General features: G+C 69.0%; 31 protein-coding genes and 1 tRNA gene. 16 read left to right on the forward strand and 16 right to left on the reverse strand.

Annotation, left to right across the window (positions count from 1 at the left end; genetic code table 11):
- Positions 1-1,647, forward strand: a 1,647-nt coding sequence (locus tag Q4F04_RS00945; RefSeq protein WP_303367960.1) for a RecQ family ATP-dependent DNA helicase, incomplete at its 5' end; no start/stop codon positions are given.
- Positions 1,648-1,848: 201 nt separating this feature from the next.
- On the opposite strand, the gene Q4F04_RS00950 is transcribed toward Q4F04_RS00945, so the two are convergent.
- The 7 genes from Q4F04_RS00950 to Q4F04_RS00980 all read right to left on the reverse strand — a co-directional run bounded on the left by Q4F04_RS00950 (position 1,849) and on the right by Q4F04_RS00980 (position 12,884).
- On the reverse strand, positions 1,849-4,953 hold the full coding sequence (locus Q4F04_RS00950) for an efflux RND transporter permease subunit (protein WP_303367961.1): 3,105 nt from the start codon (positions 4,951-4,953) through the stop codon (positions 1,849-1,851).
- Complete coding sequence (locus tag Q4F04_RS00955) at positions 4,950-6,044, reverse strand: efflux RND transporter periplasmic adaptor subunit (protein WP_303367962.1); 1,095 nt, start codon at positions 6,042-6,044, stop codon at positions 4,950-4,952. The genes Q4F04_RS00950 and Q4F04_RS00955 overlap by 4 nt, the downstream gene beginning before the upstream one ends.
- A 2-nt stretch (positions 6,045-6,046) precedes the next feature.
- Positions 6,047-7,111 carry an efflux RND transporter periplasmic adaptor subunit gene (locus Q4F04_RS00960; protein WP_303367963.1) on the reverse strand — a complete coding sequence of 355 codons (1,065 nt, stop codon included), beginning with the start codon at positions 7,109-7,111 and terminating at the stop codon, positions 6,047-6,049.
- A gap of 69 nt (positions 7,112-7,180) precedes the next feature.
- Entirely contained in the window at positions 7,181-8,368 is a 1,188-nt protein-coding gene (gene kynU / locus Q4F04_RS00965; RefSeq protein ID WP_303367964.1) for a kynureninase, read from the reverse strand.
- A gap of 807 nt (positions 8,369-9,175) precedes the next feature.
- Positions 9,176-11,461 (reverse strand): glycine--tRNA ligase subunit beta, encoded by a 2,286-nt coding sequence (gene glyS / locus Q4F04_RS00970; protein ID WP_303367995.1) that lies wholly within the window; start codon positions 11,459-11,461, stop codon positions 9,176-9,178.
- Positions 11,458-11,940: a DUF6446 family protein gene (locus Q4F04_RS00975; protein WP_303367965.1), complete on the reverse strand. Its 483-nt coding sequence runs from the start codon at positions 11,938-11,940 to the stop codon at positions 11,458-11,460. The genes glyS and Q4F04_RS00975 overlap by 4 nt, the downstream gene beginning before the upstream one ends.
- Complete coding sequence (locus Q4F04_RS00980; protein WP_303367966.1) at positions 11,937-12,884, reverse strand: glycine--tRNA ligase subunit alpha; 948 nt, start codon at positions 12,882-12,884, stop codon at positions 11,937-11,939. Before Q4F04_RS00980 ends, Q4F04_RS00975 begins: the two co-directional genes overlap by 4 nt.
- 95 nt (positions 12,885-12,979) lie before the next feature.
- Here Q4F04_RS00980 and Q4F04_RS00985 point away from each other — a divergent pair, with 95 nt between their 5' ends.
- Entirely contained in the window at positions 12,980-14,362 is a 1,383-nt protein-coding gene (locus Q4F04_RS00985; RefSeq protein WP_303367967.1) for a peptidoglycan-binding protein, read from the forward strand.
- On the opposite strand, the gene Q4F04_RS00990 is transcribed toward Q4F04_RS00985, so the two are convergent.
- Positions 14,363-15,811 carry a TrkH family potassium uptake protein gene (locus Q4F04_RS00990; protein WP_303367968.1) on the reverse strand — a complete coding sequence of 483 codons (1,449 nt, stop codon included), beginning with the start codon at positions 15,809-15,811 and terminating at the stop codon, positions 14,363-14,365.
- An 85-nt stretch (positions 15,812-15,896) separates the two neighbouring features.
- On the opposite strand from Q4F04_RS00990, the gene Q4F04_RS00995 reads away from it, so the two are divergent.
- Positions 15,897-15,970 (forward strand) — tRNA-Gly (locus tag Q4F04_RS00995).
- 1,059 nt (positions 15,971-17,029) lie between these two features.
- Positions 17,030-18,721, forward strand: a complete 1,692-nt coding sequence (locus tag Q4F04_RS01000) for an ATP-binding protein (protein WP_303367969.1) — start codon at positions 17,030-17,032, stop codon at positions 18,719-18,721.
- Here the strand turns inward: Q4F04_RS01000 and Q4F04_RS01005 are convergent.
- Positions 18,672-19,292 (reverse strand): response regulator transcription factor, encoded by a 621-nt coding sequence (locus Q4F04_RS01005; RefSeq protein WP_303367970.1) that lies wholly within the window; start codon positions 19,290-19,292, stop codon positions 18,672-18,674. The genes Q4F04_RS01000 and Q4F04_RS01005 overlap by 50 nt on opposite strands.
- Positions 19,293-19,506: 214 nt before the next feature.
- Here Q4F04_RS01005 and Q4F04_RS01010 point away from each other — a divergent pair, with 214 nt between their 5' ends.
- From Q4F04_RS01010 to Q4F04_RS01030, 5 genes are all read left to right on the forward strand, one after another.
- Positions 19,507-20,793: an HlyD family secretion protein gene (locus tag Q4F04_RS01010; RefSeq protein WP_303367971.1), complete on the forward strand. Its 1,287-nt coding sequence runs from the start codon at positions 19,507-19,509 to the stop codon at positions 20,791-20,793.
- The gene (locus Q4F04_RS01015) at positions 20,790-22,919 is read left to right on the forward strand and encodes a peptidase domain-containing ABC transporter (RefSeq protein ID WP_303367972.1); all 2,130 of its coding nucleotides are present in this window, start codon (positions 20,790-20,792) and stop codon (positions 22,917-22,919) included. The genes Q4F04_RS01010 and Q4F04_RS01015 overlap by 4 nt, the downstream gene beginning before the upstream one ends.
- Positions 22,920-22,957: 38 nt before the next feature.
- Positions 22,958-23,125, forward strand: coding sequence for a hypothetical protein (locus Q4F04_RS01020; RefSeq protein ID WP_303367973.1), 168 nt, complete (start codon positions 22,958-22,960; stop codon positions 23,123-23,125).
- 22 nt (positions 23,126-23,147) lie between these two features.
- Positions 23,148-23,357 (forward strand): hypothetical protein, encoded by a 210-nt coding sequence (locus tag Q4F04_RS01025; RefSeq protein WP_303367974.1) that lies wholly within the window; start codon positions 23,148-23,150, stop codon positions 23,355-23,357.
- Positions 23,358-23,444: 87 nt separating this feature from the next.
- Positions 23,445-24,779 carry a radical SAM protein gene (locus Q4F04_RS01030; protein ID WP_303367975.1) on the forward strand — a complete coding sequence of 445 codons (1,335 nt, stop codon included), beginning with the start codon at positions 23,445-23,447 and terminating at the stop codon, positions 24,777-24,779.
- Positions 24,780-24,979: 200 nt separating this feature from the next.
- Here the strand turns inward: Q4F04_RS01030 and Q4F04_RS01035 are convergent, their stop codons facing one another.
- From Q4F04_RS01035 to Q4F04_RS01060, 6 genes are all read right to left on the reverse strand, one after another.
- Positions 24,980-27,904 carry an FAD-binding and (Fe-S)-binding domain-containing protein gene (locus Q4F04_RS01035; protein ID WP_303367976.1) on the reverse strand — a complete coding sequence of 975 codons (2,925 nt, stop codon included), beginning with the start codon at positions 27,902-27,904 and terminating at the stop codon, positions 24,980-24,982.
- Between the two features lie 89 nt (positions 27,905-27,993).
- A complete protein-coding gene (locus tag Q4F04_RS01040) occupies positions 27,994-28,683 on the reverse strand; it encodes a GntR family transcriptional regulator (RefSeq protein WP_303367977.1) in 690 nt (229 codons plus the stop codon).
- An 81-nt stretch (positions 28,684-28,764) separates the two neighbouring features.
- Complete coding sequence (locus tag Q4F04_RS01045) at positions 28,765-29,457, reverse strand: GntR family transcriptional regulator (protein WP_303367978.1); 693 nt, start codon at positions 29,455-29,457, stop codon at positions 28,765-28,767.
- 75 nt (positions 29,458-29,532) lie between these two features.
- Positions 29,533-29,958: a heme-binding protein gene (locus tag Q4F04_RS01050; protein ID WP_303367979.1), complete on the reverse strand. Its 426-nt coding sequence runs from the start codon at positions 29,956-29,958 to the stop codon at positions 29,533-29,535.
- A gap of 59 nt (positions 29,959-30,017) precedes the next feature.
- The gene (locus Q4F04_RS01055) at positions 30,018-31,205 is read right to left on the reverse strand and encodes an alanine--glyoxylate aminotransferase family protein (RefSeq protein ID WP_303367980.1); all 1,188 of its coding nucleotides are present in this window, start codon (positions 31,203-31,205) and stop codon (positions 30,018-30,020) included.
- 111 nt (positions 31,206-31,316) lie between these two features.
- The gene (locus Q4F04_RS01060; RefSeq protein ID WP_303367981.1) at positions 31,317-32,699 is read right to left on the reverse strand and encodes an SLC13 family permease; all 1,383 of its coding nucleotides are present in this window, start codon (positions 32,697-32,699) and stop codon (positions 31,317-31,319) included.
- A gap of 422 nt (positions 32,700-33,121) precedes the next feature.
- On the opposite strand from Q4F04_RS01060, the gene Q4F04_RS01065 reads away from it, so the two are divergent.
- The 3 genes from Q4F04_RS01065 to Q4F04_RS01075 are packed head-to-tail and all read left to right on the forward strand — an operon-like array spanning position 33,122 to position 35,171.
- A complete protein-coding gene (locus Q4F04_RS01065; RefSeq protein WP_303367982.1) occupies positions 33,122-33,802 on the forward strand; it encodes a phosphatidylserine decarboxylase in 681 nt (226 codons plus the stop codon).
- Complete coding sequence (locus Q4F04_RS01070) at positions 33,799-34,536, forward strand: phosphatidylcholine/phosphatidylserine synthase (protein WP_303367983.1); 738 nt, start codon at positions 33,799-33,801, stop codon at positions 34,534-34,536. The genes Q4F04_RS01065 and Q4F04_RS01070 overlap by 4 nt, the downstream gene beginning before the upstream one ends.
- Positions 34,537-34,544: 8 nt before the next feature.
- The gene (locus Q4F04_RS01075) at positions 34,545-35,171 is read left to right on the forward strand and encodes a class I SAM-dependent methyltransferase (protein ID WP_303367984.1); all 627 of its coding nucleotides are present in this window, start codon (positions 34,545-34,547) and stop codon (positions 35,169-35,171) included.
- Between the two features lie 22 nt (positions 35,172-35,193).
- Here the strand turns inward: Q4F04_RS01075 and Q4F04_RS01080 are convergent, their stop codons facing one another.
- Entirely contained in the window at positions 35,194-35,550 is a 357-nt protein-coding gene (locus Q4F04_RS01080) for a hypothetical protein (RefSeq protein WP_303367985.1), read from the reverse strand.
- A 149-nt stretch (positions 35,551-35,699) separates the two neighbouring features.
- Between Q4F04_RS01080 and Q4F04_RS01085 the strand changes: the two genes are divergently transcribed.
- The 4 genes from Q4F04_RS01085 to Q4F04_RS01100 form a co-directional block, all read left to right on the forward strand.
- Positions 35,700-37,142, forward strand: coding sequence for a hypothetical protein (locus tag Q4F04_RS01085; RefSeq protein WP_303367986.1), 1,443 nt, complete (start codon positions 35,700-35,702; stop codon positions 37,140-37,142).
- 5 nt (positions 37,143-37,147) lie between these two features.
- Positions 37,148-37,852 (forward strand): hypothetical protein, encoded by a 705-nt coding sequence (locus tag Q4F04_RS01090; protein WP_303367987.1) that lies wholly within the window; start codon positions 37,148-37,150, stop codon positions 37,850-37,852.
- A gap of 2 nt (positions 37,853-37,854) precedes the next feature.
- A complete protein-coding gene (locus Q4F04_RS01095) occupies positions 37,855-40,158 on the forward strand; it encodes a sulfatase-like hydrolase/transferase (RefSeq protein ID WP_303367988.1) in 2,304 nt (767 codons plus the stop codon).
- A 15-nt stretch (positions 40,159-40,173) separates the two neighbouring features.
- Positions 40,174-42,005 (forward strand): cellulase family glycosylhydrolase (locus Q4F04_RS01100; RefSeq protein WP_303367989.1); only part of this gene is annotated, 1,832 nt, incomplete at its 3' end.

The following is a 42,005-nucleotide window of genomic DNA, read 5'->3' on the forward strand; positions in this document are numbered from 1 at the left end:
CGGGCGGGCGTCACCGCCATCGCCGTGGACGAGGCGCATTGCGTCAGCCAGTGGGGCCACGACTTCCGCCCCGACTATCTGCGCGTGGGCGAGCTGCGGCAGGCCTTGGGCGTCCCGCTCGCGGCCTTCACCGCGACGGCTGACGCCGAGACGCGGGACGAGATCGTCGCCCGCCTCTTCGACGGCCGCGCGCCGCTGACCTTCCTGCGCGGCTTCGACCGGCCGAACATCCACCTTGCCTTCCAGCCCAAGGACAGCCCGCGCCGCCAGATCATGGACTTCGCAAGCGCCCGGCGCGGCCAGTCCGGCATCATCTACTGCGCCACCCGCGCCAAGACGGAAACGCTTGAGGCCGCGTTGAACGCTGCGGGTATCGCCGCCGTCGCCTATCACGGCGGCATGGAGGCCGAGACGCGCCGCGAGGTCGAGGCCCGCTTTCAGTGTGAGGACGGGCTGGTCGTGGCCGCCACCGTCGCCTTCGGCATGGGCATCGACAAGCCCGACATCCGCTGGGTGGCGCATGCCGACCTGCCGAAGTCAATCGAGTCCTATTACCAGGAAATCGGCCGCGCCGGACGGGACGGGGCGCCCGCCGAAACCCTGACACTGTATGGCCCCGACGACATCCGCCTGCGCCGGACGCAGATCGACGAGGGACTGGCCCCGCCCGAACGGAAGGAAGCCGACCACGGCCGCCTGAACGCGCTGCTGGGTCTGGCCGAGGCAACCGGCTGCCGCCGCCAGCATCTGCTGGCCTATTTCGGGGAAACGGCCGAGCCCTGCAGCAACTGCGACCTCTGCGACACGCCGCCCGAGGTCTTCGACGCGACCCAACCCGTCCGCATGGCGCTGTCGGCGATCCTGAGGACGGGAGAGTGGTTCGGACAGGGGCACATCATCGACGTGCTGACCGGAAACGTCACCGACAAGATCACCCAGCGCGGCCATGACCGCCTGCCGACCTTCGGCGTGGGGAAGGCCACGCCCAAGGCGGAATGGCAGGCGATCCTGCGGCAGATGATGGGCCACGACCTGATCCGCCCCGACCCCGAGCGCCACGGGGGCCTGCGCATCACCGCCGCCGCCCATCCCGTCCTGCGCGGCGAGACCCCGGTCACCCTGCGCCGCGACCTGATCCGGCGCGCCAAGCCCGCCAACGTCGTCCGCACCCAGATCGACGACGAGGACGCGCCGCTGCTCTCGGCGCTGAAGGCCAGGCGCCGTGCCTTGGCCGAGGCGCAGCGGGTGCCCGCCTATGTCATCTTCCCCGACCGCACCCTGATCGAGATGGCGCAGGCTCGTCCCTCGACGCTGGACGAGATGGCCCGCATCAGCGGCGTCGGCGCGAAGAAGCTGGAAAGCTATGGCGCGGCTTTCCTGTCGGTGATCGCGGGCGAGGCGCCCCAGATGCACCCCGCCCGCCGGGCACTGGCGGGCCGCGCATCGGGCGCGCTTTACGACCGCCTTGCCGAAACCGCGCAGCGGCTGGCGCGCGGCGAGGACGGCACCGGGAAGCCGCTGTCACTGAGTGCCGGCCAGTTGCGCCGCATCGCCGAGGACCGGCCCCGCGACCTGTCGCGCTATCTGGATGCCGCAAGGCTTGACCGCTTCGGCGCGGCCTTCGCGCAGGACATCGCGGACGGCTGAGCGTCACCGCCGCAGGGGGCTGTCTGCCCCCCGCCGCCGTTCCGGCGACTCCCCCCGAGGATATTTCCGACCGTCCGAAACAGGCCGGGGGGTCTTCGGAGCGTCTCAGATATCCCGGGGCCTGCGAGCGCCCGAAGAGGAGGCGGATCAGAAACAGCCATCATGGCTGTTTTTCTGCCGGACGGGTCCGGTGGACCGTTTTCAGCGAGCAGGGGCCGGAGGCTGAGCAGGGTCTGCCCCCCGGCCCGAGGGTGAGGCCTGACCTTCCGGCTCGCGCACCCCGAACACCACGCAGTAAAGCGCCGGCACGAACAGCAGCGTGATCAGCGTGCCCGCGATGATGCCGCCCATCATGGCATAGGCCATCGGCCCCCAGAACACCTGCCGCGAGATCGGGATCAGCGCGAGGCTCGCCGCCGCCGCCGTCAGCAGGATCGGGCGGGCGCGGCTGTCGGATGCCTCGAACACCGCGTCCCACCGGCTGCGGCCGCGATCCAGCAGCGACTGGATCTCGTGGACGAGGATGATCGAGTTGCGGATCAGGATGCCTCCCAGCGCGAGGATGCCGAGGATCGCGACGAAGCCCAGGGGCACGCCGAAGGGCACCAGCGTCGCCACCACGCCGATCAGCCCGAGGGGGGCGGCGGCGAAGACGATCAGCGACAAGCGGAAGCTCTGCATCTGGATCATCACCAGCAGCGCGATGGCCAGCAGCATCAGCGGCACCACCGCCGCGATGGGTTCCTGGCTTTCGGCCGAGCTTTCGACCGTCCCGCCCAGCGTGATGGAAACCGATGGCGGCAGCCCGGCCGCGTAATCCGCCACCCGCGGGGCCATGGCGGCCACCAGCGTCGCCGGCTGGTCCGAGGTCGCCACGTCCGCCTTGACCGTGACCGTCGGCAGGCCGTTGCGCTGCAGGATCAGCGGCTGCTCGGTGTCGAAGCTCAGCCGCGCCAGTCCGGCCAGCGGGATCGGCGTGCCGGAGGGCGTGGCCAGTTCCAGGTTGTGGAGCGATTCAAGCGACTGGCGGTCGGCCTCGGCCCCGCGCGCCACCACGTCGATCAGGAAGATCCCGTCGCGCAACTGGGTGACGGTGAGGCCCGAGAACACCGTCGCCAGCGTGTTCGAGATGTCCTGGCTCGACACCCCCAGCCGGCGGGCGCGGTCGTGATCGACCTCGACCCGGACCACCCGCGCGGGCTCGTTCCAGTCCAGCGCGATGTCGCGCAGGCGCGGCTCGCCCGCCAGCACGGCGGCAAGGCCGCGGGCGGCGTCCCGCGCCTCGGCCGGGTCGTTGGCGCTGACGCGGTATTGCACCGGCTTGCCGACCGGAGGGCCGACCTCCAGGTATTTCACGTAGATGTCGGTGCCGATCATCCGGGTTTCCGCGAAGCTGCCGATCTTTTCCTTCAGCGCGTCGCGGGCAGCGATGTCGGGGGTCTGCACCAGCACCTGCCCCATGAAGGGCCCCGGCGTCGGGATGTCCAGCGCCAGCACGAAGCGGGGCGTGCCCCGCCCGACATAGCTTGTCCAGAACAGCGCCTCGGGCTGCTCGGCCAGGAAAGCTTCGAGCTTCGCAATCGAGGCGTCGGTGCGGGCGATCGAGGCGTTGTGGCGTTCGGTGACGTCGATCAGCAGCTCGGGCCGGTCCGAGGGCGGGAAGAACTGCTGCTCGACGAAGCGCATCCCCCAGACCGAGGCGGCGAACAGCAGAAGGGTCATGCCGATGGTGATCCAGCGGAACCGCATGGACCAGCGCAGCATCGCGTGGAAGGCCCGGCGCAGGCGGCTGACGCGGCCAGCCTGATGTTTCAGCGCGCGGGGCAGGAAGGTCACGCCCAGAAGCGGCGCGAACAGCACCGCGACGATCCAGCTGACCACCAGCGAGACGGCGATGACCACGAAGAGCGAAAAGGTGAACTCGCCCGCCATGGAGCTGTTCAGCCCGATCGGGATGAAGCCCGCGACCGTCACCAGCGTCCCCGTCAGCATCGGGAATGCGATCGAGGTCCAGGCGTAGCTGGCCGCCTGTTCCCGGCTTTCGCCAAGCTCCATGCGCGAGATCATCGTCTCGATGGCGATCATCGCGTCATCGACCAGCAGCCCCAGCGCGATGATCAGCGCCCCCAGCGATACCCGCTGCAGGGTGATCCCCCAGACCTGCATGACGACAAAGGTGATCGCCAGCACCAGCGGGATGGTCAGCGTCACGATGAGCCCCGCCCGCAACCCCAGGCTGACGAAGCTGACCAGCAGGACGATGGCCACCGCCTCGGCCAGCGCCTTGACGAAGGTGCCGACGGCATGGCGGACGACCTCGGGCTGGTCGGCGAACTTGTGCATCTCGATGCCGATGGGCAGGTCCAGCGCGATGCGTTCCATCAGCGCGTCCAGATCGGCCCCGAAGCTCTGGATGTTCTCGCCCTCGCGCATTGCGATTTCCAGCCCGATGGCGTCGCGGCCGTTGTAGCGGAAGATGGTGTCGGGCGGGTCGGCATAGGCCCGGCGCACCGTCGCGACCTCGCCCAGGTTGAAGAAGCGGTCGCCGATCCGCAGGTTGACGGCGGCGACGGCCTCGGCGGTGTCGAACTGGCCGCCCACGCGCAGCAGCACCTGTTCCGGGCCGGCCTGCACGATCCCCGCCTGGGCAATGGCGTTCTGCGCGGCCAGCGTCTGCAGCACCTGCGATTCGTTCAGCCCCAGCGCCGCCAGCCGGGCGGGCGAGAACTCGATGTAGATCTGTTCCTCGCGCACCCCCAGAAGCGAGGTCTTGCCGGCGGCGGGCAGGGCGCCCACCTGCTTGCGGATCGCCTCGACCCGGTCGCGCAATTCCCGCGGGGTGAAGCCGTCCGCCGTGAAGGCGTAGATGTTGCCGAACACGTCGCCGAAGCTGTCGTTGAACTGGAAGCCCGCGAATTCCTGCGGGAACTCGGGGCGCAGGTCGTCCATCATGTTGCGCACGCGCTGCCAGCTTCGCCGGACATCCTGCCCGCGCACGCTATCCAGCAGCTCGACATAGACGACCGCCAGCCCCGGCAGCGTGACCGAGCGGGTCAGCTTCAACTGGTCCAGCTCCTCCAGCTTGGTCTCGATCCGGTCGGTGACCTGGCCCATGATCTCGTCGGTGGTGGCACCGGGCATGGCGGCGGTGATCACCATGACCTTGACGGTGAAGCTGGGGTCTTCCTCGCGTCCCAAGGCGCGATAGGCCATGGTGCCCGCGATCATCGACAGGATCAGCAGGAACCACACGAGCGAGCGGTGCCGCAGCGCCCAGTCCGAAAGGTTGAAGCCGCTGCGGCTCATGGATCGACCCGGCGGCCGACCGCCTGGCCCTCGGCCAGCGAGTTGACCCCGCGGACGACCACCTCGGCCCCCGGCGCAAGCCCCCCCACGACCTCGACGCGGCCGTCCAGCCGTGCGCCCGTCACGATGGGCTGCAGGGTGACGCGGGCACTTCCGTTTTCGCGGGCGACGATCCAGACGGCATGGCCTCCGGGCCTTTCCACCAGCGCCGCGGCCGGCACCGACAGCCTTGCTGCGCGCGAGGTGACGCGGCCCGCGCGGATCAGGCTGCCCAGGCGGAAGCCGGTGCCGGGGGGCAGGGCGATGTGGACGCGGCGGGTGCGGGTCAGGTGGTCGGCCACCGGCGAGATGCGGCTGACCTCTCCGCGGACGCCCTGCTCGATCTCGTGGTCGCGCCAGACCAGGAACAGGGCGCCGGGCGCCAGTCCGGCAAGCTCGGGCTCGGTCAGGTCGATGCGGGCTTCGATGCGGTCTTCCGAGGACAGCGTCAGGATCGGGTCGCCCGCCGCGACCACCGCCCCCGGCGTCGCCCGCACGGCGCTGACCACGCCCGAGACCGGCGCGCTCATCACCGCAAAGCGTTCCGCGTCGCGGGCGCTTTCCACCCGGGCGCGCGCCTGCTCGACCGCCGAGCGCGCGGCCGACAACGCCTGCTCGGCCCGTTCAAGCTGCGCGGTCGAGGCCACGTCGCGGTCCAGCAGGGCCCGCGCCCGCGCGGCGGTGTTGTCGGCGGTGGTCAGGTTCACCTCGGCCGCCGCCAGCGCCGCTTCGGCGGCAAGGGTGGCGCCGGCCAGATCCTCGGGGTCGAGCCGGGCCAGCACGTCCCCCTGGTTCACCCGGTCGCCGATGTCCACGCGCCGCTCGATCATCCGGCCCAGGGTCTGGAACGCCATCTGCACCTCGGTCGCGGCGGTGACCACCCCCGGAATGCTGCGCCCGACGGGACGGCTGTCGCCGTTGGTGACGATTTCGGTGACGACCGGGCGGGGAGGGGGCGGCGTCCCCGCCCGTGCCGGGCCGAAGGGCAGGGTAAAGGCCCCCGTGGGGACCGCCGCCAGCAGGCCGAGCGCCAGAAAAAGGATCAGACGCATCCTCAACCCTCCTCTTCCGCCCGTGTCACCCGGCGTCCCGGATACATGAGCTGCGAGCCCTCGCCCACGACCAGATCCCCCGGTGCAAGGCCGGATCTCAGCACCACCCGGCCGGTGTCGAACCGGTCGATCCCGACGGGGGCAAGGGCCACGCTGCCATCCTCGGCCACGCGCCAGACGGCCGGGTCGGCGCCGGTCGAGGTCAGCGCCGTCCAGGGCACCTCGATCCCGGTCCCCGCGGGCAGGTGGACGATGCCCAGCACCGCTGCGCCCAGCAGCGTGGCGTCGAAGGGACCCTCGATCTCGGCCCGCACCGCCACCGACCCGCTGGCCGGATTGACCAGGGGCGCGATCTCGGTCACGCGGCCCTGAAGCTCGATCCCCGGCCGGTCGATGAGGCTCAGCGAGACATCGGCGCCTATTGCCATGTCCAGTTGCGGCGCGTCGGGCACCTGGAAGACGGCTTCCAGGCTGGTCAGCGCCGCCACCGTCAGGACCGGCTGGGCGGCGCCCACGACCTGGCCCGGCTCGGCCATGCGCGCGGTCACGACGGCGGCCTGGGGCGCGCGGATCATCGCGTCGAAGACCGCGCGGCGGGACTGGTTGACCATGATGCGGGCGCTTTCCAACTGCCCCCGGGCCGCCGACAGCGCCTGTTCGGCGGCCTCGGCGGCGGCGCGGGTGCCGATGCCCCGGCGCAGCAGTTCGGCCGCGCGGGCCGCGGCGTGGCCCGCCTGCTGCTCGGCGGCCTCGGCGGCGGCGCGGGCGGCCAGCGCCTGGACCAGCGTCTGCCGCTGCTGCACGCCCTCGGTGCGGGCCAGCACATGGCCGCCCATCACCCGGTCGCCCACCTGCGCATGGATGTCGGTGATCCGGCCGGCCGCCGGAAAGGACAGGTCGATGCTGTGCTGCGCGGCGATCGAGCCGGTCAGCCGCAGGTCGATCGTCATCGGGCGTTCGTCGACCCGGACGATCTCGACGGCGATGGGGGCGTCGGGCGACTGTGCGGGTGCCGCGGTCGCCATGGCCATGATCGCGCAGAAGGTCAGAAGCGAACGGCCGGTCAAGCGGCGACTCCACGGTTCATCGGGGCGTTATGGCGCGGCGCGGTCCACATGCAAGGCCATTGCCCCGGATCAGGTCACCGCGGCCCTGCGGTGGTGTTCGGGCCTGTCCCAGCGGCCTTCCCGCAGGACAGCCGCCAGCACCTCCACCGCCCGCGCCACGTCGTCGGCGTTGTTGTAAAGCGGCGCAAAGCCGAAGCGCAGCACGTCGGGCGCGCGGAAGTCGCCGATCACCCCTTCGGCGATCAGCGCCTGCATCACGGCATAGGCCTGCGGGTGGCGGAAGCCTACCTGGCTGCCACGCTGCGCCGGGTCCCGCGGGGAATGCAGCGCGACATCGGGGCAGGCGGCCTCGACGCCGCGGATGAAGGCCTCGGTCAGCTCGATGGACCGGGCGCGCAGCGCAGCCATGTCCACGCCGTCCCAGACATCCAGCGCCGCGTCCAGCGCCGCCAGCGCGATGACCGGAGGGGTGCCGACCCGCATCCGCTCGATGCCTTGCGCGGGGGCATAGTCCGCGTCGAAGGCGAAGGGCGCGGCATGGCCCATCCAGCCCTGCAGGCAGGGACGGGCGGCATCCGCATGGTCCGGGTGGACCCAGATGAAGGCCGGGGCGCCGGGACCGCCGTTCAGGTACTTGTAGGTGCAGCCCACCGCGAAATCGGCGCCCGTTCCCAGCAGGTCCACGTCCACCGCCCCGGCCGAATGGGCAAGGTCCCAGACGGTCAGCGCCCCCGCCTTGTGCGCGGCGGCGGTCAGCGCCGCCATGTCGTGGCGGCGGCCGGTGCGGTAATCGACCTCGGTCAGCATCAGCACGGCAATGTCCGGGGCGATATGCGCGGCGACCTCATCGGGCGCGACGACACGCAGTTCCGCGCCCAGGGTTTCGGCCAGGCCCTGCGCCACATAAAGGTCCGACGGGAAGTTGCCGCTGTCCGACAGGATCACCCGCCGGTCCGGCCGCAGCCGCAGCGCGGCGGAGAGCGCCTGGAACACCTTGACCGACAGCGTGTCGCCCATGACGACCTGGCCGTCGCCCGCGCCGATCAGCCGCGCGATCCGGTCGCCGACGTGGCGCGGCTGCACATACCAGCCCGCCCGGTTCCAGCCGGTGATGAGCATTTCCGACCACTGGTCCCGCATCATCGCCGCCACCCTGTCGGCGGCATGGCGCGGCATCGGCCCCAGCGAGTTGCCATCGAGATAGGTGATCCCCTCGGGCAGATGGAAGGCGGCGCGCGTTTCGGCGAAGTCGGTCATGTGGTTCCCCTTTGGTATGAGGCTAGCAGCGCAACCGGCGGCTGCAAGATGGTGCATGCGGTTCATCCTTCCGCCATGCGGCTGTGGCTGTCCTTGCCGATAGGCTCCGGAAACCCGATCCGGCCGGAGAACAGCCATGGCGGCGGTCCCCTGATCCGCCTGCCCGAAAGCCGCCGCGATGTTCAAGGCCGCTCAAGGTTGTTTCGGACGGTTTCAAATATCCACAGGGGACTCGCGGGGGCAGGCAGCCCCCATGCGGCGTCGCACCAAGGGCTTCGCTTGCGGAGGGCACAATGGACCGGCCGTCAGCCTTGCCTGAACTGCCCAGCCCTTGGCCGCCTACGGACCCCTTCCAGACCGTCACCTGCGCCTGGGACATCCGAGGGCGCGCGGCCGCCGGAACTTTCCGGGACTCCGCCCCAGTCCCGCGCGGCAGGCTTCGTGACCGCAGGCCGTCCACGGGATCGTCTGCGAGCGGCCTGCCAGCCCTGTGCTGGTGCCTTCGCCGCGGGCTCGGTCCCGTGACCTTCCCCTATCCGGCCCGGCTTTCCGCGCCTTGGGGCGGAAGGAGCCCACTGGACCGCTTGCGGATATCCTGCAGGACCTTTGCCTGTGCTGCGGGCGTTCGCCGGGGACAAAGGTCCACTGATCGTTTCCCTGATCCGGCCCGGCCCTCCGCCTGCGCTCCATGGCGGTCGGGTCCGCAAACGGTTCAGCGGACCGCTTGCGGTCGTTCTGCCGGCTCTTTGCTTGCGCTTCGGGCGTTCGCGGCTGGAAAAGGTCCACTGAATCTTTTCCGGAGGCCGCTCACCCCTCGATCCGGCCGAAGTCGGCGATCAGGCGGCCGGCCTCGCGGATGCGGTTGAGCAGATTCAGGCGGTTGCGGCGGAGGATGGGGTTGTCGGTGTTGACCTGCACCGCCTCGAAGAAGGCGTCGATGGGGGCGCGAAGGGCGGCGATGGCCGACATGGCGGCGGGGAAGTCCTCGGCCTGCATGGCGGCGGCGATCTTCGGCTTGGCGGCGTCCAGCGCGGCGAAGAGCGCGCGTTCCTCGTCGGTTTCCGCGAATTTCGGGTCCGCGCCGAAGGAGTATTCGACGCCGTCCTTGTCCTCGGCCTGCGCGAGGATGTTGGCCGCGCGCTTGAGCCCCTGCAGCAGGTTCGGGCCGTCCTCGGTCGCCAGCATCGCGTTCAGTGCGGTGGCGCGGCGGACGACAAGCGTGAGGTCGTCCGACCCCGGCATCGCCAGCACCGCGTCGATCACGTCATGGCGGATGCCTTGGTCCCGCAGGTGGACCTTGAGGCGGTCGTGGAGGAAAGCGAGGAGGCTTGCCGGCGCTTTGCGTCTCGACTCAAGATGAGCATCAAACTGCAGTTCTACATCTTCAATGCCTTTTTTGACTAGAACAAGCTCGTCCGACGTCGTTTTTTCTGCTCCAGAAATGAAAAGGCCGTTTCGCTCTCGGTCTTTCTGGTTCTCGTATCCTTTAGATTGCGCATCGAGAAAAACGCTCTGACGGAACTCTAACTCTGAAATAATTTCTTTTAGCAGCGTCAGATAGTGTCGGTGACGATCAACATGCGCTGCGAATATTTCAGTGAGATTGATCCGAAATCCTCCCTCTACTACGATTCGAATAAGACCTAACGTTGAACGCCGCAGTGCAAACGGATCTTTAGATCCAGTTGGTAGTTCGTCAACCGCCCATAGCCCGATAAGCAAATCGGTCTTATCCGCCAGCGCCACGGCGACCGAGACCGGCGCGCTGGGCACCTCGTCGGACGGTCCCAGCGGCGAATAGTGGTCGCGGGCGGCGTCTGCGACCGCCTCCGGCAGCCCGGCGGCCTGGGCGTAATAGCGGCCCATCGTGCCCTGCAACTCGGGGAACTCGCCGACCATCGCCGAGCGGAGGTCCAGCTTGGCGACCTTTGCCGCCTTCTCGGCCTGATCGGGGTCGGCGCCCACGGCGGGGGCGATCTCGCGGGCCAGCGCGGCGATGCGCTCCACCCGGTCGGCCTGCGAGCCGAGCTTGGCATGGAAGGTTACGGCCTTCAGCCCCTCGGCCCAGGCCTGCATCCCCGCGCGGGCCTCGCGCAGGTCGTTCTCCCAGAAGAAGGCAGCGTCCGACAGCCGCGCGGCCAGCACGCGCTGGTTGCCGGCAAGGATCGTCGCGCCGTCGTCGGAGGTCTCGATGTTGGCGACGGTGACATAGCCCTCGATCCGGCCCGTCTTCGGGTTGCGGGCGGACAGGAACTTCTGGTGCTCCTTCATCGAGGTCTGCAGCACCTCGGGCGACAGGTCGAGGAAACGGTCCTCGATCACGCCCATCAGCGGCACGGGCCATTCGACCAGCCCGGCGAGTTCCGTCATCAGGCCCTCGTCGGGCACGATCTCCCAACCCCGCGCGAAGGAAAGGTTCGCGGCCTCCTGCCGGATCGCGGCCTCGCGCTCGGCGGGATCGAGCATGACCTTGGCGCGGCGCAGCTTGGCGGCGTAGTCGTCGAAGCCCGTTACCCGGAAGGCGTCGGGGGCCATGAAGCGGTGGCCGCGCGTTTTGTCCCCCGCTTCGATGCTGTCCACGATCAGCGGCACGACCTGCGCGCCAGCCTCGTCCGAGAGAAGCGCGATGATGGAATGCAGCGGGCGGACCCAGCGCAGCGAGCCGCTTCCCCAGCGCATCGACTTGGGCCAGGGGAAGTCGCGGATGGTGGCCTCAAGAACCTCGGCCACGATCTCGGCAGCCTTGCGGCCGGGTTTTTCCACCACGGCGAAGAAGACCTCGCCCTTCTTCTCGGCCCGGCGTTCCAGCTGGTCCAGCGTCAGGCCGGTCGATCGCAGGAAGCCTTCGATAGCCTTCTCGGGCGCGTCCGTGCGCGGCCCCTTGCGCTCCTCGCGCACCGGCTTGGATTCGGCCGTCAGCCCCTCGACCGCCAGCGTGAGGCGGCGCGGCGTGGAAAAGGCGCCGGCCGAGGCATAGGTCAGCCCGGCCTCGACCAGCCCGTCGGTGATCAGGCGCTTGAGGTCCTCGCCTGCGCGGGGCTGCATCCGGGCGGGGATTTCCTCGGAGAACAGCTCGATCAGCAGGTCCATCAGTCCATCACTCCGCGTGCGGGGGTCTTGTCGTTCAACTGGTGCCAGCCAAAGGCGCGGCCGTCGGGATAGACGGCGATCACGCGGTCCACGTCGGGGTGGACCTCGGACTGGCCGAGGATGGCGCGGGCGGCGCCGGATTCGAGATCCGCGGTCAGTGCGCGGGCCGAATAGCACTGGAACCAGTTCGGGCCGTTCAGGGGCGTCGCCTGTGGATAGGGGGCCGCGTCGCCCACCTCGGTCGGGTCGAGCGTGAAACAGCCGCGCCAGCGGATGGGCGAGGAATCGGCGTCGATGGCCCGAAAGGTGTCGATGGCCACGGGACGGGTCGAGCCGTCGGGCAGCGTCACGACGATCTCGCGCGCACCGGTGATCTCGTCCACCTCCTCGTAGAAGCCGTAGACCTGCAGATACCACACTGCCAGTCCCGCCAGCAGCGCCACCAGCACCAGCATCGAGGCCATGATCTTGCCCGAGGTCATGCGGCTTCCCCCGCATTCGCCCCGGTCGCGGCCTCGGTCGTCACGAACAGGTCGGCGCAGCGTTTCGCCAGCGCCCGGACGCGGCCGATATAGGCCTGCCGTTCCGTGACCGAGATCACGCCGCGGGCGTCCAGCAGGTTGAAGATGTGGCTGGCCTTGATCGCCTGGTCATAGGCGGGATGCGCCATCGGGATATGCCGCCCGGTGCTGTCCTGCGCCGGGGCGTCGAGGATACGGGCGCATTCCGCCTCGGCGTCCTTGAAGTGCTGCAGCAGCATGGCGGTGTCCGCCACCTCGAAGTTCCAGCGGGAATATTCGCGCTCGGTCTGCCGGAAGATGTCGCCATAGGTCAGCGGGATGGGTGCGTCGGGGGCGTTGAAGGGCATCTCCATGACATGCTCGACCCCCAGCACATACATCGCCAGCCGTTCCAGCCCGTAGGTGAGTTCCCCCGACACCGGGCGGCAGTCATGCCCGCCGACCTGCTGGAAATAGGTGAACTGGCTGACCTCCATGCCGTCGCACCAGACCTCCCATCCCAAACCCCAGGCGCCGAGGGTGGGGGATTCCCAGTCGTCCTCGACGAAGCGCACGTCATGGATAAGCGGATCGAGCCCGATCGCCTTCAGCGAGCCGAGATAAAGCTCCTGCAGGTTCGGGGGCGAGGGTTTGATGATGACCTGATACTGGTAGTAATGCTGCAGCCGGTTGGGGTTCTCGCCATAGCGCCCGTCGGTCGGGCGGCGCGAGGGCTGGACGTAGGCGGCAGCCCACGACCGGGTGCCGAGCGAGCGCAGCGTGGTCGCGGGATGGAAGGTGCCCGCGCCCACCTCCATGTCATAGGGCTGCAGGATGGCGCAGCCGGTGGCCGCCCAATAGGCTTGCAGGCGCAGGATCACGTCCTGGAAACAGCGTGGCCGGTCGGCCTGTTCGGGGCTGGTCATCCCGGCGTCCTTTCGCATAACTGACGCGAATGCAGGCCGCTCATAGGGTGCGGTCCGGGCCGGGTCAATCGGCCCACGGGGCAAGGGGGTTGCCGATGCGGGGCTTGGGCTTTCTGATCGTCGCGATGCTGCCGGGCGCGGTCTGGGCCGAGCCGGTGGTCATGCGGGTCGAGGCGCGGCGCGCGGCGGCGGTCGCCCCGGTGGCGCAGGGCTGGGCCGAAAGATTCCCCGACGTCGTGACCTTTCCGCTGCCCGGCGGCTGGACCGGCATCGGCCTCGGGCCCATGGAGCGGCAAGAGGCAGAGGCCGAACTGTCGCGCCTGCTGGCGGCGGGCGAGGTTCCCGCGGACAGCTTCATCGTGCCGGTGCCCGACGGGGCCTTGCCGGTGCAGGCCGCGGCTGTCCCCACCGGTCCGGCAGGGCAGGGGCCTGCGGATGCCCTGACCACCGCGCCGGATGACGCCGCAGGCGCCCCCGGGGCAGGAAGGGCGACCGAGGCCAATGCGCCGGAAACAGCCGCTGTCGAACCCGCGCCCGCGCCGCCCCCCGGCGACTGGCTGCGCCTGCAGCGCTTCGACACGCGCGAGGCGGCGGATGCGGCGCTTGCCACCTGGCGCGAGGATTTTCCCGAGGCCGGGCTGTTCCAGCAACCCGACGGGGGCCTTGCCATCGCCCTCGGCCCGATGCCCGCCGAGACGGCCGAGGCCTGGCTGGGCGCCTTCCGCGCCGCCCAGCGCGTCGGCCGCTTCGCCGCCGTCCTGCCGCCCGCCGACCTCGGCGAGCCGCTGGAGCCGGCGGAAAAGATCGATCTGCCCGTCCCCGGCCCCGCCGCCGAGATGCCGCCCCTGGAGGACGTGCAGCGCGCCCTGCGCTGGGCGGGCCATTACGACGGCGAGATCGACGGCAAGGACGGCCCCCGGACCCGCGCCGCCATCGCCGCCGAGGTGCTGGCGCTGCGGGCCTCGCCGGACCCTGCCGCCGCGATGCAGGCGCTGATCGCGCAGCGCGAGGACTGGCGCGAGGACATGAACCTGACCCGGCTGGACGATCCGCAGTCGGGGCTGTCGCTGATGGCGCCGATGGACCGGCTGCAATTCGACCGCAACGAACAGGGGCTGTCGATCTATGGTCCCAGGGACGGCTCGGGCGCGGCGCTGATCCTTTACGGCGCGCCGGGCGGCCAGCAGGAGATGCTGGATTTCACCGGCCTTGTCACCGCGCTGGGCTGGGTGCCCTCGCCCGAGCGGCAGGTGACGCGGGGCCGCGCCACGCTGATCGGGCGCAACGACACCCATATCGGCCAGGCCGAGGCGCGCGTCGCGGACGGCCGGGTGCAGGGCATGGTGCTGATCTGGCCGGTGATGGACGCCGCCGACCAGCCCCGCGTCGCCGCCGAGATCCTCGACAGCATCCGGGTCACGCCGGCGGCAGAACCCGCGCCCGAGGACGCCGCCCTGTCCCCGGACGAGCCCGCCTGATCACTGCCGCCAGAAGCGTGGCATCAGCACCACGAAGACGGTGATCAGTTCCAGCCGCCCCAGATACATGCCGCCGATCATCAGCCACTTGGCCGTGCCGGGAAAGCTCGTCACGCCGCCGTTCGCGGTGACCTCGGGTCCCCAGACGGGTCCGACATTGGCGATGGCGGTCCAGGCGGCGGTCAGGGCCGTACGCGCGTGCAGCCCGCTCAGCGCGAGCGCGACGATCAGCACACCGAAGCTCAGCACGAACATGGTGAAGAAGGCCATGACCGAGTTCACCACCTCGGCGTCCAGCCTGCGCCCCTGCAGGCGCAGGGGGCGGACGCGGTGGGGCGAGTGCATCTGGACAAGCTGCCCCCGCAGCGCCTCGAACAGCACCTGGTAGCGGAAGACCTTGATCGAGCAGACGGTCGATCCGGTGCAGCCGCCCACCAGCCCGACGAGGATCAGCAGCACGAAGGGCAGGTGCCCCCATTGCGTCACGTCCACGGTGAAGAAGCCGGTCCCCGAGATCACGGTGACGACGTTGAAGACGACCTCGCGCATGAGGTCGAAGGACAGCGCGACCTCGCGCCAGATCGCCTCGTAGGTCACGATCAGGACGCAGACGGCGGCGATGATGCCCAGGTAGGCGCGGATCTGGCTGTCGCGCCAGATCGGTTGGGGATCGCCATGCGCCAGTTGCAGCATCCGCACGAAGGGGATCGAGGCAAGGATGGTGAAGAATGACGCCGCATACTGGATCGGGCCGACGAAGGGGCCGAAGCTCGCGTCATAGCGGCCGAAGCCGCCGGTGGAACAGGTCGTCAGCGCATGCATCACCGCGTCAAAGCCGTTCATGCCCAAGGCCGCATAGGTCAGGGCGCAGGCGAGGGTGATGCCAAGGTAAAGATAGGACATCTCGGCCGCGATCTGGCCGGCGCGGGGCATGACCTTTCCCATGGTGTCGAAGCCTTCCGAGCGGAAGAACTGCATGCCCCCGACCCGCATGACCGGCAGGAAGACCATGGCGACGACGACGATGCCGAGGCCCCCCGACCATTGCAGGATGCCGCGCCACAGATGCGTGCCCAAGGGCAGGCCGTCGAGGTCCCGGAAGGCCGTGGCGCCGGTCGTGGTCATGCCCGACATTGCTTCGAACATGGCGTCGGTCCAGCCTGCCCCCGGCGCGCCCAGCATGAAGGGGACCGCCCCCAGAACCGGCAGCACCAGCCACAGCCCCGAGGTCAGCAGAAACGCCTGCTCGATCTGGAACCGCCCGCCGTCGCTGCGGGTGGCGAGCATGGCCATGCTGCCCAGCAGGATCGTCCCGCAGCCGGTGGCCAGGAAGGCCAGCCAGTTGGGATCGCCCGCCATCCAGTCGATCGCCGCCGGCAACAGCATCAGCCCGCCCATGGCAACGGAAAGCTTGGCAATCGCGTGGACCACGGGGCGGATGTCGATCATTGCGCCTGAGTGCCCCCGCGATCCGCGCCGGTCAAGCGCGGCCCGCTTGCACCGCGGCCCGCGCTTGGGTAAAGCTGCACTTCATGCGGGTGTAGCTCAATGGTAGAGCAGCAGCCTTCCAAGCTGAATACGTGGGTTCGATTCCCATCACCCGCTCCACCATGCCACGCAAGTGACTGACTGCATTGCAAGACCATGGTGCGCGTGTTCGCACCCATCGGTAAATCCAGATACTTGGAAGCAATGGGGCCGGGATGCTGGCTCTCCGGTCCTGGCCCCGGCCCTGTTAGCGCGGCGAATGGGCGGCTGTGAGCTCACATCGGCCGCCCGGCGCGGGGGCCCGGCCGATGATGGGGAAGACCGAGGCGAGAATGAAGCAGAAGAACCTTGCCGCCCCAGTCGGGGCGGCTTTCAGGCCAGCCCCTGCTGCGGCTGAAGCTTCGCTCCCTTGTTCAGCCTGCGACACGACCTTACGCGCTGCGCGGCCCGGAAGTAGAAGGGCAGATATCGGAAGCGCAAACGTCGCGGTTCCATGCATCAAGGATCCACGGCCAGACGCCCGACGGATCGTCGTTGCAGAATAACCGGACACTGCTTCTCCCAGAACAATGACCAGGCTGCCTTGCAGCCTGCGAATCCGTCTTCAGACCATAACGGGGCGATTGCCGGGCTTGAAGCGGCTGGACGCAATCCCCCGAAGATGATTCCCTGATCTCCTGCGGGGAATATGCCTTGGTCGGCGCAGGTTCCGAGTGGCAGAGATGCTCGCCGCACCCTGCGCGGATCGGCGGTGGAAGAGCGTCCAGCGCGGTGGCGGTAATCGGCCCGATGCCGGGCATGGTCGTCAGCCGGGCACGGCCTTCTCACGCGCAAGGCTACGGCTCCTCTGGCCGGTCCGGGTGTCATGCAGGCCAGCCATATCCACCAGCACCCCGATCATGGCTCAGGAAGTTTCCAGCAGGCTGATCGCCCCCGGCCGCCAGCTTGGCAGAGAAGCCGATCCTTTGTCCACCGCAAGAGATCATGGCGAACCTGCCCATGCGGGATCACCTGATCCATCGCGGTGCCATCGGATTCGCGATGCTCTCACGGGCCGTGGACAGGGGCTGCGGTTTTCCGTGACGGCTGGACGGGGCGTCCAGAAAAGGTAGCCTTCAGGCCGCAGGACGACGGGCGTGAACGAGGAGGAAGTCTCTGAATCCCAAGGATCAAACGAGCATGCACCGGGAGCGGTATCCACCACCGGCTTCCGGGGCGGAAGAGGCCGACGACACCGAGCTGGCCCAGGCGATCGTCCGCTTCTGGATCGGAGGCGCCGCGGCAGGCTACATCCTCATCGCCATGATCCTCGATCTGTTGCCGACGGGCGCTGCGGCGGTTGTGGCCGTCTGGATGGGGATGTTCTTCCTCGTCTCGACATGGCTCTTCGCAGCCATCCGCCGCCATCCCGGCGTCCGGCACGGGCGGCGGGCGCTGGCGATGCTCAACGACTACGGCAGCACGGCCTTTGTCCTGTCCATGGGGGACAGGATCCTGCTGCCGATCTTCATGGTGCTGATCTGGATCACGCTCGGATACGGGATGCGCTATGGTCCGCGCTACCTGCTGGCGGGCACCGTCAGCGCCCTTCTTGCCATCGCCACCGTCACGATGTTCTCCGACTTCTGGCGCGCCCAGCCTTTCATGGTGGCGACCTTCATCCTGGCGGCGGTGCTGGTGCCGGCCTACGCCCATGTCCTGCTGACCCGGACGCGCCGCGCCCATGAGGAAGCGCAGGCCGCCAACCGCGCGATGACCCGCTTTCTGGCCCAGGCAAGCCATGACCTGCGCCAGCCCGTCCATGCGATCGGTCTTTTCACCGACTGCCTGCGCGCGGCGCCGCTGGGGCCGGAAGAGCGGGTGATGGTGGACCGCATCGACCGCTCGCTGCAGAGCGTGTCGCGCCTGTTCCGTTCATTGCTGGATGTCGCGACGCTTGACAGCGGGCGCGTCGTGGTCCGCCAAGAGGTGGTCGACCTGGGCGAGCTTCTTCGCGAGATCGCGGCCCAGAACTCCGAGGCCGTCCGCTGGGCGGAAGTGGACCTGCGCGTCGTGCCCACAAGGCAGCAGGTGCTGACAGACCCCGGGCTGCTTGCGACCGTGGTGCAGAACCTTGTCTCGAATGCGCTGAAATATGCGCCTGCCGGCTCGGTGCTGGTCGGCTGCCGCCGGCGCAACGGTGGGATTGCCATCGAGGTGCATGACCGTGGCCGCGGCATTGCCCCCGAACACCTGCCCCATGTGTTTGACGAATTCTATCGCGGCAGGGACCCGGATGACGAAATCGAGGGGGTGGGCCTGGGGCTTTCCATCGTCAAGCGCATGGCCGCGCTGATGGACCTGAAGGTGACGATCTCATCGGTCCCGGGCCGCGGAACGAGTGCAGCCCTGGACGGGCTTCGGCTGGCGCCGCCGCAACAGCAGCGCGCACGGCTGCCCCGGCGCAGGACGACGCCGCTGGACGGCCTTCGCATCCTGCTGATCGAGGACGACCGCGAGGTGCGGGACGCAACCGCCATGCTTCTGGCCAGTTGGGGATGCGAAACCCGGGCGGTCGCCGCCGCGCCCGCAGGGCCGGTCGCCTGCGATCTGATCGTGGCCGATCTCGACTTGGGCGGGCTCAAGGATGGCCGCGCCGCGGTGGAAAGCCTGCGCGCGGCAAGCGGCCGGCATATCCCTGCCGTTCTCATAACCGGGCATGAGGCGCTGGACCTTCACGACCCGGTCGACCGGGACACCCCGGTGCTGGCAAAGCCGGTGCGGCCGGCGGAACTGCGTGCAGCCATTGCGGCACAATGGCTCGGCAGGGCAGAGCGGCCCGTCACAGGCCCTCCCCGGCCGCAAGGGCCGCTGCCCCTGCGCGCGAACTGACGCCCAGCGCCTGCAACAGCGCCGAGACGTGAAGGCTGACCGTCGCGGGCGAAATGCAAAGATCGCGCGCGATCTCCTTGTTGGTCAGCCCCTTGGCGACCAGCCGCAGGACCTCGCGCTGGCGCGGCGTCAGCGCGGCGAGCGGGGGTTCGGGACTGCCGGACAGGCCTGCCTCGCGCTGCAGCATGACAACGGTTTCGCCACCCCAGACCGCCGCGATGGCGGCCCCGATTTCCTGCGCAGGCACGTCCTTTCCGATGAACCCGTCCGCCCCGGCCGCCATGACCTGATCGACCGTCCGTTCGTCGTCCAGCATCGAGATGATGACCACCGACGCCAGCTTGAACTCGGCCCGCAGCTCGTGGATGGACCGGCGCGGCGCGAAGCCCGGGAAGACGAGGTCAAGGGCGAACAGCGCCGGCGGCGGACCCGCGCGGGCCTGTTCCAGCAACTCGGCCATGGTGCCGGCTTCGCGCACCTCGGCATCGGGAAACCGCCTCTGGATGATGCGGCGGATGCCCTCGCGGAAAAGGGGGTGGTCGTCCGCAACGATGATCCTGCGCGCGTGCATCTTCCCCCCCCCGGACCGGAATGGCACCTGTCAGGCAGGGGAAGTCTGGGGGATCGGCGCCGGGCGTCAACCCGCATCGGCATAGTGAGTCTTCACTATTACCGGGTCCGGGCACCTGCGGCATCCTGTCCGCCTGAGGGCAGGAGGGGGATGGTGAAGCCGATGCTTTCCTTCACGCGGATCTGCGCGCCGGCCGGGCGGAGGGCGTAAGCCGATGGCGAAACCGCTGTTCCGGCCCGAGTCGTTCGAGGCGCGCCAGTCGGCCTGGCTTGGCCGGCCGACGGTGCTTCGGTCCTTGCCCGTGGCGGCTTTCGCGCTGTTCTCTGTCGCATTTGTCGGGGGCCTGCTGGCGCTTCTGGTTTTCGGCGATTACGGGCGGCGGGTGCGCGTCACCGGCGTGGTGATGCCCGCGGATGGCCTTGCCCGCCTTCAGGCCCCGGCGGCGGGGCGCATCATCGAGCTGCGGGTGCGCGAAGGCGACGAGGTGCGGCGCGACGACGTATTATACGTCGTCGGCATCGACAGCAGCACCCAGCTTGGCGACACGCAGGGCAGGGTCGCGGCGCTTCTGCGCGAACGGCGGGATGAGCTTGCCGCGACCCTTGCCCGCCAGGCGGACGTGGACCGGCGCGACAAGTCGCGGCTGGCCGACGAGCGCGCCGAGGCGCAGCGTGAACAGGCCGCGATCAGCGCCGAGATCGCCGAGGTGAAGGCCTATGCCACCGATCTTGCCGCGATCGCCGAGCGGCAGGAACAGATGCTCGGCCGCGGGCTGGTCCGCAGCAGCGACGTGGAATCCCGGCTGCAGTCCCTCAATGCCGAGCGGGCGCGCCTGGCCGGGCTGCGGCGCGAGCGGCTGCAGATCGAGGCGCGCATCGCCGCGCTTGAACACGATCTCGGCGGCTTCGACCTTGCCTCGGAAGAACGGCTGGCCGCGATCCGCCGCGAGATGCTCGGGATCGAGCAGGAAGTTTCCGAAAGCGAGGCCCGGCGCGAACTGTTCGTACGCGCCCCGCGGGACGGCCTTGTCACCGGCATCCTTGCCCAACCCGGCCAGACCGTCGCGGCGGCGGACCCGCTTCTGACCCTGGTTCCCACGGATCAGCCGCTCGTCGCCCAGCTTCTGGCCCCCAGCGACGCCATCGGCTTCCTGCGGGAAGGCGCGCCGGTGCTGCTGCGCTATGAAGCCTTCCCGTACCAGAAGTTCGGGCAGCATCCGGGGCGCGTCACGGTGATCTCGCGCGCGGCGCTGCGGCCGGATGATCTGGCGCAGGTTGCGCCAGGCCCGCCAGGCAGCGATGAGCCCGGCGCAGTCTACCGCATCACGGTCCAGCCCGAGACGCAGGCCGTCCATGCCTATGGCCGGGACGAGCCGCTTCAGGCCGGCATGCAGGTCGAGGCGCATGTGCTGGTGGACACCCGGCCGATCTACCAGTGGATCTTCGAGCCGGTCTACGGGCTGCGCGGCACCCTTGCCGCCGCGTCGGGGGGCGGGGCATGAGCGCCGATCTGGTCAGGCGCATTTCGGGCGGCTTTCCCTCGCGGACGCCCGCCATCCTGCAGGTGGAGGCGGCGGAATGCGGGGCCGCCTGCCTCGCCATGATCGCCGGGCATCATCGCCATGTCATCGACCTGGCGGCCTTGCGCCAAAGGCATCCCGCATCGATCAAGGGCGCGACGATGCGCGACCTGGTGGGCTTGGGCGCCAGGCTCGATCTCGCCACCCGCGCCGTCCGGCTGGAGCTTGAGGACCTTTCGCGCCTGCGGCTGCCGGCCGTGCTGCACTGGGGGCACAACCATTTCGTCGTGCTGGTGCGGGTCCAGCGGCGCCATGTCATCATCCACGATCCGGCCATCGGGCGCAGGCGCCTGCCCATGGCCGAGGTGTCGCGGCAATTCACCGGGGTCGCGCTGGAAGCATGGCCCACCGAAAGCTTCCGCCCCCGCGTCGAGCGCGCCCGCATCCGCGTCCTCGACCTGCTGCGCCGCACCTCCGGCCTTGGCGGCGCGGCGGCGCAGATCCTCGCCATCTCGCTTGCGCTCGAGGTGGCGGTGATCGCCCTGCCGATCGGCTTTGCCCTGATCCTCGACGAGGTGGTGGTCGCGGCAGATGTCGACCTGCTCACCATCATCGCGCTGGCGCTCGGCCTGCTTCTCGCGCTGCAGGTCGCGGCGGGATTTGCGCGCGCCTGGGCGACCATGCTTCTTGGCACCAGCCTGACGCTGCAGTGGAAGGTCAGCCTCTTCGACCAGATGATGCGCCTGCCGCTGTCCTTCTTCACCAAGCGCCACATCGGCGACGTCGTCTCGCGCTTCGGCTCCATCGACGCGATGCAGCGCACGCTGACCACGCGGGCGATCCAGTCGATCATCGACGGCATCATGTCGGTCACGCTGGTGGTGATGATGTGGCTTTATGGCGGCTGGCTCATCTGGATCGCGCTTGCCAGCCTTGCCGCCTATATCGCCCTGCGCCTGGCCTCATACCGCGCCTATCGGGCGATGTCCGAGGAAGCGATCCTGCACGCGGCGCAGGAAACCACCCATTTCATGGAATCCGTGCGCGGCATCGCCAGCGTCAAGGCGATGAACATCGAGGGGCGCCGCCGGGGCACCTGGATCAACCACCTGATCGACCGGGTGAATGCCGAGCTGCGGGTCCAGAAGCTGGACGCGGCCTTCGCGGCGGCGGGCACGGGCCTCTTCGGCTTCGACCGCATCCTTGTCATGGCGCTGGGCGCACGGGCGATCCTAGCCGGGGATCTCACGGTGGGCACCCTCGTGGCCTTCCTCGCCTACAAGGACCAGTTCGCCACGCGGGTGAACGCGCTTGTCGATACGGCGCTGCAGTTCCTGATGATGTCGCTGCACGGCGAACGCATCGCCGACATCGCGCTGGCCGAAACCGAGGAACCCGATCCGCCGGCAGCATTGCCGCCGCGGGTCGGCTGGAAGGCGGCTTCGCTGGAACTGCGCGATGTCTCTTTCCGCTACGCGCCGGGCGATCCCGAGGTGCTGTCGGAGTTTTCCCTTCATGTCCGCGCCGGGGAATGCGTGGGCATCGCCGGCCCGTCGGGGGTGGGCAAGTCCACCCTTCTGGCGATCGTCGCCGGCCTCGCGCGTCCCACCGGGGGGCAGGTGCTGATCGACGGCATCCCGCTTGGGCGGACGGGGCTTGCGGCCTACCGCGACCGGATCGGCTGCGTGCTGCAGGACGACCGGCTGTTCGCCGGTTCCATCGCCGACAACATCGCCGCCTTCGATCCCGAGGCTGGCCGGGACGCGGTCGTCGCCGCGGCGCGGATGGCCGCGATCCATGACGAGATCGAGGCCTTCCCCATGGGCTACGAGACGCTGGTGGGCGACATGGGAAGCGCGCTTTCCGGCGGTCAGCGCCAGCGGCTGTTTCTTGCCAGGGCGCTCTGCCGGCGTCCCGGCATCCTGATCCTCGACGAGGCCACGAGCCACCTCGACGAGGAAAACGAGCGCGCGATCAACGCCGCCGTCCGTCGGCTCGACATCACCCGCATCGTCGTGGCGCACCGCCCCTCGACCCTCGCCGCCACCGACCGGGTGGTGAGCCTGGGCGAGGTCCGGGGCGAGGCGCTCGCGACGGCTGCGGAATAACGGCCAGCCTGGCCACCAACCGGAAGGAGAAAACCGTCATGAACTTCATCAAGCGCATCGCCCCGGACAGAAAGCAGGGCGAACTGACGCCGCTTCTCGAGGCCCATCTCGACAGCGTGTCGGGCGGGGCGAACCCCGGACCGGGCTGCGCCCATATCTCGACGGGCTGCAACGAAACCCACGACAGCCGCACCCAGTGCAGGTAAGCCGCCGGCAGGAGAGACGGACATGACCACGCGTTCCACCTATGGCCGCCTGATCGGCCGCATCACCGGCTCGGGCGAGCCGGCCGCTCCGCTTACGCAACTTCTCGACGAGCATCTTTCCGAGATCGCGGGCGGGCGTTGCGGCTGCGGGCACAGTTCAAGCGGCAACCACATCTCGACCGGCTCGGGGACCAACCACGATTCCCGCACCGACCGCACCGTTCAGCGCTGAGGCGCCGGGGAGGGTGCGGTTCATGCCGCGCCCTTCATCCCCTGCCGTCGCCTGTTGCGGCAGGCCTGCTCTCCGAAGGAGGAACCGATGACCCAAGTCCGCCGGCAGCGGTCGATCGACATCGTCGCCAAGATCACCGAACGCTGCAACCTGGCCTGCACCTACTGCTACTTCTTCTTCGGCGGGGACGAGACATGGCTTCGCCACTCGGCCGTGATGAAGCCCGCGACGATCGAGGCGCTGGCCGGCTTCCTGGCCCGCGGCGCCCGCGAGCTGGAACTGGACGACATCTACCTTGGCCTGCACGGCGGAGAGCCGCTGCTGATGAAGAAGCCGGCCTTCGATGCGATGTGCAGCCGCCTGAAAGCCGCGATGCCCGAGCGGACAAGGCTTTACCTCGGCGTGCAGACGAACGGCATGCTGATCGACGCGGAATGGATCGATCTCTTCGAAAAGCACGAGGTCGGCATCGGCATCAGCCTTGACGGACCCGCGGCGGTCAACGACCGCGCCCGGATCGACAAGAAGGGCAGGGGCAGCCATGCCCGGGTCCTGCAGGGCCTTCGCATCGCGCAGGAGGCCGCCCGTGCGGGCAGGATTGCGCAACCCGGCTGCCTTTGCGTCATCGACCCCGACCAGGACCCGGCCGAGGTCTATGACCACCTGATCGGGGAACTCGGCTTTGCCTCGGTCAGCTTTCTGCTGCCGCGCGAAGGGCATGACACGGGGATGCGGATCGACGCCGGGAAATGGCGCGGCTTCATGCGCCGACTCGTGGCGCATTGGACCGATCCGGCGACCCCCACCGTGCCGATGCGGATCCTGTCCGAGCCGCTGAAGGGGATGATCTCGGACGAGGGCGCGGCATGGCGCGACATGCGGATCGCGAACCGCCACAACGTCATCACCGTGACAAGCGACGGCGAACTGGGACCGGACGACAACCTGAAGGGCCAGGACCCGCGCTTTCAGGAAACCGGCATGAGCGTCTTCGACACCACCCTGGGCGAGTTCATCGAAAGCCCGCTCTGGCAGGGGATCGTCACGGGCATCGACCAGCTTCCCCAGCGCTGCCGCGGCTGCGACTGGCGGCGCGTCTGCGGCGGGGGCGACGTCTTCAACCGCTACAGCCGCGCGCATGGCTTCAGCCGCGAGAGCGTCTTCTGCGACGCGCTGGACGAGATGCACCTGGAACTCGCGCGCTATGCCGCAGGCCACGGAATCCTCGCGGACGAAATCGCGGAACGCCTTTCCCGGCCGCCCAGCTTCCGCGCGAGCAACCTGGCAGAAGCGCGCCATGACGCCCGAGATGTGTCGAATGAACGGAGGATGGGCCTGAACCGGACGGACGCCCCCGTCGCAGGTCACGTTGCCGAGGAAGAGAGCGCCTTGCTCTTGCGGCCTGCAGGATCGCCGACCTGAATCCCGTCAGCCATATCGCAGCCACGTTGCGCAGGCTCTCGCACCCGCCGAAAGCTGCCTCGAAGACCTGATGCCCTGCCAGTTCGGGCAGCCGAACCTTCGAGCAGGAGAATCCGCCTGCGGTGATCCTGTTCCGCAGTCCCATGTTCCGGCACCCTGCCGGAAGGTTCAGATCCCATCGGCAGGCTGCAAGGGCAGGGTCACGCCCGGATCAGCGCCCGGTCCAGCACCTGCGCGACATGGATGGCCTGCCGGTCCGCGCCGTCCTGGATCTGGTGGCGGCAACTGGTGCCGTCGGCCACGATCAGGTCGTCCGGTCCTGCCTTGCGGACGGTGGGCAGCAGCGACAGCTCGGCCATCTTCATCGAGACCTCGTGGTTCTCGGTCGCATAGCCGAAGGCCCCCGACATCCCGCAGCAGGAGCTTTCGATCACCTTCAGTTCCAACCCGGGCACGCTGCGAAGGACGGTTTCGACCGGACCCATGACATCAAAGGCCTTCTGGTGGCAATGCCCGTGCAGATGCGCGACCCGCCCGCCTTGGTCGGCCAGCGGCAGCGTGACCTTGCCCGCCTTGAGGTCGGCGGCCAGCACCTCCTCGAAGAGCAGCGCCTTGCCGTCGAGGAAGCCGGTTTCGGATGCCGGCAGCAGCGCCGTCATCTCGTCGCGGAAGGTCAGGATGCAGGACGGCTCCAGCCCCACGACCCGCGCGCCCCGCGTGACGAAGGGCCTGAGCGCGTCGGCCGAGCGGCGGACCTCGGCCCGCGCCTCGTCGGTCTGCCCCGAGGCAAGCCATGTCCGCCCACAGCACATGGGCCGGCTGCCGTCTGCAGGCTGGACCCGGTGCAGGCGATATCCCGCGGCCAGCAGTACCCGCTCGGCGGCCTCAAGGTTCTCGCGCTCGAAATAGCGATTGAAGGTGTCGCCGAAGAGCACAAGGTCCAGCCCGTCGCCGACCACGTCCTCGGGCCGCGCAATGGGCCGCGCCTCTTTCCACGGGCGGCCCCATTTCGGCAGACTGCGCTTGGCGGAAAAGCCCAGCATCCGTTCGGAAAGCTTCGCGACAAAGGGGATGCGATCGCGCAGGTTCAGCGCCGGGGCAAGGCGGTTCGCGCGATGGGCAAGGCGCGGCAGGTTGGCGATCAGCCGTTCGCGCAGGGGCAGCCCATGCTTCTTGTGGTAATGGTGCAGGAACTCGATCTTCATCCGCGCCATGTCCACGCCCGTGGGGCAGTCGCGCTTGCAGCCCTTGCAGGACACGCAAAGATCCAGCGTGTCCTTCATGGCGGCCGAGGTGAAGGCGTCGGGGCCGAGCTGCCCCGAGATCGCCAGCCGCAGCGAATTCGCCCGCCCCCGCGTCAGGTGCTGCTCGTCCCGCGTCGCGCGGTAGGACGGGCACATGGTCCCGCCCGCCAGCTTCCGGCAGGTGCCGTTGTTGTTGCACATCTCGACCGCGCCACCGAAGCCGCCCCAGTCCGACCAGTCAAGCGCGGTCCTTTCCGGCTGCACCGCCGCATAGCCCGGCTTGAAGCGCATCAGGCTGCGATCGTCCATCTTCAGCGGCCGGACGATCTTGCCCGGATTCAGGCGGTTTTCCGGGTCGAAGCTGTCCTTCACCTGCTCGAAGGCGTGGGTCAGCTTTGCGCCGAACAGCGGTTCCACGAATTCCGACCGCGAGATGCCGTCGCCATGCTCGCCCGAGAACGATCCCTTGTGGCGGCGCACCAGATCGGCGGTTTCCTCGGCGATGGCGCGCATCTTCCGCACGCCGTCATCAGACTTCATGTTCAGGATCGGGCGGACATGCAGGCAGCCGACCGAGGCATGGGCATACCAGGTCCCGACCGTGCCATGCCTGCTGAAGACCTCGGTCACGGCGTCGGTGTAATCGGCCAGGTGTTCCAGCGGAACGGCGCAATCCTCGATGAAGGACACGGGCTTTCCGTCCCCCTTCATCGACATCATGATGTTCAGGCAGGCCTCGCGCACGTCCCAGACGGGCTTCTGGCGGGCGGGCTCGACCACCTCGACCACCGCGTCGGGGAAGCCGTGATCGGCCATGCACTGGTCAAGGCGCTTGAGGTCGCGTTTCAGCGCGTCGAGGTCGTCGCCCGCGAATTCGACCAGCAGCAGGCAGTTGGGCCTGCCGCGGGTGATGTCGCTGAGCGTGCGGACGAACAGGGGGATGTCGGCGCCCAGCACCAGCACGTTGTTGTCCACCAGCTCGACCGCAACCGGGTCCAGCGCGACGATGTGCTGCGTCGTCTCCATCGCGGCGCGGAAGCTGGGGAAATGGCAGACGCCCATGACGCGGTGCCTAGGCAGCGCCGACAGCTTCAGCGTGATGCCGGTGGTCAGCGCCAGCGTGCCTTCGGACCCGACCAGCAGGTGCGAATAATTCGGGTTGTCCGGCAGCAGCTCGTCAAGGTTGTAGCCGCCGACGCGGCGCTGGACCTTGGGGAAGACCGTCTCGATCTCGCCGCGATGCTCATGGGCAAGTGCGGTCAGCCGCTCGATGATCGCGCGCGGGCGCGAGGGCAGGGCGGCGGGCGGCGCCTCGCCGAGAGAGAAACGCTCGCCGTCATGCAGCATCCCGTCGATGGCCAGCACGTTGTCCACCATCTTGCCGAAGCGCAGCGAGCGGGCACCCGACGAGTTGTTCCCCGCCATCCCCCCGAGGGTGCAGCGCGAGGCGGTCGAGGGCTCGACCGGGAAGAACAGCCCGTCCTTGCGCAGCTGGTCGTTCAGCGTGGTCAGGACCGTGCCGGGGCGCACGCGGACCGTGCGGGCCTGCGGATCATAGTCGGTGACGCCGTTGAAGTGGCGCGACATGTCGAGGATCAGCCCGTCCCCGATCGGCTGGCCGTTCTGCGAGGTGCCGCCGCCGCGCGCGATCACCGGCACGCCATGCTCGCCCGCGACCTGCAGGGCGGCGGCGATGTCGGCCTCGTGCCGGGGGAAGGCCACGGCGCGCGGCAGGATCTGGTAGATCGAGGCATCCGTCGCATAGCGCCCGCGGGTGAAGGCGTCGAAGCGCACCTCGCCTTCCAGCGCCTTGGCCAGCGCCGTCTGAAACGCTTGGCTGCGGGCGGCCGGAGGGGTGTGGGGCTTGGTGGATGCGTTCATCTGCCGGTGCCTTCCTGCTGGTGGGTCAACCAGAGGGTAGCGGGCAAAGAAATTGAATACAATATTTGGATTCGGCCGCAGGATGGTATTCAGTTTGTGGACAGGTTCCGCAGGATGGCGTCCTTGGTGCTGCGCAGATGGGCAAACAGCAGGTCCGCCAACTCGCCCCCCGCCCGGCGGCGCAGGGCGTCGAGGATCGCTTCGTGTTCCCGCACGGCCTCGCGCCAGCGTTCGCCCTGCTCGTCGAGATTGGCGGCGAAGCGGACGCGGCGCAGACGGCCCAGCAGCGTGCGGGCCGCAGCCGAAAGGGCACCGTTCCCGGCGGCGGCAAGGATCGCCTCGTGGATGCGCTGGTTGCAGGCGAAATAGCCCTGCCGGTCGCCGCGCAGGTAAAAGGCATACATCTCACGATGCGCCTCTTCGATGGCGTCGAACCCGGCAGGCGTGATCCGCTCGCAGGCGAGCCGCCCGGCCAGGGCCTCAAGCCCGCCCATGAGGTCGAACAACTCGCCGATCTCATCAGGAGTCAGCACCTTCACGCGGGCGCCCCGGTTGGGCAGAAGCTCGATCAGCCCTTCCGAGGCCAGCACCTTCAACGCCTCGCGCAGCGGCGTGCGCGAGACGCCGAAGCGTTCGCACAACTCGCGTTCCGAGATGCGGGCACCGTCGGGAAGGTCGCCATGGACGACATGATCGCGCAGGCGGGACAGGATCTCGCCATGCAGGGTGGTGCCGATACGCTCGACCGAAGGCGCGCCGCGTGCCGTCAACTCGTTCATCCGCCCCATCCCTGTAATCCGGGCGGCAAGCATAGCGGACCGTCGGCAAACTGCCTAGATCCCGGCGCGGATTGAATCCAATCAGGGCTGGATGGCAGCTGTCTGACCGGCAAGGGATTGGCTAACGGCGCGCAGCTTGTTTTCCAGATGCTGCCGCAGCGTTGTGGCCAGCTTCGCGCCGTCGCGGGCCGAAAGATGCTCGATGATCCGCTCATGTTCCGCGACCGCCTGCGCCCAGCGGGCGAGGGTGGTGTTGGCGACATAGCGCGCCCGCTGCACCCGCGCCGACAGCGCCCGGTAATGGGCGGTCAGGGTCGGGTTGCGGGCGGCATTCAGGATGCCCTCGTGGATCTTCTGGTTCGCGGCGTAATAGCCGCCAAGATCGCCCGCCCGGTAACGGTCCAGCATCGCGGCGTGATGGGCGCGGATTTCCTCAAGCTCGGCGGGGGTGATGTTCTGGCAGGCGAGTTCGCCCGCTAAGGCTTCAAGCGCGCCCATGACGGGGAACAGTTCGTCCAGATCCTCCTGCGTGATCCGGCTGACGCGGGCGCCGCGGTTGGGTTCCAGCACCACCAGCCCTTCCGAGGCCAGCACCTTCAGCGCCTCGCGCAGCGGCGTGCGGGACACGTCATAGGCCTCGCACAACTCCATCTCTGGCACCTTTGCCCCCGGCGGCAAGTCGCCGTGGATGATGAGGTCGCGCAGCCGCTGCGTCAGTTCCTCGTGCAGCGTCCGGCGCCGCGGCGGCTTCAGGCTGTCGGGGACGTAGTTCATCGGTCACCCTGTGGATGGTCCCGTGGGGTCTTCGGGGGCGATGGTATCACCGCCCCCGCGCCCCGCGCCAGACCTTCAGCCCGGATCGGCCTCAAGGCCCAGGGCCTCGATGGCGGCGACGGCGCAGGCCTCGTCATTGTCGGACGTGTCGCCGGTGATGCCGACCGCGCCGATGATCGCGCCATCCTTGCGGACCAGAACGCCGCCCGGCACGGGGACGAGGCTGCCGCCCGCGATCGTGTTCATCGCCTGGATGAAATAGGGCTGTTCCTGCGCGCGGTTGTAGATCGCGCGAGAGCCCATCCCCATGCCGATGGCCCCCCGCGCCTTGCCCTGCGCGATGTCCGCCCGCAGCAGGCTGGTCCCGTCCTGCCGCAGCAGCACCTTGAGATGCCCGGCGGCGTCCAGCACCGCCACGGTCAGCGGCTTCAGCTTCATCTCTCCGGCCCGGTCCAGGCAGAGATCGGCCAGCTTGCGGGCCATGTCGAGTGTCAGGGTCATGCGGTCCTCCTGTCGGTTCCCCGTGGTGATGCGCCCCGGCGATGCGGGGCGCAAGCCGCTCAGGCGTCGATGCCGGGGGCGGGGGTGGCTTCCAGATGCGCCATGGCGGCCGCGACGCCTCCCCTGTCATGCGGCACGTCGGCCTTGGACAGCGCCATTTCCACGCCGCTGAGCGCGCCGACCAGCGTCAGGTCGTTGATGTCGCCCAGATGGCCGATGCGGAACACCTTGTCCGCGACCTTGGACAGCCCGCTGCCCAGCGAGATGTTGTAATGCCGCAAGGCTGCGGCCCGGAAGGCGTCGGCGCTGTGCCCTTCGGGCATCATCACCGTGGTCAGCACGCCGCTTTCATGCCCCTGCCGGTTGCACAGCACCTCCAGCCCCCAGGCGCGGACGGCGGCGCGGGCCGCGGCGGCATGGCGCTGGTGGCGGGCGAAGACGGTGTCCAGCCCCTCCTCGTGCAGCATGTCGATGGCCTCGACGAGGCCGTAGAGCATGTTGGTCGCGGGCGTATAGGGGAAATAGCCCTTGCCGTTGATCTCGACCATCTCCTGCCAGTCCCAGTAGGACCGGCGCATCCCGTTCTGCTTCGCGGCCTCCAGCGCCTTGCCGCTGACGGCGTTGAAGCTGATCCCCGGCGGCAGCATCAGGCCCTTTTGCGAGCCGGAAACGGCCACATCCACGCCCCATTCGTCGAAACGGAAGTCGATCGAGGCAAGGCCCGAGATCGTGTCCACCATCAGAAGCGCCGGATGCCCTGCCGCGTCAATGGCCCGCCGCACATCCGCGATGGGCGAAACCGAGCCGGTCGAGGTCTCGTTGTGGACGACGCAGACGGCCTTGATCTCGTGGGCGCTGTCGGCCCTCAGGTGCTGCTCGATCCGGTCGGGATCGGCGCCCGCGCGCCAGTCGCCGCCGATGAACTCGGCCCGGACGCCCAGCTTCTCGGCCATCTTCTTCCACAGGGTGGCGAAATGGCCGGTCTCGTACATCAGGACGCGGTCGCCTTCCTTCAGCACGTTGGCCAGCGCCGCCTCCCATGCGCCGGTGCCGGAGGACGGGTAGATGATGACATCCGCTTCCGTCTTGAAGATCGTCTTCATCCCGGCCAGCGCCTTGAGACCCAGTTCGCCGAACTCGGGGCCGCGGTGGTCGATGACCTGCGCCGACATGGCCCGCAGGACGCGATCCGGCACCGGGCTGGGACCGGGGATCTGAAGGAAGTGACGACCGAACACATGGGTCATGGACCTGTCTCCCATAAGGCGCGTGATTTTGAATAATGAATGCAATTTTTGACAGCGAGGGTCAATGCCAAAGCGGATGCGGCGCGGTTGCGCCGCATCCGCGGGCCGGGATCAGCCGGGAATGACCACGAAGATGATCCACAGAAGGAAGGGCGCAACCCCCGTCACCAGCGCGCCATAGCCGAGCAGCTGGCGATAGAAGACCTGCCGGTCGATGCCCTGCGAGTTCGCCAGCACCAGCGCCCCGCTGGTCGAGAAGGGGCTGACGTCCACGATGGTCGAGGCGACCGCCATCCCGGCGATGAAGGCGACCGGGCTGATGCCGGTGCCCGCCTGCAGGAAGGGCACCGCCAGCGGGATCAGCGCCCCCAGCAGCGCTGTGGACGAGGCGAAGGCCGAAACGATCCCGCCGATGTAGAAGAGCAGCAAGCCTGCCATCAGCGGCGAGGCCATCGAGGCCACGCTGTTGCCGACGAAATCGATGGTGCCCATGTTTTCCAGCACCGCCACATAGGTGCCGACGCCGGTGATCAGCATGATCTCGGGCCAGGCGACCTGTGACATCGCCCGCTTCTGCAGGTTCGGCTGGCACAGCGCGATGACAAGGCCGATGGTCAGCGACACGAAGCCGATGTCGAGCTTGAAGGCCAGCACCATCAGTGCCAGCGCCGCCAGCCCCACGACCGTGATGATCTGGATCGGGCTGCCGTCGGGCAGTTCGGTCTTGGGCGCGTCGGCCGTCAGCCGGTTGGGGTCGCCCCCTGCCTCGGCCCCGATGCGGGGGGTGAGAGCCTGCGCCTCGCTGTCGCCGAAGATCTGCGGGCCGGTGGCCGGCCGGGCGATCTCGAGATGCGGAACGGTGACGGTATGGCTCAGGTCCACGCGCGCCTTCATCAGTTCGCGCCCGCCGAGGACGAGGAACAGGATCACCACGCAGACGAGGTTGCAGAAGAAGCTGGCGGCGAAGGTCACGCCGGGGCTGAGCGGCAGGCCCGAGCGTTCGACCACGCCGTTGGTGATGCTGCCGAAGATCCCGATGGGCGAGAAGGCCCCCGCCGAGGCCCCCATCGCCACCATCATCCCCATCATCAGGGGCGAGATCTTGTAGCGGAAGGCGAAGCTCAGCGCGATCGGCGCCACGATGGCCACGGCCCCCGGCGTCACGGCGCCGATGGCGGTGAGCACCGCCGAGATCGAGAACATGATCCAGGGGATCAGCGCGAGCCGCCCCTTGACCGCGCGGACGGCGGACCGGACCAGCCAGTCGATGGTGCCGTTGTTCTGCGCCAGCGCGAACAGCCAGGTGATCCCGGCCAGTGTCAGGAACAGCCCGGCAGGGAATTCCCCGATGATGTCCTTGGTGGTGTCGCCCGCAAGCAGCGTTCCGACAAGGAACGCGCCCACAAAGGCGAGAACGCCGATATTGATCGGCAATGCGGTTGCAATGACGAACATCGCAACCAGCGCGCAGATGGCAATGAGGTGATGTGTCACGCGCGGCCTCCCTTCCTCGCATGGTATGTCCGGGGCCATGGATGCCGCCGTTGTGAAAAATTATGAATTATGAATGCGATTTCGGCAAGTGATGTCATGCTCAATTCCGGCCTATGTTGCAGATGGGCGGTCTCCTGCTGTCAGGAGGACCGTGGGTCGCGATCAGGTGTGGGAGCGAGGGCTGTTTCGGGAAGGTTAGAGGGGCCGATCTTCCGCACCGCTACCCTTGCGGGCTGCTGGCGTGCCGGGCAGGATGACGCGTGGCCATGTGCCGGACCCGACCCGATCACGCTGCGGACGGCCCGTCGCCACCGGGGTCGGGGCCGAGGGCGCCGGGACGCGGCCCGCGATCATCCGGGATGGATCACCGGCGGCTGAGTGCTTTATGACGCGCGGGCCGGACAGGACAGGGAAGCTTCTCGATGCGGATGCGCGACACGATCATCAAGCCGATGCACCCCGAGGGCAGGCGCTTCGTCGCGATCTTCGCCGCCGTCACCCTGCTGCTGTTCCTGCTATGGGAGCCCCTCGGCTGGATCGGCATCGGGCTGACGGTCTGGTGCTATTACTTCTTCCGCGACCCCGAGCGGGTGACGCCCGCCCGCCCCGGACTGGTGGTGAGCCCCGCCGACGGGATCGTTTCGCTGATCGAGCCTGCGGTCCCGCCCGCCGAGCTGGGCATGGCCGACACGCCCCTGACCCGCGTCAGCGTCTTCATGAGCGTCTTCAACGGCCACATCAACCGCAGCCCCGTCGCGGGCGAGGTCGCGGCGATCTCGTACCGTCCCGGCAAGTTCTTCAACGCCTCGCTGGACAAGGCGAGCGTCGATAACGAACGCAACAGCCTGCGCATCCGCATGGCGGATGGGCGCGACCTTGCGGTGGTGCAGATCGCCGGGCTGGTCGCGCGGCGCATCCTGTGCTTTGTCCGGCCCGGCGACCGGCTTGCGACCGGGGAACGCTTCGGCCTGATCCGCTTCGGCTCGCGGCTGGATGTCTACCTGCCGCCGGGGGTCGCGCCGTTGGTGGACATCGGCCAGACCATGGTGGCCGGGGAAACCGTCCTTGCCGACCTGAATGCGACCGCCCCGGTGCAGGCATGACCCAGCCCGCCCCCCAGGCCGAGTTCTCGCTGTTCCAGCTTCTGCCGAACGTCCTGACCATTCTTGCGATCTGCGCGGGGCTGACCGCGATCCGCTTCGGGGTGCAGGGGGATTACGTCGTGTCCGTGCTGCTGATCATCGGCGCGGGCATCATCGACGGGATCGACGGGCGGCTGGCGCGGCTCCTGGGCAGTTCCAGCAAGATGGGGGCGGAACTGGATTCGCTGGCCGATTTCCTGAACTTCGGCGTGGCCGCGCCCCTGACGCTGTATTTCTGGGCCTTGCAGGACATGCGGGGCTTGGGCTGGATCTCGGTCCTGGTCTTCGCGGTCTGCTGCGTGATCCGGCTGGCGCGGTTCAACGTCTCGGCCAAAGCGGACGCGCCCGGCGACAGCGCCTATTTCCAGGGCGTGCCCTCGCCCGCGGGGGCGCTGCTGGTCATGCTGCCGATGTATCTGTCCTTCGCGATCGCCGACCGGGCGGTGCTGCCGGACACAGTGATCTGCCTTCACATGATCCTGGTGGGGCTGCTGATGATCAGCCGGCTGCCGACATGGTCCTTCAAGACCACCAAGATCTCGCGCGAGAACGTCAAGTTCTTCCTTGTCGGCGTCGTGGTGTTCGGCGCGGCGCTGTTCAGCTTTGCCTGGGCAACGCTGATCGTGCTTTGCCTGGGCTATGTCGCCATGGTGATCTGGGCATGGATCGACCCGCGACGCCCCCGCAGCGGATAGGAGCTCCCATGGATATCGAAGCGGTCCGATCCTCTTATTCGCGCTGGGCGCCGATCTACGACCGCACCTTCGGGGCGGTCACCGGCAGCGGCCGGCGCCGCGCCGTGGACTACATGAACAGCCGTCCGGGATCGGTCCTTGAGGTCGGCGTGGGCACCGGCCTGTCGCTGGACCTTTACGGGCCGGAAATGCAGGTCACCGGCATCGATTTCAGCCGCGAGATGCTGCAGAAGGCCATCGACAAGACCCGGCGGCTGCAACTGGCCCATGTCCGCGAGTTGCGGCAGATGGATGCGCGGACGCTGGACTTTCCCGACGGGCATTTCGACATGGTCGCGGCGATGCACGTCCTTTCGGTTGTCCCCGAGCCCGAGCGGGTGATGGCCGAGATCGCGCGGATCTGCAGGCCCGGCGGAAAGGTCGTTATCACCAATCATTTCGCGCGGGAAAAGGGCGGGCTTGCCGCGCTGGAACGCGCCCTGGCCCCGCTGGCCGACAGGATCGGCTGGCATTCCGACTTCCGCATCGAGACCATCCTGCAGGAAGACTCGCTTGCGCTCGAACAGCGCAAGGCCCTGCCGCCGCTGGGCCTGATGACCTTCCTCGTGCTGGGCAAGCGCGACAGCCTGGCCTGATCCGCCAGCCGCGTAGCGGCGGTCAGTCCGCCAGGGCTTGGGCCGACAACGCGCAGTGAACGGCGGGTGTGGCCTCGGGCGCGGGAACGCAGCCGTCGGTGGCGTCTAGGGGCTCGATCACGGCGCCGCTTGCGGGCAACGTCACACGCCAGGGGTGAACATGCGGTCCCTGCGCATCGCCATGGGCATAGGCGGTGAAGCTCAGGTCGGTCTCGGCGCAGCGGGTCGCGATGACTTCGACCCCCGCGCCTTCCAGCACGCCGCGCACGGCCTCGGCGCGGGCCGCACAGGCGGCGGCGTCCTCGGGCGAGGACAGGGCCAGATGCGTGGTCCCGCCTCCGGGCGCCAGTGTCAGCACGACAAGAACGGGTTTCAGCATGGCGCGGTCCTTTGCGGCAAGGGGTCGGGTCGGTCCCGGTCTTGCGGCGGATCGTAGCGGCCGGCGCCGGGCTTCGCCATCCCCGCGTCAGCCGGGGCACGCGGGCGGCAACCCTTCCCTTTCGCGCGAATCTACCGCACACAGCGGCCATGTCGCGTGACCCGGGCAACAACCAGACGTTGATCTCCGCCAGCAACGGCCCGGTGGTCGAGGCCGATTCCACCGGGCTGGTGCTGCGGCTGTCCGACCGGGTGATCCGGGACATCGCCCGCCGCCTTCCGCGCCCCTCCGGCAGCCCTGCAGCGCCTGCCGGGGAACCCGCGGGTGTCGCCCCGGCCGGGCGGCTGGATGCGGGGATGCTGGGCGACATCGACGCCTGGGACCTGCAGCGCGAAGGCGACTGGCTGCGCTTCGTCGCCCATCGTCCGGGCGCGGCGGGCGCGCGGCGCTACCGCCGGCATGTCGCGGGCGGCGGCGTGATCGCCGAAACGCCCGGCCCGGTCCTGGGGGTGCTGTCGCTGGGCGCGGGACGGCGTCTGACCACCTTTTCCGGTGCGCCGCGCTTTCCCCATCACGTCATGGCCTGCGTCGCCCCGGACGAGGGCGAGCCGAATTTACCCGTGACCGGCTGGCGCAACCGGGGCGCCGACAGCATGCTTGCCGATGCGCTGCTGTCGCTGCGGCACGAGGCGTATCGCGCGCTGCCCCTGATCGTCGCCATGCCCGTGCCCCTGCCGCCCGGACCCTTGCCCCCGGCCGCCGGTGCCGCGATGGCGGTGGTGGACGACCAGTTGCGGCGGCTGGGGGAACTGGCGGGCTCGCTTGGAAAACCCGCGCGGCTTGCCTGCATCGGGCTCGAGATCGGCCACGACCAGGCGCCCGCCACCGCCGCGCGGTTCCATGCCGAGGCGCTGGCCTTCCTTGACCTGATCGCGGCGCGGCTGGCGCCCGGTCTCGGCACGCCGCGCTTTCTGATGGTCGCGGATGCGGGGCCATGGTGGGCGCATGACGCCGATGCGAACCGGGCGGCGATCGAGGGACAGCATCTGCTGGCGCTGCGGCCCGGCCGGCATGAACTCACAGTGGTCGCGCCATCCTACATGTTCGCGCAGGACAACCTCGGCCAGCCGACCGAGGCGGCCCTGCTGGACCGCGCCCGGATCGAGGCCGAGGCGCTGGAAACCCTGCTGCGGCGGAAGCCATGGACCTGCCCGGTCCTGTGCCTTGCCGAGAGGGGGGATCGCACGATCCGCGCCGTTTTCAAGGCCAACGGGCCGCTGCTGATCGACGCCGCCGACCCCTTCGGCGCGGGTCCGGGCGCGGGCTTCGCGCTGGCGGGCAGCACCGCGGGGATCGCCTCGGTCGAGATTGCGCCGGACGATCCGCAGAGCGTCCTCATCCATCTGGACGGCCCGCTGGAACCGCTTGCCGGTGCCCAGCCGCGGCTGGATTACGCCGTCGGCGGCCCGGCGCGCGGACGGGGCGTGGCGCATCCCCCGGCCTGCGGGGCGGTGCGGGACGAATGGGCACTGGAGCGCGATGGCGGAACGCTGCGCCGCTGGGCCTTGCCCGGCAGTCTCGTGATCCGGTGACGCCGATGCTGACGCTGCCCTTCGCCGTGCCCGAAGCCGCCCTGACCAACCGCGAGGCCGCCCGCCTGTCCCGGCTGACGCAGCAGGCCGGGGGGACCTGGCTGCGCGGCGCCGATGGCGGGGCGGACCGATGGCCCGCTGCGGATGGTGGAGCAGCCGCGACGCCGGTTGCCGATCCCCCGGTCTTTGCGCGGCACGCCGGCCGCATGGCGCTGAACCTGACGGCCGGAGAGAACGGGGGCCTGCGCCTGCCCGATGCCGTCCCCGACCCGGCGCGCTGGTCGGCGGCGATCCTGTGGACGGGCGACAGCCCCGCGCAGGCGCTGCTGGCCATGCGGTCCGAACGCGGCGGCAACCCGGTCCATCTGTCCGAAACCGGGGAAGGGCTGGTCTTCCGCGACGACGACGGCACTGCCTCGGCCGGCCTGCCGCCAGGGGGCGGGGGCTGGCGGCTGACGCTGCTTTCCTGCGCGGACGGCACGCTGCGGCTTTCGCAGGATGGGCAGACCGCCCGCGCAGAGGGGCTGACGGTTCCCGAAGGCCCCGCGCATCTGCTGATCGGGTGCCGCAGCGCCCGGCGCGGGATGCGGCGGACGCTGGGCGCGGGCCGCATCGCCGAGGTCTGGCTGTGGCCCGGCCTCGACATCCTGTCCGATGCCGGCGCCGCCCTGCGCCATGCCTTGGACGACCTTCTGCTGTGGGAGAGTTGAGCATGGCCTTCACCCGCGACAGCATCCGTGACGACAACATCTGCCTGATCTGGGTGGATGACATGATCGACATCTTCACCTGGCGCGATGCTTTCGGCGTCACCATCCGCACCCCGAACATCGACCGGCTGCTGAACCCGGGGGTGCGCTTTGCCAACACCTATGCCTCGGTGCCGCTTTGCGCCCCCTGCCGGGCCGAGGTGGCGACGGGGATCTCGCCCTGGCGCTCGGGGCTGGTGGATCTCAACCGCGTCTGGCGCGACGTGATGCCGCCCGAATACGCCTGGGCCTATGACCTGCGCCGCACGGGCTTCTATAATTTCACCACCGGCAAGACCGACGCGCATTATCAGCCGATGCCCGAATCCTACCGGCGCATCCTGTTCCACGAGGACCCCGAGGCGGCCGACAAGGGCGGTCGGCGCAACGTCAAGGAATATCTGGGCGGCAAGGGACCGGGCATCGCCGGCGTCAATCATCCGGACGACGACGGCTCGCAGGACGACCTTTTCTATGACTACTGGGTGGCGCAGAACGCCATCGACCATCTGCGGCGGGCCGACCCGGACCGGCGCCACCTGATCCAGCTTGGCTTCAAGCACCCGCATTTCAACCTGCAATGCCCCGACCGCTTCTACCAGATGTATGATCCCGCGCAGATCGCCTGGCCCTCGGTCGCCGCGCCCGAGGATTTCCACGGCCCCCAGCCTGGCATGGCGGTCTATGAACTGGCCTATATCGTCAATGGAAGCTGGACCCCGGAAAAGGCGGGGGACGAGGGCTGGCGGCAGGTCGTGCGCGCCTATTTCGCCGCCTGCAGCCATGTGGACCACGAGATCGGCCGCTTCCTCGACGCGCTGGCGGCCTCGCCTCTGAGTGACCGGACGACGGTGATTTTTCTGTCCGACAACGGCTTCAACCTGGGCAATCACGACAGCTTCCACAAGATGAGCCAGTGGGACAGCGCGGCCCATGTCCCCTTGGGCATCTGGAGCCCGCGGATGGAGGCGGGCCGGGTGGTGGACCTGCCGATCTCGCTGCACAACCTGCCGATGACGATCATGGACCTGGCGGGCCTGCCGCGCCGGCCCGACTGGCCATCGGGGCAGAGCCTGCTGCCGCTGATCGACGACAGCTTCGGGCAGTTCGATGAGACGAAATCCCCCGTCACCTCGGTCTTCGGCACGCTGTCGGTGCGCCCCACCGCACCCGACCTGCGCCACCTGCGCTATTTCCGCTATCCGAACGGCGAGGAGCATGTCTATGACCTGCTCGCCGACCCCGGCGAGACGACGAACCTTGCCGGAACCGCGCCCATGGACCGGCTGCGGGACGAACTGGTGCGGAACGCGGCCGATCTTGGCATCGACCTGTCGGGGGCCGAGAACCCGGCCCAAGGCATCAACGCGATGATGGCCGTGGACGGCTCGGTCGTGCTGGCGGGGGGTGCGCGGGACACGCATTACTGGGCCTATGGCGCCGACACCGCCCGGATCAGCGCCGAGGCGGACGGCGGGCACAACACGCTCTGGTATCTCGGCGGTCCCAACGACTTTGTGTTGCAGATGCCGCCCCACCTGCACGAATTGCGGGTCGCCACGGTGGTCGCCCGCACCGAGGGGGGCGAATCGCGCGAAGGCCGGACGCTGCGGGTCGTCGGCCACCCGGACAGCCCCTTCCGCTTTGAAAGCTCGGAACGGGTCTCGGTGCATGTGGTCGGCTCGAACGGCGACGACGTGATGATCGGGCAGAAATACGGCGGCGGGACCTTTCACGGGCAGGGGGGCGACGACCTGCTGGTCGCGACCTCCAAGCGGCCCAAGGACCGCAATGTCTTCCATGGCGGGTCCGGCAACGACACCCTGATCGGCGGGCCGGGGCGCGACAGCCTTTACGGCGGCTCGGGCGATGACGTGATCCACCTGCGCGGCGCCCGTGGGCTGGTCGTGGCCGGGCCGGGCAATGACGAGATCCGCGCCGAGGAAGGCGAGGCAGAGATCGACGCCGGACCGGGGCGCAACGTGATCGACCTGGCGGCGGGCAGCCATCGCGTGACGCTCGGCCCCGGCCCGAACCGCATCACGGCCGGGCCGGGCGCCAAACGGTTCATTCTGGAACACGGCGCCACGGTCGAGCTGACCGGCTGGGACCGGGCGCAGCGCTACGTCCTGAAGGACTGGTCCGGGCCGGTTCACCAGCGGGTACTGGATGGCGGCGGGACGATGCTTTACGCGGCGACTTCGTGCCTTGTCGTGACCGACTGCCCCGAGGGCACAGAGCTTCTTGCCCAAGTCGAGGGCGCCTGATCGACGGAGACCGACATGGATTGCGACGCGCTTGAGTTCCATTCACAGATGGCGGGATGGAACGCGGTTTCGATGGCGACCGAATACAAGGTCGTCGTCAGCGACCCCGCCGCCTTGCAGACGCGCGACGGCACCGGCGTGGACGAGGCGCTGCGCGGCTTTCTCGTGTCGAACATGAACGCCCGAGCCGCGGGGCGCCTGTCGCCGCAGGACGGGGTCGAGGCCGCCGAACTGATCGACGGCGGCAGCTTCGCCCTGCTGCTGGACCCCGTCACCCGGCAGCCCGCGCGCCTGTCCGATGGCCGGCTGCTGACGATCGACCCGCCGGGCAAGGGCAAGGACCGCCCGGCCGGACTTGAATCCATGGTCAGCTGGCGGTCCGACGTGGGCGTCCACCTGCAGGTGGGCGGCGGGGCCGAACGCTTCGTCTCGACCCTGCGCGAAAGCTTTCCCGAGGTGAACGTGGTCCGCCTCGATTTCAACGCCGAAAGCGTGGACAACGCCGGCATGACCGAGGAATGGCGCGGCTTTGCCCTGACCGCCGCGCGGGCCGGGCTGGGGCTGGTGATCCAGAACTCGGACGGCGATCTCGCCGGCGGGCTCAAGCGCGCCGAGCCGGTGGAACTCGGGCCACCCGATGCGCTGGCGCAGGTGCCGGGCGAATGGAAGATCAACAACGTCCGCGACGACTGGGAACGGATGCTGGACTGGTTCCAGCGCCCCGAGAACGCCGAGATCCTTGATGCCGTCCTTGGCTGGGAATTGATCAACGAGCCGATGGCCTATGGCAACACGCCAGAAGCCGGGGCGCTTTACAGCCGCCACATGGCCGACCTGATCGGTGCCGTGGATTGGGGCGACAAGCGCCTGTTCGTGGGCGGGTTGCGCGCCTCGGCGCAGTTCCAGCACCTGGACCACAACCTGATCCGCGATGCGGCGGGCGACAGGCTGGTCTGGTCGGCGCATATGTATCCCGCCTGGGTGGTCGCCAAGACCCCCGACCCGGACGGCGCCATGTTCCGCGACCAGATCTGCACACGCATCGGGACGCTGACCGAAGCAGGCGACGACATCGTGGTGACGGAATCGCAGCTTTACACCGAGGCGGGGACGCTCGACCCCGCGACAAGTGGCGCCCGGGCCGCGCAGAGCTTCAACATGGCCCGCAAGCTGCCGTGGTTCGCCGACAACGGCATCGGCTGGACCTGGTGGCCGCCGGTCGGCCGCGCCTCGCAGATGCTGAAATGGGGCGGCGGCAAGGCGGGCTACGAGGTCCAGATCGAATCCGCCGCCTTCGCCCATTGGGGCTGGGTGCGCGACGAGACCCAAGGTCCCGCCGGTACGACCGAGCATTGGGGCGGGTCCGAAGACGAGGTCCTGTCGGTCGATCCCACCCAAGACGAGACCGCCGACCATGTCGTGGAAGGCGTGTCCAACCCGCACGGGCTGATCTATGCGCTGGGCGGCAACGACAGAGTCACGGGCAGCGAGTTGCCGGACCTGCTTTACGGCGGGCAGGGCAACGACGTGCTGCAGGGGGGCGAGGGCGACGATTGGCTGTTCGGCGGACGCGGCGACGATGTGCTGGACGGCGGCGACGGCGGCGACAGGCTGATCGACCCCGAGGGCGCGAACACCCTGACAGGCGGGCTCGGCAACGACCACCTCGAAGGCACGGGCGAGCTTGACGGCGGCGAGGGCGACGATGTGCTGATCGCGTCAGGCGACGGCGCGATCCTGACCGGCGGCCCCGGTTCCGACCGCTTCCTGCCTTGGGTCCGCGGCGAGATCACCTTCACCGACTTCACTCCGGGAAAGGACAAGCTGGACCTGTCCCTGCTTCAGAC

This window comes from Paracoccus sp. (in: a-proteobacteria), from assembly GCF_030536915.1.
In the GTDB taxonomy this organism is placed as follows: domain Bacteria; phylum Pseudomonadota; class Alphaproteobacteria; order Rhodobacterales; family Rhodobacteraceae; genus Paracoccus.

Coding starts and splice junctions, on each gene's coding strand:
- Q4F04_RS00950 (WP_303367961.1), bottom strand. CDS start 4,953: ATGAGCCGCAGCGGCTTCAACCTTTCGGACTGGGCGCTGCGGCACCGC.
- Q4F04_RS00955 (WP_303367962.1), bottom strand. CDS start 6,044: ATGCGTCTGATCCTTTTTCTGGCGCTCGGCCTGCTGGCGGCGGTCCCC.
- kynU (WP_303367964.1), bottom strand. CDS start 8,368: ATGACCGACTTCGCCGAAACGCGCGCCGCCTTCCATCTGCCCGAGGGG.
- Q4F04_RS00975 (WP_303367965.1), bottom strand. CDS start 11,940: ATGACCTCGGGCAAGATCATGGCCTCGATGCTGGTGCTGGTGGCGCTG.
- Q4F04_RS00980 (WP_303367966.1), bottom strand. CDS start 12,884: ATGACCAGCCCCGAACAGGCCGACCGGCCACGCTGTTTCCAGGACGTG.
- Q4F04_RS00985 (WP_303367967.1), top strand. CDS start 12,980: ATGCGGGGCTTGGGCTTTCTGATCGTCGCGATGCTGCCGGGCGCGGTC.
- Q4F04_RS00990 (WP_303367968.1), bottom strand. CDS start 15,811: ATGATCGACATCCGCCCCGTGGTCCACGCGATTGCCAAGCTTTCCGTT.
- Q4F04_RS01000 (WP_303367969.1), top strand. CDS start 17,030: ATGCACCGGGAGCGGTATCCACCACCGGCTTCCGGGGCGGAAGAGGCC.
- Q4F04_RS01005 (WP_303367970.1), bottom strand. CDS start 19,292: ATGCACGCGCGCAGGATCATCGTTGCGGACGACCACCCCCTTTTCCGC.
- Q4F04_RS01010 (WP_303367971.1), top strand. CDS start 19,507: ATGGCGAAACCGCTGTTCCGGCCCGAGTCGTTCGAGGCGCGCCAGTCG.
- Q4F04_RS01015 (WP_303367972.1), top strand. CDS start 20,790: ATGAGCGCCGATCTGGTCAGGCGCATTTCGGGCGGCTTTCCCTCGCGG.
- Q4F04_RS01020 (WP_303367973.1), top strand. CDS start 22,958: ATGAACTTCATCAAGCGCATCGCCCCGGACAGAAAGCAGGGCGAACTG.
- Q4F04_RS01025 (WP_303367974.1), top strand. CDS start 23,148: ATGACCACGCGTTCCACCTATGGCCGCCTGATCGGCCGCATCACCGGC.
- Q4F04_RS01030 (WP_303367975.1), top strand. CDS start 23,445: ATGACCCAAGTCCGCCGGCAGCGGTCGATCGACATCGTCGCCAAGATC.
- Q4F04_RS01035 (WP_303367976.1), bottom strand. CDS start 27,904: ATGAACGCATCCACCAAGCCCCACACCCCTCCGGCCGCCCGCAGCCAA.
- Q4F04_RS01040 (WP_303367977.1), bottom strand. CDS start 28,683: ATGAACGAGTTGACGGCACGCGGCGCGCCTTCGGTCGAGCGTATCGGC.
- Q4F04_RS01045 (WP_303367978.1), bottom strand. CDS start 29,457: ATGAACTACGTCCCCGACAGCCTGAAGCCGCCGCGGCGCCGGACGCTG.
- Q4F04_RS01050 (WP_303367979.1), bottom strand. CDS start 29,958: ATGACCCTGACACTCGACATGGCCCGCAAGCTGGCCGATCTCTGCCTG.
- Q4F04_RS01055 (WP_303367980.1), bottom strand. CDS start 31,205: ATGACCCATGTGTTCGGTCGTCACTTCCTTCAGATCCCCGGTCCCAGC.
- Q4F04_RS01065 (WP_303367982.1), top strand. CDS start 33,122: ATGCGGATGCGCGACACGATCATCAAGCCGATGCACCCCGAGGGCAGG.
- Q4F04_RS01070 (WP_303367983.1), top strand. CDS start 33,799: ATGACCCAGCCCGCCCCCCAGGCCGAGTTCTCGCTGTTCCAGCTTCTG.
- Q4F04_RS01075 (WP_303367984.1), top strand. CDS start 34,545: ATGGATATCGAAGCGGTCCGATCCTCTTATTCGCGCTGGGCGCCGATC.
- Q4F04_RS01080 (WP_303367985.1), bottom strand. CDS start 35,550: ATGCTGAAACCCGTTCTTGTCGTGCTGACACTGGCGCCCGGAGGCGGG.
- Q4F04_RS01085 (WP_303367986.1), top strand. CDS start 35,700: ATGTCGCGTGACCCGGGCAACAACCAGACGTTGATCTCCGCCAGCAAC.
- Q4F04_RS01090 (WP_303367987.1), top strand. CDS start 37,148: ATGCTGACGCTGCCCTTCGCCGTGCCCGAAGCCGCCCTGACCAACCGC.
- Q4F04_RS01095 (WP_303367988.1), top strand. CDS start 37,855: ATGGCCTTCACCCGCGACAGCATCCGTGACGACAACATCTGCCTGATC.